56 protein-coding genes and 1 tRNA gene (2 of these 57 only partly in view) are annotated in these 57,671 nt (G+C 47.6%); 19 read left to right on the top strand and 38 right to left on the bottom strand.

Annotation, left to right across the window (positions count from 1 at the left end; translation table 11 throughout):
• From JQX58_RS10845 to astE, 8 genes are all read right to left on the bottom strand, one after another.
• On the bottom strand, window positions 1-603 hold the 5' portion of the coding sequence (locus JQX58_RS10845) for a paraquat-inducible protein A (RefSeq protein WP_204146879.1). The gene continues 453 nt to the left of window position 1, outside the view; 603 of the gene's 1,056 nt are visible here — the first part of the coding sequence; it begins with the start codon at window positions 601-603; the stop codon falls past the left edge of the window.
• Between the two features lie 199 nt (window positions 604-802).
• On the bottom strand, window positions 803-1,552 hold the full coding sequence (locus JQX58_RS10840; protein WP_204146878.1) for a hypothetical protein: 750 nt from the start codon (window positions 1,550-1,552) through the stop codon (window positions 803-805).
• Between the two features lie 9 nt (window positions 1,553-1,561).
• Window positions 1,562-2,329, bottom strand: a complete 768-nt coding sequence (gene kdsB, locus JQX58_RS10835) for a 3-deoxy-manno-octulosonate cytidylyltransferase (protein ID WP_204146877.1) — start codon at window positions 2,327-2,329, stop codon at window positions 1,562-1,564.
• Complete coding sequence (locus JQX58_RS10830) at window positions 2,329-2,919, bottom strand: KdsC family phosphatase (protein WP_204146876.1); 591 nt, start codon at window positions 2,917-2,919, stop codon at window positions 2,329-2,331. Before JQX58_RS10830 ends, kdsB begins: the two co-directional genes overlap by 1 nt.
• Window positions 2,919-3,776, bottom strand: a complete 858-nt coding sequence (kdsA, locus tag JQX58_RS10825; protein WP_204146875.1) for a 3-deoxy-8-phosphooctulonate synthase — start codon at window positions 3,774-3,776, stop codon at window positions 2,919-2,921. The genes JQX58_RS10830 and kdsA overlap by 1 nt, the downstream gene beginning before the upstream one ends.
• 19 nt (window positions 3,777-3,795) lie before the next feature.
• Complete coding sequence (locus JQX58_RS10820; protein WP_204146874.1) at window positions 3,796-4,776, bottom strand: KpsF/GutQ family sugar-phosphate isomerase; 981 nt, start codon at window positions 4,774-4,776, stop codon at window positions 3,796-3,798.
• An 86-nt stretch (window positions 4,777-4,862) separates the two neighbouring features.
• Window positions 4,863-5,966, bottom strand: coding sequence for a zinc ABC transporter substrate-binding protein ZnuA (znuA, locus tag JQX58_RS10815; RefSeq protein WP_204146873.1), 1,104 nt, complete (start codon window positions 5,964-5,966; stop codon window positions 4,863-4,865).
• Window positions 5,967-6,043: 77 nt separating this feature from the next.
• Window positions 6,044-7,057, bottom strand: coding sequence for a succinylglutamate desuccinylase (astE, locus tag JQX58_RS10810; protein WP_204146872.1), 1,014 nt, complete (start codon window positions 7,055-7,057; stop codon window positions 6,044-6,046).
• A gap of 169 nt (window positions 7,058-7,226) precedes the next feature.
• Here astE and JQX58_RS10805 point away from each other — a divergent pair, with 169 nt between their 5' ends.
• From JQX58_RS10805 to hemE, 3 genes are all read left to right on the top strand, one after another.
• Complete coding sequence (locus tag JQX58_RS10805) at window positions 7,227-7,763, top strand: NUDIX hydrolase (protein WP_204146871.1); 537 nt, start codon at window positions 7,227-7,229, stop codon at window positions 7,761-7,763.
• A complete protein-coding gene (locus JQX58_RS10800) occupies window positions 7,747-8,565 on the top strand; it encodes a DUF2927 domain-containing protein (RefSeq protein ID WP_204146870.1) in 819 nt (272 codons plus the stop codon). The genes JQX58_RS10805 and JQX58_RS10800 overlap by 17 nt, the downstream gene beginning before the upstream one ends.
• Before the next feature lie 124 nt (window positions 8,566-8,689).
• Window positions 8,690-9,796: a uroporphyrinogen decarboxylase gene (hemE, locus tag JQX58_RS10795; protein WP_204146869.1), complete on the top strand. Its 1,107-nt coding sequence runs from the start codon at window positions 8,690-8,692 to the stop codon at window positions 9,794-9,796.
• Between the two features lie 24 nt (window positions 9,797-9,820).
• Here the strand turns inward: hemE and JQX58_RS10790 are convergent, their stop codons facing one another.
• Window positions 9,821-10,198, bottom strand: coding sequence for a hypothetical protein (locus tag JQX58_RS10790; protein ID WP_204146868.1), 378 nt, complete (start codon window positions 10,196-10,198; stop codon window positions 9,821-9,823).
• 127 nt (window positions 10,199-10,325) lie between these two features.
• On the opposite strand from JQX58_RS10790, the gene glnK reads away from it, so the two are divergent.
• Window positions 10,326-10,664, top strand: a complete 339-nt coding sequence (gene glnK / locus JQX58_RS10785) for a P-II family nitrogen regulator (protein WP_204146867.1) — start codon at window positions 10,326-10,328, stop codon at window positions 10,662-10,664.
• Window positions 10,665-10,725: 61 nt separating this feature from the next.
• Here glnK and JQX58_RS10780 read toward each other — a convergent pair whose 3' ends face one another.
• The 6 genes from JQX58_RS10780 to JQX58_RS10755 form a co-directional block, all read right to left on the bottom strand.
• Window positions 10,726-11,442 (bottom strand): ABC transporter permease subunit, encoded by a 717-nt coding sequence (locus JQX58_RS10780; protein ID WP_204146866.1) that lies wholly within the window; start codon window positions 11,440-11,442, stop codon window positions 10,726-10,728.
• A 4-nt stretch (window positions 11,443-11,446) separates the two neighbouring features.
• Window positions 11,447-12,136: an ABC transporter permease gene (locus JQX58_RS10775; protein WP_204146865.1), complete on the bottom strand. Its 690-nt coding sequence runs from the start codon at window positions 12,134-12,136 to the stop codon at window positions 11,447-11,449.
• A 62-nt stretch (window positions 12,137-12,198) separates the two neighbouring features.
• Window positions 12,199-12,954: a transporter substrate-binding domain-containing protein gene (locus JQX58_RS10770; protein WP_204146864.1), complete on the bottom strand. Its 756-nt coding sequence runs from the start codon at window positions 12,952-12,954 to the stop codon at window positions 12,199-12,201.
• Between the two features lie 83 nt (window positions 12,955-13,037).
• Window positions 13,038-13,805 carry an ABC transporter ATP-binding protein gene (locus JQX58_RS10765; RefSeq protein WP_204146863.1) on the bottom strand — a complete coding sequence of 256 codons (768 nt, stop codon included), beginning with the start codon at window positions 13,803-13,805 and terminating at the stop codon, window positions 13,038-13,040.
• Between the two features lie 296 nt (window positions 13,806-14,101).
• Window positions 14,102-14,935, bottom strand: a complete 834-nt coding sequence (fghA, locus tag JQX58_RS10760; protein WP_204146862.1) for an S-formylglutathione hydrolase — start codon at window positions 14,933-14,935, stop codon at window positions 14,102-14,104.
• A gap of 67 nt (window positions 14,936-15,002) precedes the next feature.
• Window positions 15,003-16,118, bottom strand: coding sequence for an S-(hydroxymethyl)glutathione dehydrogenase/class III alcohol dehydrogenase (locus JQX58_RS10755; RefSeq protein ID WP_204146985.1), 1,116 nt, complete (start codon window positions 16,116-16,118; stop codon window positions 15,003-15,005).
• Between the two features lie 131 nt (window positions 16,119-16,249).
• Here JQX58_RS10755 and JQX58_RS10750 point away from each other — a divergent pair, with 131 nt between their 5' ends.
• A complete protein-coding gene (locus tag JQX58_RS10750) occupies window positions 16,250-17,155 on the top strand; it encodes a LysR family transcriptional regulator (RefSeq protein WP_204146861.1) in 906 nt (301 codons plus the stop codon).
• On the opposite strand, the gene JQX58_RS10745 is transcribed toward JQX58_RS10750, so the two are convergent.
• From JQX58_RS10745 to JQX58_RS10735, 3 genes are all read right to left on the bottom strand, one after another.
• Window positions 17,152-19,104 carry an acyltransferase family protein gene (locus tag JQX58_RS10745; RefSeq protein WP_204146860.1) on the bottom strand — a complete coding sequence of 651 codons (1,953 nt, stop codon included), beginning with the start codon at window positions 19,102-19,104 and terminating at the stop codon, window positions 17,152-17,154. The genes JQX58_RS10750 and JQX58_RS10745 overlap by 4 nt on opposite strands.
• A gap of 220 nt (window positions 19,105-19,324) precedes the next feature.
• Window positions 19,325-19,894 (bottom strand): DJ-1/PfpI family protein, encoded by a 570-nt coding sequence (locus JQX58_RS10740; protein ID WP_204146859.1) that lies wholly within the window; start codon window positions 19,892-19,894, stop codon window positions 19,325-19,327.
• Between the two features lie 60 nt (window positions 19,895-19,954).
• A complete protein-coding gene (locus JQX58_RS10735) occupies window positions 19,955-20,383 on the bottom strand; it encodes an MAPEG family protein (RefSeq protein ID WP_204146858.1) in 429 nt (142 codons plus the stop codon).
• A gap of 212 nt (window positions 20,384-20,595) precedes the next feature.
• Here JQX58_RS10735 and JQX58_RS10730 point away from each other — a divergent pair, with 212 nt between their 5' ends.
• The 3 genes from JQX58_RS10730 (at window position 20,596) to JQX58_RS10720 (ending at window position 22,756) form a co-directional block, all read left to right on the top strand.
• Window positions 20,596-20,865 (top strand): DUF3820 family protein, encoded by a 270-nt coding sequence (locus JQX58_RS10730; protein WP_204146857.1) that lies wholly within the window; start codon window positions 20,596-20,598, stop codon window positions 20,863-20,865.
• A 102-nt stretch (window positions 20,866-20,967) separates the two neighbouring features.
• Entirely contained in the window at window positions 20,968-21,345 is a 378-nt protein-coding gene (locus tag JQX58_RS10725; RefSeq protein WP_204146856.1) for a DUF2946 family protein, read from the top strand.
• A 58-nt stretch (window positions 21,346-21,403) separates the two neighbouring features.
• Entirely contained in the window at window positions 21,404-22,756 is a 1,353-nt protein-coding gene (locus JQX58_RS10720) for a PepSY-associated TM helix domain-containing protein (protein ID WP_204146855.1), read from the top strand.
• A gap of 74 nt (window positions 22,757-22,830) precedes the next feature.
• Here JQX58_RS10720 and JQX58_RS10715 read toward each other — a convergent pair whose 3' ends face one another.
• From JQX58_RS10715 to JQX58_RS10695, 5 genes are all read right to left on the bottom strand, one after another.
• On the bottom strand, window positions 22,831-24,207 hold the full coding sequence (locus JQX58_RS10715) for a class II fumarate hydratase (RefSeq protein WP_204146854.1): 1,377 nt from the start codon (window positions 24,205-24,207) through the stop codon (window positions 22,831-22,833).
• Between the two features lie 2 nt (window positions 24,208-24,209).
• Window positions 24,210-24,572, bottom strand: a complete 363-nt coding sequence (locus JQX58_RS10710; RefSeq protein WP_204146853.1) for a hypothetical protein — start codon at window positions 24,570-24,572, stop codon at window positions 24,210-24,212.
• A gap of 256 nt (window positions 24,573-24,828) precedes the next feature.
• Complete coding sequence (locus tag JQX58_RS10705; protein WP_204146852.1) at window positions 24,829-25,308, bottom strand: FKBP-type peptidyl-prolyl cis-trans isomerase; 480 nt, start codon at window positions 25,306-25,308, stop codon at window positions 24,829-24,831.
• A gap of 55 nt (window positions 25,309-25,363) precedes the next feature.
• A complete protein-coding gene (locus JQX58_RS10700; protein WP_239090298.1) occupies window positions 25,364-25,948 on the bottom strand; it encodes a DUF1439 domain-containing protein in 585 nt (194 codons plus the stop codon).
• 15 nt (window positions 25,949-25,963) lie between these two features.
• A complete protein-coding gene (locus JQX58_RS10695; RefSeq protein WP_204146851.1) occupies window positions 25,964-26,818 on the bottom strand; it encodes a mechanosensitive ion channel family protein in 855 nt (284 codons plus the stop codon).
• Window positions 26,819-26,941: 123 nt separating this feature from the next.
• Here JQX58_RS10695 and JQX58_RS15610 point away from each other — a divergent pair, with 123 nt between their 5' ends.
• Complete coding sequence (locus JQX58_RS15610; protein ID WP_204146850.1) at window positions 26,942-27,361, top strand: YebG family protein; 420 nt, start codon at window positions 26,942-26,944, stop codon at window positions 27,359-27,361.
• Between the two features lie 40 nt (window positions 27,362-27,401).
• On the opposite strand, the gene JQX58_RS10685 is transcribed toward JQX58_RS15610, so the two are convergent.
• Window positions 27,402-28,073: a cytochrome b/b6 domain-containing protein gene (locus tag JQX58_RS10685; RefSeq protein ID WP_204146849.1), complete on the bottom strand. Its 672-nt coding sequence runs from the start codon at window positions 28,071-28,073 to the stop codon at window positions 27,402-27,404.
• A 162-nt stretch (window positions 28,074-28,235) separates the two neighbouring features.
• Here JQX58_RS10685 and JQX58_RS15340 point away from each other — a divergent pair, with 162 nt between their 5' ends.
• The 4 genes from JQX58_RS15340 to JQX58_RS10665 all read left to right on the top strand — a co-directional run bounded on the left by JQX58_RS15340 (window position 28,236) and on the right by JQX58_RS10665 (window position 32,634).
• Window positions 28,236-29,243, top strand: a complete 1,008-nt coding sequence (locus JQX58_RS15340; protein WP_338040732.1) for a GyrI-like domain-containing protein — start codon at window positions 28,236-28,238, stop codon at window positions 29,241-29,243.
• A 49-nt stretch (window positions 29,244-29,292) separates the two neighbouring features.
• The gene (pepQ, locus tag JQX58_RS10675; RefSeq protein WP_204146848.1) at window positions 29,293-30,579 is read left to right on the top strand and encodes a Xaa-Pro dipeptidase; all 1,287 of its coding nucleotides are present in this window, start codon (window positions 29,293-29,295) and stop codon (window positions 30,577-30,579) included.
• Between the two features lie 166 nt (window positions 30,580-30,745).
• Window positions 30,746-31,684 (top strand): pca operon transcription factor PcaQ, encoded by a 939-nt coding sequence (gene pcaQ / locus JQX58_RS10670; RefSeq protein ID WP_204146847.1) that lies wholly within the window; start codon window positions 30,746-30,748, stop codon window positions 31,682-31,684.
• Window positions 31,685-31,695: 11 nt separating this feature from the next.
• Entirely contained in the window at window positions 31,696-32,634 is a 939-nt protein-coding gene (locus JQX58_RS10665) for an AEC family transporter (protein ID WP_204146846.1), read from the top strand.
• A 4-nt stretch (window positions 32,635-32,638) separates the two neighbouring features.
• Here the strand turns inward: JQX58_RS10665 and aroQ are convergent, their stop codons facing one another.
• Window positions 32,639-33,088: a type II 3-dehydroquinate dehydratase gene (gene aroQ, locus JQX58_RS10660; protein WP_204146845.1), complete on the bottom strand. Its 450-nt coding sequence runs from the start codon at window positions 33,086-33,088 to the stop codon at window positions 32,639-32,641.
• A gap of 202 nt (window positions 33,089-33,290) precedes the next feature.
• On the opposite strand from aroQ, the gene JQX58_RS10655 reads away from it, so the two are divergent.
• Window positions 33,291-34,598, top strand: a complete 1,308-nt coding sequence (locus JQX58_RS10655; protein ID WP_204146844.1) for a methyl-accepting chemotaxis protein — start codon at window positions 33,291-33,293, stop codon at window positions 34,596-34,598.
• 16 nt (window positions 34,599-34,614) lie between these two features.
• Here JQX58_RS10655 and JQX58_RS10650 read toward each other — a convergent pair whose 3' ends face one another.
• Both JQX58_RS10650 and JQX58_RS10645 read right to left on the bottom strand, forming a co-directional pair.
• Window positions 34,615-35,283, bottom strand: a complete 669-nt coding sequence (locus JQX58_RS10650) for a glutathione S-transferase (RefSeq protein WP_204146843.1) — start codon at window positions 35,281-35,283, stop codon at window positions 34,615-34,617.
• Between the two features lie 128 nt (window positions 35,284-35,411).
• Window positions 35,412-36,122 (bottom strand): dienelactone hydrolase family protein, encoded by a 711-nt coding sequence (locus JQX58_RS10645; RefSeq protein WP_204146842.1) that lies wholly within the window; start codon window positions 36,120-36,122, stop codon window positions 35,412-35,414.
• A gap of 273 nt (window positions 36,123-36,395) precedes the next feature.
• Between JQX58_RS10645 and JQX58_RS10640 the strand changes: the two genes are divergently transcribed.
• The 4 genes from JQX58_RS10640 to JQX58_RS10625 all read left to right on the top strand — a co-directional run bounded on the left by JQX58_RS10640 (window position 36,396) and on the right by JQX58_RS10625 (window position 41,083).
• Window positions 36,396-36,472, top strand: a tRNA-Arg gene (locus JQX58_RS10640).
• A 188-nt stretch (window positions 36,473-36,660) separates the two neighbouring features.
• Entirely contained in the window at window positions 36,661-38,166 is a 1,506-nt protein-coding gene (locus JQX58_RS10635) for an ABC transporter substrate-binding protein (protein WP_204146841.1), read from the top strand.
• Between the two features lie 213 nt (window positions 38,167-38,379).
• Window positions 38,380-38,610: a hypothetical protein gene (locus tag JQX58_RS10630; protein ID WP_204146840.1), complete on the top strand. Its 231-nt coding sequence runs from the start codon at window positions 38,380-38,382 to the stop codon at window positions 38,608-38,610.
• A gap of 199 nt (window positions 38,611-38,809) precedes the next feature.
• On the top strand, window positions 38,810-41,083 hold the full coding sequence (locus tag JQX58_RS10625) for a sensor domain-containing diguanylate cyclase (RefSeq protein WP_204146839.1): 2,274 nt from the start codon (window positions 38,810-38,812) through the stop codon (window positions 41,081-41,083).
• On the opposite strand, the gene JQX58_RS10620 is transcribed toward JQX58_RS10625, so the two are convergent.
• The 11 genes from JQX58_RS10620 to JQX58_RS10570 all read right to left on the bottom strand — a co-directional run bounded on the left by JQX58_RS10620 (window position 41,080) and on the right by JQX58_RS10570 (window position 56,868).
• The gene (locus JQX58_RS10620) at window positions 41,080-42,099 is read right to left on the bottom strand and encodes an HD domain-containing phosphohydrolase (protein ID WP_204146838.1); all 1,020 of its coding nucleotides are present in this window, start codon (window positions 42,097-42,099) and stop codon (window positions 41,080-41,082) included. The two genes, JQX58_RS10625 and JQX58_RS10620, sit on opposite strands and share 4 nt — an antisense overlap.
• Before the next feature lie 9 nt (window positions 42,100-42,108).
• A complete protein-coding gene (locus JQX58_RS10615) occupies window positions 42,109-45,453 on the bottom strand; it encodes an MHYT domain-containing protein (protein ID WP_204146837.1) in 3,345 nt (1,114 codons plus the stop codon).
• A gap of 204 nt (window positions 45,454-45,657) precedes the next feature.
• Window positions 45,658-47,283: an electron transfer flavoprotein-ubiquinone oxidoreductase gene (locus JQX58_RS10610; RefSeq protein ID WP_204146836.1), complete on the bottom strand. Its 1,626-nt coding sequence runs from the start codon at window positions 47,281-47,283 to the stop codon at window positions 45,658-45,660.
• 25 nt (window positions 47,284-47,308) lie between these two features.
• The gene (locus tag JQX58_RS10605) at window positions 47,309-48,238 is read right to left on the bottom strand and encodes an electron transfer flavoprotein subunit alpha/FixB family protein (RefSeq protein WP_204146835.1); all 930 of its coding nucleotides are present in this window, start codon (window positions 48,236-48,238) and stop codon (window positions 47,309-47,311) included.
• Window positions 48,238-48,987 carry an electron transfer flavoprotein subunit beta/FixA family protein gene (locus JQX58_RS10600; protein ID WP_204146834.1) on the bottom strand — a complete coding sequence of 250 codons (750 nt, stop codon included), beginning with the start codon at window positions 48,985-48,987 and terminating at the stop codon, window positions 48,238-48,240. The genes JQX58_RS10605 and JQX58_RS10600 overlap by 1 nt, the downstream gene beginning before the upstream one ends.
• A 186-nt stretch (window positions 48,988-49,173) precedes the next feature.
• Complete coding sequence (locus tag JQX58_RS10595; protein WP_204146833.1) at window positions 49,174-50,553, bottom strand: L-serine ammonia-lyase; 1,380 nt, start codon at window positions 50,551-50,553, stop codon at window positions 49,174-49,176.
• 157 nt (window positions 50,554-50,710) lie between these two features.
• The gene (gene purU, locus JQX58_RS10590) at window positions 50,711-51,577 is read right to left on the bottom strand and encodes a formyltetrahydrofolate deformylase (protein WP_204146832.1); all 867 of its coding nucleotides are present in this window, start codon (window positions 51,575-51,577) and stop codon (window positions 50,711-50,713) included.
• Between the two features lie 61 nt (window positions 51,578-51,638).
• Window positions 51,639-52,292, bottom strand: coding sequence for a sarcosine oxidase subunit gamma (locus tag JQX58_RS10585; RefSeq protein ID WP_204146831.1), 654 nt, complete (start codon window positions 52,290-52,292; stop codon window positions 51,639-51,641).
• Entirely contained in the window at window positions 52,285-55,302 is a 3,018-nt protein-coding gene (locus tag JQX58_RS10580) for a sarcosine oxidase subunit alpha (protein ID WP_204146830.1), read from the bottom strand. The genes JQX58_RS10585 and JQX58_RS10580 overlap by 8 nt, the downstream gene beginning before the upstream one ends.
• A gap of 11 nt (window positions 55,303-55,313) precedes the next feature.
• A complete protein-coding gene (locus JQX58_RS10575; protein ID WP_115467714.1) occupies window positions 55,314-55,598 on the bottom strand; it encodes a sarcosine oxidase subunit delta in 285 nt (94 codons plus the stop codon).
• Between the two features lie 16 nt (window positions 55,599-55,614).
• Complete coding sequence (locus JQX58_RS10570) at window positions 55,615-56,868, bottom strand: sarcosine oxidase subunit beta family protein (protein ID WP_204146829.1); 1,254 nt, start codon at window positions 56,866-56,868, stop codon at window positions 55,615-55,617.
• A 493-nt stretch (window positions 56,869-57,361) separates the two neighbouring features.
• Here JQX58_RS10570 and JQX58_RS10565 point away from each other — a divergent pair, with 493 nt between their 5' ends.
• On the top strand, window positions 57,362-57,671 hold the start of the coding sequence (locus tag JQX58_RS10565) for a GlxA family transcriptional regulator (RefSeq protein WP_204146828.1). It continues 764 nt past the right edge of the window; the window shows 310 of its 1,074 coding nt (coding positions 1-310); it begins with the start codon at window positions 57,362-57,364; the stop codon falls past the right edge of the window.

The following is a 57,671-nucleotide window of genomic DNA, read 5'->3' as shown; positions in this document are numbered from 1 at the left end:
CAGTAATGCCCAAGTCCATTGCAGCCGTTGTTGCGCTCTAATAGGACGATTTTCAGTAGGAATTTTCTTTAGTAAAGCCAACTCGATTTGGCGGCGATCAAGATGCATCAGGGTCAATATAAACATCACGATAAAACCGCCATAAAAATAAAACGCTGGCCCCAAACCAATGTCCGCCATGGCCACCAGTTTGACCATACTGATCAAGGCGCCAACGATAAAGACTTCAGGCATGCACCACTTAAGGAAGCTAAAACACCAGCGGATTTGGGCTTGGGCGGCCGTCACACCGAGCTGCCATTTAATGGCAATGCCCCACATAACCAGCATCACCAACACACAACCAGGAAGCGCAATACAGACCGTAAAGATCAATATTGCCAGGCCTAAATACATTTGTTCGGCGAGTGTCTCAACCACAGAAAACAAGGTAATGGAGGTTTTGAGACCATTAATATCAAACGATAAAAAGGAGAAGGTAAGCGCCAACACTAGTAACAATAAGGCTGAACAACTCAGCGCCAGCATTTTTTCTGCCCAGTTCGGCTGAAGCATAGTCAGTACATGATCACAGCGGGGGCAATGGGCTTTTTGCTTCGGCATAAGCCTAGGCACCATAGTCTTTAAGCCACAGTGACTGCATGTAATGACTCGCGCTGATTGATCCATTTGCGTCATGACCGCGCACTACCCAGTAAACATCCCATAAGATTTACATTAAGCCAAAAAAAGCACGCTATAGCCATAGCACGCTTTTAGTTACCCATATATGTGCTTATTTCTTAGAAAGCGCTTTCTATTCCTAATCCCAAGCCAAAGGTTGCACCATCACAAAGGCAGGGTACTGAGGTTTTCCTGGCCAACGCTGCCCAAGCGCTTCCAGCATGGATGGCATTACCGTGAGCTCAAGCTCAAGATCAGGTCGCAGCATTAGCTCCAGCAACGGTTGTTGAGTCAATCTTTCGTTTAACACCAGTTGCGGTCGATCCGCTTCAAGAGTGACTTCAGCGTACCAATGATCAACGTGAGTTTGAGTGGAATAACCGTTGAGGCGATGCTTAATCAGACCATTAGACCAATGCGCTTGTCCCATGAGTTGTCGCCATTGCTGAGATTGCCAATCATAGTTTAGCTGCCACTGCTCAAGCTGAATATCCTCTCCAGCTAACACCACGTTTTGCTTGGCCGGTATCAAGCGATTGATTAACTTAGGGCGAATATAACCCTGATCAAGCCAGATTGTTGACTGACTGAAGCTTACCGTAAAGCGCCCGCTGGCAGATGCATCAGGGTGCGCAAGTGACCATTCAAAAGGCTCCAAAAGATGAGATTTTGACCACGAAAGGGATGCAGAGGAAAGTTGATTGGAAAGCTGAACGACCGCCTGACCACGCCACCAATGCCCAGATAACGTCTGTAGCCCCCAATTACTAGGCAAAGCTTGCTGCAATAGCGACTGCCATATTGTTAACGGTAGACAAAATAAGACGACCAAAAGCGTTACAAAGCCGAGCAGACTGGCTAGGCTCGCATTGACTTTATAACGCTTCACGAACAGGCCCTAGCGCCCGAGCTTGGCGCTCAGTGCGGCAAGATCTTCAGGCGTATCCACGCCATGGGGCGGTAGCTCCTGTGTCAGCGCCACCTGAACCTTAATACCCTGATGTAAAAAGCGTAGTTGCTCCAGCTTTTCCCACTTTTCTAGTGGCGACATCGGCATCTGGGCATAGCGGCCCAACAAAGACACTCGGTAGACATATAGGCCAACGTGACGCAAGGCGGGATAATCAGCACTGATCTGCGCAGGTTGCTCAGCAAAACCGTCACGATCCCATGGCATAGTGGCGCGACTAAAGTACAACGCGCGGCCTTTAGCATCACACACGACTTTGACGACACTAGGGTTAAAAATGTCTTCACTACGATGAATCGGGCAAGCAACCGTTGCCATTTCTGATTCTGCATCATCCGCTAGGGCTTTCACTGCATCATGAATCAAAGCAATCGGCAACAATGGCTCATCGCCTTGAACATTCACCACGATCTCATCGCCCGACCAGCCTTTTAATTGTGCTACCTCTGCTAGGCGCTCGGTACCATTTTCATGGTCGGTACGAGTCATGACCACATCCGCTCCAAAGGCTTGTGCCGCAGAGAAAATATCCGCATGGTCCGTGGCGATCGTCACCGACTCTGCACCCGCTTTAAGCGCCAGCTCGTACACCCACTGCACCACTGGTTTACCGGCTAGATCAGCCAACATCTTTTGTGGAAATCGCTGCGAAGCAAAACGTGCAGGAATCACAATATGAAAGTTAGGCAAATTCATTAGTTGTCCTTCTTTTCGAACTCGGGGCGTTGTGCCAACTCATAGGCCGCTTCAAGGCTCATGCGTGTGGCCAGCACTAAATCAGCGACTTCACGTGCAACGCCTTGCCCACCTGCGCGTTTAAGCGTGATATCACAGTGACGCAAAAGCAGCGTATGGGCATCATTAGGACACATAGAAATGCCTATTTTAGGCATTACTTGAAGGTCAATGACATCATCGCCGACATAAGCCACCTGCTCCGGCTCAAGCGCCAAAGTTGCCATGAGTTCAGCAAATGCCGCAGCTTTATCATGACAGCCGTAATAAACATGCTTCACGCCAAGGTCGGTCATTCGCTTACGTAACGGGGCGGAATCTTTCGCAGTAATCACGGCGACTTCAACGCCCCATTGTGGCAACAGCTTAAGCGCCACGCCATCTTTGACGTTAAAGCGCTTTAATTCTTCGCCGTGCGCACCGTACAGTAAACCGCCATCGGTCAACACACCGTCGACATCAAAAATCACCAGCTTCAGATAAGGCAACTTTTTCATCAAAAGATTGCCCTGCTCCAGCTGCTCATATTGCGCTAACAACCGAGTATCCATTAGGCGCTGGTATCCAAGGTTTCAAAGGTTTTGACCAGCTCATCAAGCTGTTTCACCTGTTTTAAGAAAGGCTCAAGCTTATCGAGTGGTAATGCGCAAGGACCATCACATTTAGCGTTATTTGGATCTGGATGAGTCTCTAAAAACATGCTTGAAAGTCCTAGCGCCATCCCCGAGCGTGCCAATTCAGCAACCTGAGCACGACGGCCGTCAGCCGAATCTGAGCGGCCACCAGGGCGCTGTAAGGCGTGGGTCACATCAAACATTACCGGAAAACCAAACTGCTTCATTTCGCCAAAGCCAAGCATATCGACCACTAGGTTGTTGTAGCCAAACATGGTGCCGCGCTCACACAACATTAGTTGATCATTACCGGCTTCTTGGCACTTAGTGAGGATGTGCTTCATCTCATGCGGCGCTAGGAATTGCGCTTTCTTGATATTAATCACCGCACCAGTTTTCGCCATTTCGACCACAAGGTCGGTTTGGCGTGACAAAAACGCCGGTAGCTGGATCACATCTGCTACTTCGGCAACGGGCATGCACTGCTCATTTTCATGCACGTCAGTAATGACTGGCACATCGAATGTCTCTTTGATTTCTTGCAGAATTTTTAGGCCTTCATCAAGGCCTGGGCCACGAAATGAGTTGATCGAAGAACGATTCGCTTTATCAAATGAGCCTTTGAAAACATAGGGGATGCCGAGTTTTTGTGTCACTTTGACGTGTTCTTCTGCCACTTTCATAGCCAAGTCACGTGATTCCAAAACGTTCATGCCGCTAAATAAAACAAATGGCAAATGGTTTGCCACTTCTACCTTGTCACCAATACGGATAATTTTGCTGGTTTCAGACATACTTCAGTATTCCTTTCGTTTAACGGTCGTAGATTTCTAATAGGCCAACGACATTTTCAGCGTCATCAACAGCGACTAGAAGCGTAATTTTATCGCGCAACATGCGCTCTTCGGCTTCGACAATCATGGTATCTTGCGAAATCGTCTTAGGGTTCGCCGTCATCAACTCGGCCATGGTTTTGGACAACATGCCAGCCGCGTCTTTCAGCATTGCGCGGCGCAAGTCGCCATCGGTGAAGATGCCCACTAAGCGCGCACCGTCTTTTACTAGCACCACACCGCGTCGCCCTTCTGTCATCACGGCAATGGCTTCTTGCAAAGACGTTTGAGGCGTACAAAACGGTAGATTATCTTTGTGCATCAGATCCCGTACACGGGTCAGCAGTTTGCGCCCTAAACTACCACCTGGATGGAAGCGAGCAAAATCCTGTGGCTGAAAATCACGGCATTGCATCAATGCAACCGCCAGGGCATCACCCATCGCGATCGTCATAGTCGTCGAGGTGGTTGGCGCCAAATTATTAGGGCATACCTCGCGATCAATTGTGATATCCAAAACACAGTCGCAATGCTGCGCCAACGTCGATTGAGGGTTCCCCACAATCGCAATCGCACGGTTGCCAAAGTTCTGCAGGGAAGGTAATAAACGAATAACTTCTTCGGTTTCACCAGAATAACTGATTAAGACAAGCGTATCGTCTGCGTGCACCATCCCAAGATCGCCATGAAAGGCTTCTCCTGGATGCATAAAAAATGAAGGGGTACCGGTGGAAGCCAAGGTCGCGGCGATTTTTTTACCGACAATGCCTGATTTCCCCATACCACAGATAATAGTGCGGCCTTTGCCACTAAGAATGATATCAACGGCCTGTGCAAACTGTTGATCGATGCGCTCAGCCAAGCCAATTAGGGCCTGTCCTTGAGTCGTGAGTGTGGTTTTTGCGCTGCTAATTAACTGGCTAGCATCACACGTTAACGTTGCTTGTTGTTGATCGCTCATGGGCTCATTCACGTTGATGAATACAGCGCCCATTATACAGAGGGAAAGAAAGAACGCCTACCACGATTGGTAGGCGCCTTTGAGGATTATTTTAGGCAAGCGGTGTATTGATCCGCCAAACCTTTTAAGAACAAGGCATAGCTGTTTGGCCCCAGCTCAATATTGGTTCCTAAAGGATCCAACGTCGCTGTTTTTACATCCGTGTCTTCGATGAGTGTGTCGACAATCGCAGGGCTAAACTGAGGCTCACTGAACACACAAGACACACTGTGATCTTCGATCTGCTCGCGAATACGCGCGACAGTTTGTGCACCAGGTTTACGCTCTGGGCTGACAGTGATAGCCCCTTGATTGTTTAAGCCGTAGTGATTTTCAAAGTAACCGTAGGCTTCATGGAAGACAAAGTAAGGCACCTCTAAAACACTAGAAAGCTGCTTTGCAACATGACGATCGGCTTGCTCAACACTACTTATAAACGCTGCAAGGTTTGCTTGGTAATCCGCTTGGTGCTGAGGGTCGATTTCGACCAATCGCGCTGTGACAGCTTTGGCCAAAAGCTCTGCATTGACAGGATCTAACCAAACGTGTGGATCTGTGCCGGTATGATCGTGATGATGACCTTCATGTCCGTGATCATCATGCTCGTCGTGACCGTGATCATCGTGCTCGTCGTGACCGTGGTCATCATGCTCGTCATGACCGTGGTCATCATGCTCGTCGTGACCGTGGTCATCATGCTCGTCGTGACCGTGGTCATCATGCTCGTCATGACCGTGGTCATCATGCTCGTCATGACCGTGGTCATCATGCTCGTCGTGCGCAGCATGATCGTGACCTGGGTGGTCATGCTCGGTCTTATCACCAAATTCACGCAAGAAAGCACCATCCAGTGCCATCCACTCTACATCTTTTTGTGCGGCTAAGTTTGCCAATGGCTTTTCCATGAATGTTTCCAAGGACTCACCCACCCACACCACTAAATCTGCTTGATTAAGCTTACGTAGATCTGAAGGGCGCATGGCAAAATCGTGCGGCGACGCTTGATTGTTCACCAGCTGCTCAACCGCAACATGCTCTTGACCAATTGCCGATACGATCATCGAAACGGGCTTCACCGTAGTGACGACTTGAGTTTGCGCAAAGGCTGAGACAGACAATAGCAACGAAGCGGGTAAAACGTATTTAATCATGACAAGAAATCCAATCCAAAGATGTTATAACATAACAATATCAATAAACCCGCATCGACTCAATCCCCCTAAGCTAATCAGACGCTTCTCACTTTATCCCAATCACATTGCCTCACCACTAGACCCGCCCGCTGACCCACAGGTATATCTGTATTAGGAAAGACCAAAGCATCGCCCGTCTGCTTGACGATGTAACGGTTTTGGCTCGACCAGGCTAACGCTTCCCCTTGCTCAAATGCCGTAAAGTTAGGTACAGCGTTTGATACCCCTAGCTCAAAATCCGGCGCATCTTTCACCAGTACATCTACAACTGCAAAGCATTTTAGCGTCTCTTGATAAGCTTTAGTGGCCAACTGGCCAGTACGGATCATTTGCGTTAATACCTCACGCATCTGTTGCAGCTGGCTCAGGTCGTTGGCGCCAAATGGACGCACTTTACCCAGCTCAATGGTCGCCGCTTCAGCGCCATGGGTGGCATAAGAATGATAAGAAAAAGTCGTTGTCGGCTGATGCGATAGTAATACGGCCTCAAGCCCCATTGCGGCATACAAACCAAATTGCTCGTCTTGATAGGGTTTACCAGACGTATAAGGATGCACTGCAAACGTCTCATAAGCTGACGCTCGGATCGCCGTATGCAGGTCATAGTGCAGCTTTTTACCTGTCGCCTGCGGATCGTCAAAGAAGCGCGCCACCTGTTGCTCAAGCTGCTGCGCACGCTCAACCTCTCTACCTTGATAACGCTGCCAAGCCCCTTGAAATAATCGATTTAAATTCACCTCACAAAAGCGTGTTTGCGCCACCGCAGCTTGCGGGTGTCCGATAATAAACAAAAGCGGCACCACAGGTGTTAACCGCCCGCCAAGAATGTCACGCAATAGCTCATTTAAAAGCTCCATGGGAGCGGTTTCATTGCCATGTATACCGCTTGATAAAATAACGCGATCAGCACAGCTATGTTCTGGCACAATACGTAGTACACCGACTTGCTCCACATACGCCATACCGCCAGGAAAGGCTTGCGCAAAAGGCGCCTGTTGATCTGGATGCGCCAATGTGAAAGCCAAAAAGTCGTTATCTGGGATCTGCATCCACACTCCTCCCTCAATACATCATGTTATGAGTATAGAAGCGATCTCAGTGATCAGCGCTGCCGCGTCGTATTTAGCACACTTATAGAGCATAGGAGCGCACCGCAGCCCTTTTAAAAGCTAGGATAAATGGTTAACCTTTTGCTTTTACCAGAATAAGTAAGACGTCATGCCCGAAACAGATGAAATCATCACTTTAGTCGACCGTAGCAATCACATTATTGGCGATATTCCGCGTCGGCTGATGGACTTCGAGCATGACATTCACCGAGTCACGTTTATCCTCGTCTTCACAGGCCCTGATACCCTGTTGCTACAAAAGCGAACCGCTACCAAAGCCTTCTGCCCAAACTACTATGGCATCACAACGGGCGGCGTCGTGGCCACAGGTGAAAGCTACGATGAGTGTGCTGCGCGCGAACTGGAAGAAGAGCTAGGGGTCAATATTCCTCTGCAAAGTGAAGGTGTGTTTTTTACTGAGGGAGAAGGCTTTCGTATCTGGGGTAAAGTCTACACTTGCCACTACGATCCAAGTGCTCACGGCGCATTAACGCTGCAGCCACGTGAAGTGGCCGAAGTCAAACAACTGACCATTGATGAAATATTGAATAATACCTATCAACTTGACTTCACGCCTGACACCCTTGATGCTCTACGTCATTACGTTGCGAATACGCTAGAGAATGCCGATGAAGATTGTCACTAAAACATGCACATCGATTGCCCTGCTTAGCACCCTTTGGCTTGCGCCCCTAACGCAGGCCTACAGCCCCTCTGATGTCGAACAACCACGCTGGCACAACGAACAATATGTCGCCGATAGCTTCATCAAAATCGCCTTGCAACGAGAATACAATGAAACCGCTAATCCTAAATTAGTGCGCTGGGAGCAACCCATACGCGTGTTTATGAGTAGCGAGGTGGGTGATGAATCTTTGCAACATCAACTACTCAGCACCCATATGCAACATCTTGCTGCGATCACAGGCCAGCCTATTGCCTTTGTTGAAAATCCAAACAATGCCAATATCTTCGTTATCTTTACCCAGTTTGATCAGGTTGAAGATAAGGTACGCCAATACATCGGTGATCCAGAACGCATTCGTGCAGCCCTGGATGAAGCAGTCTGTTTAGGGAACTTTAAGATCAATAGCCGCCAAGCGATCCAACAAGGCACCATTATTATACCTGTCGACTATGCTCGCCACCGCGGCCGTTTTTTAGATTGTATCGTTGAAGAAATCACCCAGCTAATGGGGCTACCCAATGACTCGGATGATGTCTTCCCATCCATCTTCAACGATCGCAGCATTGACTCATACTTGTCACCGCTGGATTACCTATTACTGAAAATATTGTACTCGCCGGCCTTACAGACAGGCATGACACCTGCACAAGTGCGCCAAAAACTGCCTAGCATCCTCAAAAGCTTGCGCCAAAACGGTGATATCCAACACGCCCCACAACGTGTTTATCAAGGTAGCTTGCGTCAATTCGTCGGTGAATAAGCAATTTTTTAAACTTTTCCCACGCTTTTATTAACCCGAGTCATAAATTCTGGTTATTCCATCTTTTTTTTGCCTCAAGTTAGGTAGAATGCCTAAAACTTAAAAGCTCAGTTGGAGAAGTTGAATGTTTCCAGAACTCAAAAACGATCGTTTTCTACGTGCCCTTAATAAAGAACCGGTCGATGTCACCCCTGTATGGATGATGCGCCAAGCCGGCCGTTATTTACCAGAATACCGTCAAGTGCGCGCCACTGCTGGCGACTTTTTGAGTTTATGCAAAGACGACTCATTTGCCTGTGAAGTAACCCTACAGCCACTAGAACGCTTCGACCTAGATGCTGCCATTCTGTTCTCTGATATTTTGACCATTCCTGATGCCATGGGTCTGGGGCTTTATTTCGAGACTGGCGAAGGCCCTAAATTTAAGCACACGGTACGTACTCAAGCCGATGTGGATGCCTTGCCGATCGCTAAGGCCACTGATTTAGACTATGTCACCAAAGCCGTTACTACCATTCGTCATGCTCTGAACGGTCGTGTGCCTCTTATCGGCTTCTCTGGTAGCCCTTGGACATTGGCGACTTATATGGTGGAAGGCGGCTCAAGCAAAGACTTCCGTCATATCAAAGGCATGATGTACCAATCACCAGAGACTCTGCACGCCCTGCTGAACAAGCTTGCTATCTCAGTGACCGATTACCTAAACGGCCAAATCAAAGCCGGTGCTCAAGCGGTGCAGATCTTTGATACTTGGGGCGGCGCCCTTAGTGGTCCGATGTACCAGCAGTTTTCACTGATATACATGCGTCAAATCATGGATGGTTTGATCCGTGAACACGAAGGTCGCAAGATTCCTGTGATCATGTTCACCAAAAATGGCGGCCAGTGGCTTGAAAATATGGCTGCTGCGGGTGCCGATGCACTGGGCCTTGACTGGACAACGGACATCGCTGAAGCCCGTGCACGAGTCGGGGATAAAGTTGCGCTACAGGGCAACATTGATCCATGCGTACTGTACGCTGACAAAGCTGTGATTGAGCGCGAAGTCGCTGCTGTATTAGAAGGCTACGGCAAAGGCTCTGGTCATGTGTTTAACCTTGGTCACGGCATCCATCAGTTCGTCAATCCAGACCACGCTAAGTATCTTATCGATGCAGTACACGAGCTAAGCCGTCCTTACCACGAGCCCGACTTCAATGATCTGGATGCTCTCAACGATCTAAAGTCGTAATTCGCATCTAGAGTAAAAGCGCACTTACAGGCCAGCGGCTTGTAAGTGCGACCATTGCTGTAAACATAAGTCTTGCGGGCTATGCTTATCTCTCACCCATTTACCGTTAAGCTTGCGCTTGATAGCAGCAAACTCCTCATTAAGATAACAACACACATGATCGCGTCCATGGCGATCAAGCCAAGATAAGCGAGCCAAGGTCGTCTCTTGATTCCAACCTAGTAAAACCAAGCGCAATACTAGCGCTTTATTGTCTTGAGTGACCGCCCTAAAGCTTTGTAGGCATTGCGGCATCGAGCAATGATGAATGTGCGTATCTGCTTGCTGTGCCAAACAGGTTTTAAGTTGTGCTACGAAACCGTCCAAGCCTTGTTCAAACGTGATTAAGCGATTCTGATCCATCGACACACCTCCCTTCATAGCGCAATAGAATTCACTGTTAACTGTAGAACATTTTCATGCAATTAGTAGCGGGCGCTGACATTGAATGGTAATTTATAGGAAATATTGCCCTGCATGGAGAACCTTTATGAAATTAGTAACAGCTATTGTTAAACCGTTTAAATTAGATGAGGTGCGCGAAGCCCTTTCTGAAATTGGTATTAACGGCATCACTGTTACAGAGGTAAAAGGCTTTGGTCGTCAACGAGGTCATACCGAACTCTACCGCGGTGCTGAGTACGTGGTTGACTTCTTACCTAAGGTAAAACTGGAACTTGCGATCGAAGATGAGCAAGTGGACTTGGCCATTGAAGCCATCCAAAAAAGTGCCAACACTGGCAAAATTGGCGATGGTAAAATCTTTGTTACCGCACTTGAGCAGGTGATTCGTATTCGTACCGGCGAGACAGGCGGTGACGCAATCTAAGCGATATCCCCATAAAAAAGCGCACTTTAAGGTGCGCTTTTTTTGGTTTCAAACTTACTGGCTAACCCTTGTCCGGCACCTTGATCGATTGGGTACCCAAGTAGCGATTCTGACGCTTTTCTACTAAGCGGAAGATATAAATCACCACCATAGAGATCAACAGATAAATTGCGCCGGCCGCCAAGAAAATCTCGATTGGCGTATAAGTACGGGCAATAATCGTGCGCGCCATCCCAGTTAAATCCAGCAAGGTGATGGTGCTAGCTAAGGCACTGGCTTTAAGCATTAAAATGATTTCATTGCCGTAGGCTGGCAATACGATACCAAACGCACGTGGCAGTAAAATACGACGATACATTTGTGTTTTCGTCATACCGATTACCTTACAAGCCTCCACTTCCCCCTCTGGAATCGCCTGAATGGCACCACGAAAGATCTCTGCGGTATAAGCTGAGGTATTTAAGGTGAATGCAATAATGGCACACCAAAATGGCTCCCGTAACACTGGCCACATAAAGCTTTCACGCACCACCTCAAACTGCGACGCACCGTAATACACCAAAAAGATCTGTACCAACAGCGGGGTACCGCGAAAGAAAAAGATGTAGGCAAACGGCAGACCACTGATCAAAGGGTTCTTAGAAATGCGTGCCAACGCCAATGGCAGCGCCACGATCGCGCCTAATACAATCGACAACAAGACCAGCTTGATCGTCATCCAAGTGCCGCTTAACAGTCGCGGTAAATACTCAATAACAACTGAAAAATCTAATTCCACGATTTTACCCTCGGCTGATCCCGCGACTGGCGCGCTTTTCTAAGTAATGTACGACAATCATGGAAACGATTGTCAGCGCCAAATACATAAACGCCGCCACCAAATAAAACAGAAACGGCTCTTTGGTATTACTTACCGCGACATTGGCTTTGCGCATAATATCTTCTAAGCCAACCACAGATACCAGTGCAGTATCTTTAAGCAATACCAAAAATAAGTTACCGATGCCAGGCAATGCGATACGCCAAACTTGTGGCAAAATAATGCGGAAAAACTTACGTCGCGGATGCATGCCCAAGGCTGTCGCCGCCTCGTGCTGGCCCTTAGGAATCGCCTGTAACGCGCCACGAAATACTTCAGTAGCGTAAGCGCCAAAGGTAAGACCTAGCGCCGTGACACCTGCGGCAAACGGGCCAATTTCAATATACTCGTCATAGCCAAATACACTAGCGATCGACATTAGTACCGTAGTGGCACCAAAATAGATAATCAATACGGTCAATAACTCAGGCACACCACGGATAATGGTGGTATAGAAGTTAGCAATCCATTGCAACGGTTTAATACCGGATAATTTGGCAGAGGCGCCCAATAGACCGAGCACTAACCCGACCAACAATGAGCACAGCGCTAACTGGATGGTGATGCTCGCCCCTTGTAAGAGCTGATCACCAAAGCCGTGAAGATTTAACATAGACACATCTCGTTTAAACAAAAACGGCGCGCATAATGCTGGCGCGCCGTTTTACGATCGTATTAATAGATAGAGAATGGGAAGTACTTAGCGTTAATTTGCTCGTAAGTACCATTATCGATGATTGCCTCCAACGCTTGGTTGAATTTCTCTTTCAGATCATCCCCTTTACGTACGGCAATACCGATCTCATCTTCTTTTTTGAACGACTCACCCTTGAACTCGAACTGATCGCCATTACCGGATGTTTTGAGCCAGTCATAAGTTGGCAGCTCATCTGATAAAACGATGTCCAGGCGACCAGATACCAAATCTAAGTAAACGCTGTCTTGGGTGTCGTAGAACTTAAGCGTGGCCGTATCCATGAAGTTATCTTCAAGGTATTGCGCTGCAAGCGTTGCACGTTGAGCACCGATCACTTTGCCTTCAAGGCTATCAAGATCGAACTCTTTGCCTTTAGGCGCTAGGTAACGCAAGCCACCCGAGTAATATTTATCGGTAAAATCGACCTGACGCAAACGCTCTTCAGTGATCGACATTGAAGCAATAATGGCATCAAATTTACGTACTTTAAGGCCAGGAATCAGACCATCCCAGTCTTGGGTAACGACCTTACAGTCCGCTTCCATCTGCTCACACAATGCCCAAGCGATGTCGACATCAAAGCCTTGAGGTTCGCCATTATTATCGATGTAGTTAAACGGAGCCCATGCCCCCTCCGTAGCAATACGGATAGTATCCGCAGCGTTTGCAGTAAACGAAGTCGCCGCTGCTGTCAGAATAACCGCCGAGCTAAGAGCCAGTTTTTTGATAGTCATTATGAGATCCTTTTGTCAGGTTATTAGAGTTATATAGTACGCTTTTAGGCGTTCTGCCTAGATAAATCGTACTCTATGGGAATTTAGAAAACCGTCGATAAGAACGCTTTGCAACGCTCAGAATCCGGAGAACCGAAGACTTTTTCAGGGGTGCCCTGCTCTTCCACCAAGCCTTGATGCAAAAACACCACTTCACTGGAGACTTCGCGGGCAAAACTCATTTCGTGCGTGACGATCAACATGGTGCGGCCTTCATCCGCCAGTCCACGCATGACGCCTAACACTTCGCCGACCAACTCAGGGTCAAGGGCCGAGGTTGGCTCATCAAATAATAGAATTTGTGGATCCATCGCCAAGGTGCGAGCAATCGCTACACGCTGCTGCTGACCACCAGAGAGCTGGTTAGGATACATGTGCTTTTTATCTGCAATGCCTACTTTATTAAGTAGGTATTCAGCGTATTCTTGAACTTCTTTTTTAGGGCGATTCAGGACATGCAGCGGGCCTTCCATGACATTTTGTAAAATCGTCATATGCGGCCAAAGATTAAAGTTTTGAAACACAAAACCAATTTTTTGACGCAAACGCGTCAGCTGTTTCATATCCGCTGCGATCAAATCGTGCTCACCTTGCTTTAACTGCAAGGCTTCGCCATTAAATTGGATTTCACCCTTGGTTGGGTTTTCAAGCAAGTTAATACAGCGTAAGAAGGTACTTTTACCGGAGCCACTGGACCCTAAAATCGAAATCACATCGCCATCGTGAGCTTCTAATGAGATTCCTTTCAATACTTCATGATCGCCAAAGGTTTTATGAATATCCTTCAATACTAAAGCAGGGTCTTTAGACATGTGTGTTACCTTTATTGATGACTCTTTGTACATAAGGATAGGCAGGGTAACGCCTAAACTCACGTTCGCATCGGGTTCAGGTAGAACCCATCAAAAATCACGCCAACTACGTAAACTGTATTTTAAAACGTTTTTGAAGGTTTTACCGCTGTTTATTATCCAACTGGACAGGATTGGGGGCGAATTTTGGCGATTTTGTCCGCATTTCGCAAGAGGCATTAACATTAAGACCATAAAAAAGGCGAACCTTGAGGTTCGCCTTTTACATTCACACAACAAAATTTGCTTGAGCAGTATTACAAACCCAGCGCTTTGCCGTGGTGTTCTAGATGGTCATCGATGAAGCTTGAGATGAAGAAATAGCTATGATCGTAGCCAGATTGACGACGCAGTGTCAGCTCATGACCGTATTTTTCACAGGCTTGCTCAAGCGCTTCTGGCTTAAGCTGCTCTTCTAGGAAGTTATCCGCTTCGCCTTGATCAACCAACAGTGGCAGACGCTCTTCAGCAGTCGCGATCAACTCGCACGTATCCCATGCTTTCCACGCTTCACGATCATCACCTAGGTAACCCGTGAAGGCTTTTTCACCCCAAGGGCATTGGGTTGGGTTCGTGATCGGGGCAAAAGCTGATACTGACTGATAACGACCTGGGTTTTTAAGCGCACAAATAAGTGCACCATGACCGCCCATAGAGTGACCTGAGATAGAACGCTTATCTGTCACAGGGAAATGCTCTTCGACTAGGTTTGGCAACTCAGTCACCACGTAATCGTACATGTGGTAAGTGTTTGAGTAAGGCGCCACCGTCGCATTGACGTAGAAACCAGCGCCTGAACCAAAGTCATAGCTGTCGTGCTCGCCTGGGTAATCGGTACCGCGGGGGCTGGTGTCTGGCATAACGATTGCTAAGCCTAGCTGCGCTGCTTTTTTAAACGCACCCGCTTTTTGTGAGAAGTTCTCATCAGTACAGGTTAGACCTGACAACCAGTACATTACTGGCACATTTGCGCTTTCTGCTTGAGGTGGTAGAAAGATCGCAAATACCATGTCGCCTTTGACAGAAAGACTTTCGTGACGGTAGCGCTTCAGCCAGCCACCGCTTACTTTTGTACTTGATAAAAGTTCCATATATCCCTCTTTAGCTCAGTAAAAAAAGCCCATCCTATAGATGGGCTTTTTGCTACAAATGACTTACTTAAACGTCAAACTCGATAACGGTACGGATACTTTCACCTTCGTGCATTAGGTGGAAAGCTTCGTTGATGTCTTCAAGTTTCATTTTGTGCGTCACGAACGGATCGATTTCGATCTTGCCGCTCATGTAATCTTCTACGTAACCTGGAAGTTCTGTACGGCCTTTAACGCCACCGAACGCAGAACCACGCCATACGCGACCAGTCACCAACTGGAACGGACGAGTTGAGATTTCTTGACCAGCACCGGCTACACCGATGATGATCGACTCACCCCAACCTTTGTGACAACACTCAAGCGCTGCACGCATAACATTTACGTTACCGATACATTCGAAAGAGTAGTCAACACCACCATCAGTCATCTCAACGATCACTTCTTGGATTGGCTTGTCGAATTTAGATGGGTTGATGAAGTCGGTCGCACCGAACTGCTCAGCCATTTCGAATTTAGATTCGTTTAGGTCAACCGCGATGATGCGAGAAGCGCCAGCTAGACGAGCACCTTGGATACAAGAAAGACCGATGCCACCTAGACCGAAGATAGCAACTGTCGCGCCTTCTTCAACTTTAGCTGTGTTAAGAACTGCACCGATACCGGTAGTTACACCACAGCCTAGTAGACAGATTTTGTCCATTGCCGCTTCTGGGTTAACTTTTGCCAAAGAGATTTCTGGTACAACGCTGTACTCAGAGAACGTTGAACAACCCATGTAGTGGAAGATCGGCTCGCCATTGATGCTGAAACGGCTAGTGCCATCTGGCATAAGACCTTTACCTTGTGTCGCACGAACGGCCTGACAAAGGTTAGTTTTACCAGATTTACAGAATTTACACTCGCCACACTCAGCAGTGTAAAGTGGGATAACGTGATCACCTGCTTTAAGAGATGTAACGCCTTCGCCTACAGCTTCAACGATACCCGCACCTTCGTGGCCTAGGATCGCAGGAAAAATACCTTCTGGGTCTTCACCAGAAAGCGTGAATGCGTCAGTGTGACAAACACCTGTTGCAATCATGCGAACAAGTACTTCACCTGGCTGAGGATCTTGAACTTCAACTTCTTCGATTTTAAGAGGTTGACCAGGACCCCAAGCTACGGCTGCTTTACATTTCAACATTGTGAACTCCGTCTTAACTTAAATAGTTAGTGAAACATGCGGGGCGTAGTATAGCCGCAAATAACTATTGCGATAATATCTGTTTTAGAAAAAAATTATTGTCATACTGCAACAATAGAGAGAAGAGCATGAAACAATGGGAAGCGATGGAAGCTTTTATCGAAGTGGTACATCAAGGCAGCTTTTCGAAAGCAGCAAGCCGTTTAAAGGTGTCAGCGTCACATATCAGCCGACTAATCACGCATTTAGAAGAGCGGTTAAACACCACACTACTGTTTCGCACCACACGCAGCATTCGCTTAAGCGAAGCGGGTGAGCGCTTTTACCAACATTGTCGCGACCTGCCTAATACCTTAGCCGCCGCGGAAGAAGCTGTGAGTGCACTGAACCAAGCCCCCATGGGTACCTTACGTATAACCTGCGCGACGACCTTTGGCGAGCGCTACTTAGCGCCGCTCCTAAATGACTTCTTACTGCAGAATCCGAAAGTAGATCTAGACCTGCACCTCACTAACCGCGAAGTCGACCTGATCGAAGAAGGCTATGATCTCGCCATCCGTATGGGTGCCCTGCGTGACTCCAGCTTGCTGTCGCGTCGTTTGTGTGATCGTGCCGAATATCTCTGTGCCTCACGCGAGTACGTCGACCAGCATGGCATTCCACACACCTTGGCCGAGCTAAACAAACATCAATGCCTGATGGGCTCCAAAACCCACTGGGTGTTTAGTCACAATGGTCAACGCAAAGAAGTCAAAGTGGCCAGTCATTGGCGCAGTAACTCAGGCCCTGCCTTACTTGATGCCATACGCCGTGGCTTAGGCATCGCACAGTTGCCTGACTACTATGTAAAAGAAGACCTCGCCTCCGGCAAACTGGTGTCGTTATTGCCGCAATACCAGTACCCATATACTGGTGTATGGCTAGTTTACCCTAGAGCGCAACAACCTTCGCCTAAACTTAAATCCGTGTGTGACTACTTAATTCACCGCTTTAAAACTGAAGATGTTTTTAGTCTATGGAGTAAGACGCCTTAATGAGATAAAAGCTCGTCAAACAGTAACGGGACGACCTGTTTGGCGCCGAGCTCGTTAACATGATTGGTATCCGAATAAAGCGGCATGGAGCCATGACCGGTTGGCGAGCAGCTCTCTTGATTACAAAATAGTGGCGCTACCTGCAGCCGCTTAATTTGATCTTGGTATTCAGAGAGCACCTCAAACACCTCCTGATTACGCAGTTGGTATTGAGCAAGTGATAAAGTAGGTAATGATGCCGATGCCTCGCTAATGGTATTGGCGTCGCCCATTAAGATTTTCTGAGCAATATAACGATAAGTATTGTGCTGAAACTCAGGTACTGGCTCGACAACTAGGACTTCTTTATCAGCCTCAATAAGCGCTTCGATAGTTTTAGCAAACGAACGCTCGAAAACTTTAGGATTGTCCTCTGCTGAATCAGCACGTCCTTCATTATCCGCCAAAAGCTTGGGGGTATTCGTATCACGGTAGCCTTTGGTGTAGTTAGCCCACTCGGCAAACAGCACCACTTTATCGATATTTGGATTAGCCAATACTTTAGTAAAAGCGGTCTTCATAAATACAGCGCAATGCTCATAATAAGCAAAGCCGTTGATCAGCGGCGCACAATAACCATCACTCACCGCAATGCTCGCTACTTGGGCTTTCGTTAGATACTGATCTGCATACTCAAAAAGCGCCCCCGCATGCGAATCACCAATGATGGCATAACGAATATCACCTGAGCCCAGTGTACAGAACTCATTATTCAGCATTTGTTCGGGTGTTTTTTTGCCTTCATCATGACAATAACTTTGCTGCACCGTACTAATCGAATCCAGTTGCTTAAAAGTCTTGTCTAAGCGCCCTTCAAACCCTTCTTGACCGTACCCCACTACACCGAGCCCGCCCATAATCAATAAGCCAGCGCCAGTCATAGCAAAAATCTGCTTTGTGCTAACACCAGGCGTTCGAAACGGCGTTTCAATGAACTTCCAACTAACATAAGCCACAGCAAGCGACAGCAACGACAAGCCCAATAGATCCAATTGAGATAACCCATCAAATGAGCGCAAACGAGCAAAAGCAAACAGCGGTTGATGCCAAAGATAGGCCGAATAACTGATTAAGCCTATGCCAACAAAAATTTTTAAGCTTAATAGCTTAGCGACATATGTATCACGTGTTGCAAATACAATTAACAGCGTCGCGCCCATTACTGGCAGCAATGCATAAACGCTTGGAAAAGGCATGGCGTCATCGTACAAAACAATGGCAAAAACAATGGCCAAAAGACCCACCGCTGCAAGCCAGTTATTGCCAGAGACGGTACGCTTATGAAGTAAAAAAGCCACTAAAGAGCCGATAAACAGCTCCCAAAAACGGCTAAAACTGAAAAAGAAGTTGTGCTCAGGGTAATTGCGCCAACCCCATTCAGACAACGTAAAACTGAGCAAACATAAAATCAAAATAGCCAGCAACGCCTTATTAAAAGAGCGACGCATAAAGAAATATAGAAGTGGCGGGAAGAATAGATAGTACTGTTCTTCAATGGCGAGGGTCCATGTATGCAACAACGGCTGCAGCTCGGATGACGGCGCGAAGTAATCGACTTTCGACATAAAGTAGAAATTCGATAAGAACGTTACGGTGGAAAAAAGGCTCGCACTAAATTCCTCTAACTGACTTGGTAACATCCATAGCCAGGCAAAAGGCAAGCAAGCCAGTAACACAGCAAACAATGCTGGCATGATCCTTCGTGCCCGTCGTTCATAAAAGCGTACGATGCTAAAACGCTGTTTTTCGATATCGTTGAGTAAAATGGTGGTGATCAAATAACCGCTGATGACAAAAAAAATGTCCACGCCGACAAAGCCACCGCTAAAAAGTCCCACTCCCGCGTGGAACAAAATAACTGGCACAACCGCTAAGGCACGCAAACCATCAATTTCGGCTCGATATTTCAAACAACAACTCACATACAATAAAGAACAGTTAAACGGCCGAATTCTAGCACCTATTCCAGCCAAACGTTAGCGATTCTCAATAAGTAAGCCGTTTATTTACTCGCAATAGACGCTCTACGCACTTTGTTAAAACAGTACGAAACAGAGGTTGCATTATGTTTTTAATCAGAGACATTTTAGAAAGGATGGAGAGTGGGTCGCCCCACCCTCCGTGAACAAATTACGTATTAAGCAGTTTGTAGAATTGCGCTAGCCAGTCAGGGTGCGCTGGCCAAGCAGGCGCCGTTACCAAATTACCATCTGTTACGGCTTTATCGACATCAATGTCTGCATAGATACCGTTGGCAAGTTCAACTTCCGGTTGGCATGCTGGATAAGCGGAGCATTTTTTGCCTTCGAGCACGCCCGCTGATGCTAGCAGCTGCGCGCCATGACAGATCGCTGCCACCGGTTTATCCGCTTCAAAGAAATGCTTCACCATCGCAATAACGTCTTTATTAAGGCGCAAATACTCAGGTGCACGCCCACCCGGAATAACCAAAGCATCGTAGTCTTCCGCTTTAATGTCGGCAAACGTTGCGTTTAGGGCAAAGCGATGGCCAGGTTTCTCGGTATAAGTTTGATCCCCTTCAAAATCATGAATCGCGGTCGCCACGGTATCACCCGACTTTTTATCTGGGCACACCGCATGAACCTCATGGCCGACACTTAACAGTGCCTGAAATGGCACCATGGTTTCGTAGTCTTCCGTGAAGTCCCCAGTGATCATCAAGATTTTTTTGCTTGTCATAACGTGCCTCCTATCCTGTTTTAACAATATGAGCCTTTAACTTACTCTCTTTAGTGAGCGTTACAACTGAATTAAGGTAACGGCACACAACCCTAGCAAAGCGATGTTTGATAATAATCCCATTAAAAAGAAGTACGAACGTGGGCTTGGATTTTCATTAGTCGCCACCGCGTAGTACAACAACATATGTAAGATACGCGCCACGGCAAAACTCCAGATACAGATCATCACCCAAAAAGCGTCGGCGCCGATTAGGATTGCCAACATGATCACGCCCAACATCGCAGGCACATTTTCAATCGAGTTCATAAAGGTACGGTGCGCACGAAAAGTAAACGATTCGTGGCCAAGCGACTCATCAATCTTACCAGGAATCGCCCCATCCTTTTTGGCCTTGGAGCCAGCGGCGACAAACCACTGCACCATCCAAGTCACCAAAATCACGAAGATCCCCCAAAAAGCCGTTCCATATAACGTCGTCAGTTCCATGCTGTATCCCTCTTATAAAATGACTAAAAACATGCAGTTAAGTTGTCATAGGTGGCTGTCCGTTGCATCCTTTTGAGCACAACAGCCACAAGGTTTTCAAGGTTATTGAACAATACTTTAAAATAGGCACAAGTGAATGGAGCAATATGGAGAGCGAGGCCCTATAGGGGAACATGTGATAGCATGCGAGCTCTTTAAGTACCGAGGTAGTTATGATCGAAAAACAAGATTTACTGGATATTGCCCGTCAGAAGATGCCGTTTGGTAAGTATGAAGGTCGTTTGATTGTCGATTTACCGGAAGAGTATTTATTGTGGTTCAATCATAAAGGCTGGCCGGAAGGTAAACTAGGCCGTTGGTTACAGCTTGCTCTAGAGGTCAAAGTAAATGGCCTTGAAAAGATCGTCGAGCCATTGAAAATGCCAGAGCCTTCAGCACCTAAACAGCCCAAAGTGCAAATTCGCTTTGATGATCTGAACTGATGCCTGTGATGCATCGCAAGGTCTAGATAAATATTTCTTGCGCATTTTAAAAGGCTTTCGTAGAGTTACGCCTCTTTATTTACTGCTCGACACTCATTAACTGTGAAACGCCATTCCCATATTTTTTTGCTACTCTGCTGGCTAGCGTACTTTGCAGTACCGCTAGTCAATGCTGTGGGGCAAACTGGCGCGCAGCGGATCGAAATCTGTACCACATTGGGTGTCGAGACCTATTACGTTTTTGCTATAGAAGAAGCCGATAAAGACAAAGCGAGCCAACACAGCAGCTCGCATTCTTGTCCTTGCACCCATTTCTTTATCGATAGCGCCACGCCGGCACTGGTAGCACTCTCACCACTTAAACCCATTCATCTAACGATGTCACCGACCAACAACTTGTTGGCCGCCACCCCACAAATCGTCCAAGCCCGCGCGCCACCTATGCAGCCTGCGTTGAGTACTGACCTAACACTAGCATGATGCCCTAATTCCAAGGGGCATCATTTTTGTATGCCCTTATTTTGTTGCAGGATTTCTCATGTTTGGCACAAAGGATTTTTATCGTTCCGTTTGGCGCTGGCACTTTTTTGCTGGTTTATACGTTGTTCCATTTTTAGTCATGTTGGCCCTTACTGGCCTCGTGATGATCTTTGATCCCATTATCGAGCGTGCATTGCATGCGGACTTATATAAGGTTGAGCAGACCTCGGCCACGCCTATCTCCTACGAAGCGCAATACCAATTGGTCGCACAGCAATACCCTGATAGTGCGATTACACGACTCTATGTCTCTGACGAAGCCAATGATGCAACACGTTTCCAAGTCAACGTCGCAGGCGATAATCGCTCAGTTTTTGTCGACCCTTACCAAGCAAAAGTACTAGGCGATATCAGTATTAGCGACTCTTGGTACGTCTGGGCCGATGACACCCACGGCACTTTTATGCTGGGCTTAACAGGGGATTGGCTGATCGAGATTGCGACCAGCTTTACCATTTTGTTGATCCTAACTGGGGTCTTTATGTGGTGGCCCAAAGCAGGAGAGTCCGCTTGGCAAGCCGCTACTCGCATTCGCGGTAAAGGTCGTAACCTATGGCGTGACTTACACAGCGTTATCGGGATTTGGGTCGCGGTGATTTTATTGTTTTTCTCGATTTCTGGCTTAGCTTGGGCAAGCATCTGGGGCGGCAAAATGCTGCAAGCTTGGAGCACCTTCCCAGTCGAGCAAAGCGCCAAGAATGTCTCCTCGACGCTCACCCACGAAGACTTAAACCTCAAAGGTCTTAAACAAATCCCTTGGAACCTTGAGCAAGCGCCGCTACCTGAGTCCACAACACCGATATTTGGTCAGCGCTCTATAACACTGGATCGAGTCGTAGATGATGCTCAAGCGATCGGCTTTACTCGTTTTCAGCTGCATTTTCCTAAAGGTGATACGGGGGTATTTACCACCACAGCCAGCACCATGGGGCGCGATATTAATAATGCTCTGGATGATCGTACTGTGCACTTTGATCGTTACTCGGGGACCGTTATCGCTGATGTAGGCTTTATGGATTACAACTGGTTTGCTCAGTCGATGGCCTTTGGCATCGCCTTACATATGGGCCAGTTTGGCGTCTGGAATTTGATTGCGTGTGTGCTTTTTTGTCTGGCGGTGATCTTACTGTGTGTGTCAGGTGTAGTGATGTGGTGGAAGCGCCGCCCAGCACAGGCGTTAGCAGCGCCCCCACTCCCGAAAAACCTTAAACGTTGGCAACATGCGGTGTGGTTACTGCTGCCGATTTCATTATTGTTTCCGATGGCAACGCTCGGTATCTTGATGATCGTGTTACTGGATCTATTGGCTTATCTCGTCGCGCCTAAATTGCGCTACCTTTGGACAGCCTAAGATAAGCAGAGCTGGGCAGTGGCTTGCGACCTTACCCAGCTCCTATCCATCTTCCGTGATGAAACCTTAACCTGCTATAAACCACCTTTGGTTAGCTTTGCAGGATCTAGTAATTGCTGTAATTCTTCTCGACTTAAATCGGTTTCTTCGGCGGCCACATCGATGATTGGACGCTTATCGGCGTAAGCCTTTTTCGCGACTTGCGCCGCTTTTTCGTAGCCAATGATTGGATTAAGAGCCGTCACCAAGATAGGGTTCTTGTCCAACGCTTCTTTTAACTTCTCATCGTTTACCGTTAACGTATCAATGGCTTTATTCGCCATCAAGTGCGCGCTGTTGGTGAGCAGCTGAATGCTACTTAACAAGTTGCTGGCGATCATAGGTAGCATCACGTTAAGCTCAAAGTTACCCGATTGACCACCGACTGTGATCGCTGTGTCGTTGCCCATCACTTGTGCCGCGACCATAGCTGTCGCTTCTGGAATCACAGGATTAACTTTACCCGGCATGATCGATGAACCCGGCTGTAGCGCTTCTAAACTGATTTCGCCCAATCCCGCTAACGGGCCTGAATTCATCCAACGCAAATCATTGGCAATTTTCATAAAGGTCACGGCGGTGGTTTTAAGCGCCCCCGACAGCGCAACCGCTGTGTCTTGCGAGCCAATCAATGCAAAATGATTATCCGCTGCATGGAACGAAACACCCGTAAACGCAGACAATTCTTGTGCCACCAACTTGGCAAACTCAGGGTGAGCATTAATACCGGTGCCAACCGCGGTACCACCTTGAGCCAATTTGCTTACCTTGGGCAATAAGGCATTGAGATTATCGATGTTGTCTTGCAGCTGGGCCGCCCAACCATGAAAGGTTTGATCCATACGCACTGGCATGGCATCCATTAAGTGTGTACGCCCTGTTTTGGTGTACTGCTTAAGGCTATCGCCTTTGACACTGATGGTTGTTTTTAAATGCTCAAGTGCTGGCAGTAAGCGTTTACTGACCTCGATTGCGGCGCTGGCGTGGATCGCACTTGGGATGATGTCATTACTGCTTTGACCGAAGTTTACATGATCATTAGGGCCGACTGTGGCGCCAAGCTTCCGGCTGGCCAGCGTTGCGATCACTTCATTGGCGTTCATGTTAGAGCTGGTCCCCGAGCCTGTCTGAAAGACATCGACAGGGAAATGCTGCATTAAATCGTCTTGCTCAAGTAGATCAATACAAGTGTTTTCAATGGCTTGTCCCATCTCTGGCGTGATGCATTCAAGCGTTACATTTGCACGCGCGGCAGCGGCTTTAAGGCGAATCAGCGCTCGGATAAAAGGCTGTGGCAGAGACTGTCCACTGATGGGAAAGTTATTGATGGCACGCTGTGTTTGTGCGCCATATAGCGCGTCTTCTGGGACCTCTAACTGACCCATGCTATCCGACTCAATTCTGTTACTCATGACTAAACCCTCGCACTGTGTGAAGACATGAAGTAGTGACTTAGGGCGCGCAGCTCATGCTCTAGGCGAAAAAACTCTTGAGCATCTTGTTCAGTGATCACAAAGCGTTTGAGCTGCAATAATGGACGATGAATCATATCCAAGCACAGCTCACGCCAATGTAGCGCAACAGAGGCATCGCATACCGTATCCAGCAATACTTGATAAACACGCTTGTACAGTGCGTAGGCTTCTGAAATACCTAAGTGTTCAGCGTACTGCTCGCTGGTCTCTAAAAAGTAGTACAACACTTGCGGTGAATTAGACGCCGCACCACGTTTAATAGTCTGCTCAAGAACGGAAAACGGAACGATGTGATAACTCATGTCAAACGCCTCTTCAATGCAAATGATAATAATTATCAATTAATCATCGAAAACGCACTAAGTCAACCCTTCTTTTAAGTTTTAGTGTGGTATAAAAAATGCCGAGAGTGATAGTTAAAATAAGCTTTTAACCGATAATTGGCGCATTTTTGCGATATTTAATGAGAAATATGCAGAGGAAGTGAAACAGAAGATTTTTTCAAAGGAAGTGTAAAATATGCTGTCGATCAATAAAATCGACAGCATAGCAGTGCTATTAGTGGTGATGGCCACCGACACCGTGAGCATGACCATGAGAGATCTCGTCTTCAGTGGCGTCACGTGTATCGATAATTTGCACAGAGAACGTCAGCTCCTTGCCTGCTAGTGGGTGGTTAAGATCCACTGTCGCATGCTTAAGGCCTGCTTTAACGATTGTCACTTGGCGCACACCTTGATCGGTACGTACGTTTGCAACCATGCCAGGCTTCCATTTTTTAGCGCCATGCAGGTGTTTCACAGGAATTTGCTGTGTTTTGTCTTCTTGGCGCTCGCCATAACCTTCAGAGCAAGGTACGGTCACCTCAAACTCATCACCAGCAGCTTTACCGACCATCGCCTTTTCAAGGCCTGGGATGATGTTGCCATGGCCATGTAGGTATGCCAGTGGGTCGCTGCCAGCTGACGTTTCGATTAGAGTGTCCCCTTCACGCAAGGTGTAGTGGAACTGAACGACTGTATTGTCTGCGATAGACATAATGTATCCTCATTGTAAAAATCGGCGCTATCTTAACGCGAATAAAGCGCCACCGCTAAAAAATCATAAACTCAATGCTGTCATCGGTAATCACGATGTCTTTCACCATTTTAGCCGCCGCTTTTTCGACCGCAGAATGATTCAATACATACACCGGATGCTCGTTAAAATAACGCGCTAAAGCTGCTTCAAACTCACCATGCAAAGAGCCTAATGTATTGCGAAACATCTGGTCACTGATACTCGAACCCTGCACTGTCACTTGAGTCAACTTGGCTCCGACTAGATAAACTCGGTCTTCTTCGATGCGCAAACCTGATTCAAAAGATGGATCAAGCTCGGTCTTCATGGTCATGTCTTGACCAAATACGTTTAATGTACCGCGAATATCGGTTTTCATATCGACCAATACCAATCCACCATCACGACTGATTAAGTCAATGTTGGCTTCCTTGATCAGCAGATCTAAGTTTAACGTAGAGCCATCCAGTGTCAGCTCGATCACATCCGGCTGATTTTGCTCCAAGCGATTGGCCACCTCTTGGTTAAGCTCTTGCTCGCTGATGCTCATATCGGTACAACCAGTTAGCACTGTCGACAGCACGACACCCGCCATTAAACCTAATTTTTTGTACAACATGTTGCTTGGCGCCTCCTACGACTGACGCTTTTTTTCAAACCAAATACGCATAAAGTCTTCCGTAACCTTTTGCTCTATTTCTGCTGCTTCTTGCGTTGGGCAAAACAGCGACACGGTAAACACGTTGTATCCTTCTATCGTGGTTTGCACACGAACACTCGGCTCGGGACCCGCAATTTTAATGTCGAGGCGCTTTTCGATTAAATTATTATAACGAATCGCTACCTCATGAAAGTGCTCACTGTACTCACGAATTTTGGCGAGTATCGGCTCCTTTATTTCAAACAAATTTACGTCATCTGTCAGTCTAGAAATCGAAAAGGTATGCTCAATATAACGACGCATATAGTTTAAGTTTTGGATCGAATTGGTCAGCAGAACGCTGTTTGGCACCACAGTGGTACGCCCCGTATAGGCGTAACTACCGCCTTTAAAATCCACTTCAAATAAAGTCGTCGACAGCCAATCGCTGTCAGTGACTTCACCATCATAGTGTCCGATTCTGACCCAATCACCGACCTGATAAGGCCGTGTGCTGGCTTTATAAAAGGCCCCCACAATGCACGCAATAAACTCTTTGGTCGCGATAACCAAGGCCACCATAAAGGCGGCAATGGAGATGGCTATATTTTGTAGCTCGGTCGACCATATCAGTACTAACCCAATAACAATCAATAAGTTAAATACATTATCAACTGTATTGAGACGGCGCCTTTTGCGATCGACATCCAGCTTTTCATTACCACGTAAAGCGCGGCGTACAAAATGTCGCGCTACGGCAATGATTAAAATCCACAGTAGCGTACCAATGTACTCAAAATTGTTTTGCAAAAAAGACCAGTCAAAGTCTTCAAAATTAAAATCGGCCATATCACCTCATGCCTCTTAGTTTGCGCAACTTTATCAACATGGTCAGAAATAGCCAACAAAATACTGGACAGACGCAAAACAATAACTGTATATTTATACAGTATTCAAATTGAGGTGCGATTTATGCCTGTCGTAGTTAAATATGTTGTTGAACGTAACGGTGTCGAAAAAATGACTTTCTCGTCTAAAGCGCAAGCAGACCAATATGACAAGCTGCTCGAGACAGCTGAGAATCTTGAAGAACTGCTGCAAGACAGTGGCGTTGTCGAAGACGAGCAGCTAAAGATGTCACTGGCGATGTATTTGGCCGAAAACAAAGAAGACGTGTTAGCAGCTTTAGGGAACAAGCGTAAAAAAACGCCGAAAAAGCCCGTAGATAATCAGACGTCAGAGCAGCAGGAAGAACAACAGACGCTAATGGATGATCTGGTTATTGAACCGGATGAATCTTCTTATATTGAAGAAGACGATAGTGCTGAGTCCTATCGCGATGACAGCGATGACTACAGCATGGACCAATACAGCGACAGTGATGCTGCCTAAGCAGCATCACAGTTCACTTTTCTATGCTGGGTTGGGCCTTTTAGATCGGCACGCTCCAAAGCCATGCCAACCAAGCTAATGCCACCATCAAGGATACCGTCACCCCCAACCTTGGTGTTTTAATCGCCTGCTCTGGGGTATCGCGCTCTTGCCCATGTATGACTTTACGACCGTGTACCATCGCCGCAACTAAGCGCTCTTTAAAGCGCAATTCGTGATACAACACTGCCACGATATGTAACGCCACTAGAATCAATAATATATCTGGCAATAAATGATGCAGGCTCGACATCTGACTATTAAATGCCTCCCCTAGCGCACCGTATAACGGACCAAACCAAAAAATATCATCGCTGGTAAATAAGCCACTTAGCCACTGTAAAGACAAAGCTAATAACAGCACTAACACCATAATACCGCCAACTGGATTATGACCTAAGTAGGCTTTGCCGCGCCCAATTAGCAAAGTTTTGACGTAACCCAGCACCTCCATAGGGTGATAGAGAAACTGCTTAAAGCGAGCGAAAGAAGACCCCAAAAAACCATACAAAAGGCGGGCAATGATCACTGCGGATAAGCTGTAGCCCATGTAAAAATGCCACTGCCAATAATCCTCATCCGCTCTACCGGTAAGAATGAGACCGGTAAACAAAATAACCATAAGCCAATGCATGACTCGCACCGGCCAATCCCACACCAAAACTTTTTTCATCTCCTAAGACTCCCTTTATTGATCGAAAACACTTTTCCTGGATGCCTAACCATTCACTATACTGACCTTAAGATTTGCCTTTTGATCCAAATTTAGGGAAATTAACCTAAATGGAATGTGCTTCTGTCGACGTATGATGTGACAGTAAGGAGAGCAAACACCGTGATTATTGGATTTATTATCGCCATTGCGTTACTGCTAATCTTGATCGGTTATTGGTTATTTACGCAACACCATTGTCATGTGCATCACACGACTCTGCTGCACAGTGGCCCCGAACAATTGTTCGCCGAGGTGTCGCAGCTTGAGCAATGGGCGGCTTGGCTACCCTGGCAGTGGTACGATGATAGCAGTTCTTGTTCGGTTCACTATCACTCCCTTAACTACCTAGAGCAATCCTTGATTCAGCTCAAAGGCCCTCATATAGGCCTAATTAGCTGTCACATTGAAGCTTGCCAAGCCCCGAATTCTCTGGTGTTTAGCATTGCCAGCGATGGTTACTACCCTTGTCCTATCCAGATTAAATTTGAACTCACAACCCAACCCAATGGCAGCCACGTTTTGCACGCGATCGCCCAAGCCGAGCTAGGTTTTTGGCAACGCCTACAGCAGCACGAACTGCTTCATCAGCTGATGCACGATACCCGCCTAATGCTGGTTGGTCTTAAGGCCCAAATAGAGCAAGACAGTGTCGCGAGTATGCGCTTTGAGCATTTAGAAATTGGCCCACTAGCAAACATCGATGCGGTGACTCGACCTTTTATCGTCAGTGACCAACCCATGTCACAAAAGATGGAGCAAGGGTTTCGTGACTTGATCACTACTCTAGGGCCAGAAAACCAGCCCGCAGGGCCAAGCTTTGCGCTCTATGATGCAGCCGACCCTAAGCATCACTATTTTACCGGTAAACTGGGCATTACCATTCAGGGCTTAAGCCCCTGTGAGGCAGAACCCGAGCGCCTCACTTTCAAAGGCCGCTACATTGGTCTGCGCTACCAAGGCAGCTATCACCACCTAGGACTTGCATGGCATATTTTAAAGCGCTACAGCGAACTACACGGGTACCGCCACGCACGCCAACGTAGCAGTTTAGAGTTGTACACAACTTCTCCGCGAGACAAAGTTGATGAGACACAACTCACCACACTGCTTTACCTGCCAATTCACTAGAAAGGCAAATAATAACAATAACTTATAAATATAAAATCAAGGAACACAGATGACCAATACGCTCTACACACAGCACCTCACAACGCTTTTACAGCGCTACCATAGCGCGCTGAATCAATTTGAGCTAGATGCCATTATCGTGGCAGCTGGCGCTCCAAGTTACTATTTTGATGATGACAACAGTCATCCTTTTAAGCCTTATGCCAATGCCCAACAGTGGCTACCATTTGATCTTCCGGCCAACAGCTTTATCGTCATTAAGCGTGATAAGCCCGAGCTTATCTGGCCAGTGAGTGAAGACTTCTGGCATCTAAATCCGGCGATTCCTGAAGGCGAGTGGCAACAACATTGGCAGATTACACCAACGCGAGATGATAGTTGGTGCCAAGCCTTACCCACACGCCAAGCCATTATCGGTCCAGTCAGCGTTGCTGGTTTAAGCCACCATGAGGCGCTAGCGACTTGGCTTAATTTTGATCGTGCTATTAAAACGCCTTATGAAATTACCTGTATCAAACAAGCCTCTGTCAAAGCGGCCAAGGGACATAACGCCGCCAAGCAGGCGTTTTTGGCTGGCGCGAGCGAGCTAGAAATACACCTCGCCTATTTACAAGCCACTCAGCAAGATGCCACCCACACACCGTACCCCAACATTGTCGCCCTAAATGAGCATGCAGCGGTGCTACACTACGAGCAAAAGCAAACCGAGCGCCCTATTCGACCTTTGACACTGTTAGTCGACGCTGGAGCGACCCATAACGGCTACGCCAGTGATATCACTCGCACTACCGCTACACTCAATGATGACTTCTATGCCTTGGTCGAAGATATGGAAGAGCTGCAACACACCATCGCCCAACGTGCCGTGGCTGGCACAGACTTTATCGAGCTACATCAACAAACGCTGCACGGCATCGCCCACTTGCTTCTGCGTCATCGAATTTGCTCTTTAAGCATGGAAGAGCAGCTCGAAAAGCGTGTCCCTCATCACTTTTTCCCCCATGGTCTAGGCCATTTACTCGGTCTGCAAGTGCACGATGTGGCGGGCAAGCAAACCACGGCTTTAGGTACCACTCACCCGGCGCCAGAAGAGCATCCTTTCTTGCGTATGACGCGGACACTAGATGAGCACATGGTGTTGACCATTGAGCCAGGACTGTACTTCATTCCAACCTTGATGGATCGCATGAAAGCCAAAGTACGAGGCCATGGCTGTGATGTGCGCAAAATTAACGAGTTTATGCCCTATGGCGGCATTCGTGTGGAAGATAATATCGTCGTCGGTGTTGAAGGTGTGCGCAACCTCACTGAAGAAGCGTTCAGAGAAATACAATAGATATCGATTTGGTTATATATTCCACACTTATTTGCCAAAGTTGAGCGCTAAATTGGCACAAAATGAAGATTAGCATAGCGTTTCTTGTATACATCTCTTTAAACTTACGGCGAATAAGAGTGTAATAGCAGGCTTCACAATCAGCTGACTTAGGGCCATTGTTGTTATGGTAGAAAATCGGATTAAATATCGTCACTTAGAATGTTTTTTAGAGGTGACTCGTCAAGGCAGCGTGGTCCGAGCTGCCGATATTTTATCGCTCACGCAACCAGCGGTGTCCAAAAAGCTCAAAGAACTGGAAGAGATTCTTGGCGTGCGCCTACTAGAGCGCAGCAAAAAAGGCATTGAACTCACCCACTACGGCAACGTATTTCTAGAACACGCCAGCACCAGCGTAGCGGCCTTACGCGAGGGTGCTGAGCGTGTGGCCCAAGCCCAAGCCACCGGCTTACAAAAGCTGAACATTGGCGTACTGCCGACGGTCGCGACCAGTATTTTGCCCGAAGCAGTGAAACGCTTTCGTCAGCAAAACTTTGATGTGCGCTTGCATCTTGTCTCAGGCCCAAACTCGTTGTTAATGAGCCAACTCCGCGTCGGCGAACTCGATTTAGTCGTCGGTCGTTTGGGCGTCCAAGAAGCCATGTCTGGCCTATCGTTTGAACATTTATACTCCGAACAAATCGCCTTTACCGTACGCCCGGGTCATCCTTTATTAAGTAAGCCTGATTTTCAGCTCAATGACATTGCCACCTATACCGTTCTGTATCCGCCGGAAGAGTCGATCACAGCACCGACTGTAGACGGCTTTTTGCTGGCGGAAGGTGTCAGTGCTCTACAAGATCGCATTGACACTGTGTCTGATTCATTTGGCAAAGAGTTTATCCGTCGCAACGACGCCATCTGGATCATTTCACGCGGCGTCGTGGCCCGTGAAATCGCCGATGGCGAATTGGCAGAGTTACCGGTTAATACTCGTGAAACTCTCAGCGCCGTCGGTCTAACCATTCGCGCCGATGCCACACCATCAATGGTGCTACAGCAGTTTAGCAAAGCGGTTAGAGACACCGCCGACAACCTTGAAAGCTACTACAACTCAGGCGAGTAATTGAGTCAATCATGTTGGAAATGCTGCTGACTATCGCCCCCGTTTTTACCCTAATGATGCTTGGGTTCGTGTGCGTACGTACACGCCTAGTCAATGATGACAGCATCGCGGGTATGGCTAAGCTGGTGTTATACGTTACGCTTCCAGCATTAATTTTCAGCACGTTAGCCAAGATGGAGCCCAGTGACGTATTTAACGGCCACTACATCTTGGCGTTTACGCTGGCGTCTTTTATGTCTATGGGGATTGGCTTACTGATGACGGTCGGGCTGCTCAAACGCCATAAACTTGAAGGTGCGCTTAAAGCCGCCGGCATGACCTGCTCAAACTCAGGCTTCTTTGGCTTCCCGGTCATGCTGCTGGTATTTGATGATCCACCAACCGCCGCCTTTGCCATGACCTTGATGGCCGAAAATGCCATCGTTTTACCCTTCATCTTTGCCCTATTAAGCTACTTTTCATCACGTGAAGAAGGTGTAGGGCTTGGCAAAACTTTATGGTCGACGGCCAAGCGCTTAGCGAAAAACCCATTGGTTATTGCGGTGGTCAGCGGCATGATCTTTTCGCAGTTTCACTTGGGTTTACCGCTGGTCGCCGATCGAGTGCTAATGATGCTCTCTGGCGCATCGGCCACCCTAGCACTGATTGTCTTAGGTGGGTCATTAGTAGGCACCAGCCTTAAAGGGAATGTCGCGGACATTTCAGCCATAAGCCTAGGCAAGCTGATCGTTCACCCAAGCTGTATGGCGCTCTGCATGTGGCTGGTACCGGGTATTGACGATAATCTACGTTTAGGCGCTGTGGTGTTAGCTGCGGTCCCGATGATGAGCATTTATCCCATCATCGGCAGCCAATATGGTTACCGTGCATTCTGTGCCAGCACCTTGCTGGTCACCACTTTGCTATCGTTTTTAACGCTGTCGATTCTATTGGCACTGTTAAATCTATAACCTATCACGCCAACTTGTGCACTAAGCCTTGTAGACCTAGCACATAGCCATAGCTGCCCATGCCAACCACGATACCAGCGGCACAAGGTGAAATGTAGGAGTGATGGCGGAACGCTTCACGCGCGTGTACATTAGAGATATGCACTTCAATTACCGGCACTTCCGCACCCTTGATAGCATCGTGCAAAGCAATCGAAGTATGTGTGTAGGCACCAGGATTAAACACCACACCTAACAACTTGCCCGCTTTAATAAGCTGCCCCGCCTCATGAATGGCATCAATCAATACACCTTCATGATTGGACTGACGAAAGTCGATGCCATAACCTAATTTCTCCGCCTCGACACGACACATGGCTTCCACATCCGCTAGCGTCTCATGGCCATACTGTTCCGGCTCTCGCTGTCCCAATAAATTCAAGTTAGGGCCATTTAAAATCATAATACTAGACATGGTTGCTCCACAGGTTGCCTGTTGTTTTCAAATAAGAAGCACACTATAGCACTAGTCACTCTAAGATAAAGCCCACCTAGGTAGCACACCTTGCTTACGAAGCAGCACCAACATCGTTCAAAAAACATACAAAACATTACCCCAACAGTTGATCGGGTGGCGTAACCTTGTGTCAGATAAAGCCGCTTGGAGGTGTGCCATCATGTTCTCATTTTACAAAAAAGCTGTGCCGCAAGAAGCGGCCAATGACTTAGACGATAACCAAGACTTGCTGGACGCTTTGAACAACTGCTGCGCTACCATTAGCTTCACCCCATCGGGTGAAATTCTTAGCGCTAACCAACATTTCCTAGACGCCGTCGGCTATGAGCTGGACGAAATCCAAGGCCGGCACCACCGTATGTTATGCCAACCAGCGGAAGCGGACTCGATCCAATACGCTTCCTTTTGGAAGCATTTAAGTCAAGGACACTGCCACAAAGGCCAGTTTTTACGTCGTCGTAGCGATGGCAGCGATCTCTGGATCGAAGCCACTTACTTCCCTGTAAAACACAAAGGTGAAGTAGTTAAAGTATTTAAAATCGCCGCTGACATCACCGCGGATAAAAATAGAGAATTGGCGCAAGAAGCGATTTTGAATGCTATCGACCGCTCCAATGCCACCATCGAATTTCAAACCGATGGCACCATTATTACCGCCAATAACAACTTTCTTAATGCACTGGGCTACCACTCATTAAAAGACATACAGAATAAGCATCACCGTATGTTTTGCTTTGATGAGTTTTACCAAGAGAACCCTAACTTTTGGCAAGATCTCGCCCGCGGCGAAGTGAAATCAGGATTGTTTGACCGTAAACGCAAAGATGGCTCACGCATCTGGATTGAAGCGACCTATAACCCGGTTTACAGCCCAAATGGCGAGATCATCAAAATCGTCAAAGTTGCCTCGGATATTACCGCTCGCATCGAGCGCCAACAGCGCATCCAACACGCTGCAGAAGTGGCGCATAGCACCTCCGTAGAGACTGCACAGGTGTCTGAACGTGGCGCGGTACTGCTCAAACAGACCGTAGAAAGCACCGAACGCATCACTGCCGATATCAAATCGTCAGCGCAGCTGGTTGAGGACTTGAATCATCAGTCAGAAGAGATCGATAAAATCGTCACCACCATTGGCGCGATTGCTGATCAAACTAACCTATTAGCGCTCAACGCAGCTATCGAAGCGGCCCGTGCAGGCGAGCATGGTCGTGGTTTTGCCGTGGTCGCTGACGAAGTGCGCACCCTTGCAGCCCGTACGAGTAAGTCCACCGAAGAAATCAGCAGTATGGTGATAAAAAACACGCAACTGGTGGCCAATACCAAGACTAGTATGGCCAAAGTCAACGACCAAGCAACCAATAACTCAGAGCGAATTCTAGAGGCCGCAGGCATTATTGATGAGATTCTTAAAGGCGCTGAGCACGTCTCCAAGGTCGTCGGAGATTTGGTGGATTCATCCAACTAACCCGACTATCTAGCGGCTAAAAAGGCTTAAACTCGCCTACTTTGGCCGCAGCACGTTGATACGCAGGCTCTTTGCGCACTTGGCCCAGCCAGCGTTCGATGGCTGGGTATTGGGCCAAGTCCATCGATTGACTTAAAGCCAGTACAGGAAAACTCATTTGAATGTCGGCAGCACTGACCTGTGCACCTGCAAACCAGTGCTGTTGATTCAAATGATCTTCAATGTAGCTCAACATGTCTTTAAGGCGCGGATCGACAAACTTCTCCATCACCTTACTACTAATGCCTTTGGCGACAGGTTTGACAAAAAATGGCATGGGCTGCTTGGGGATATTCTTAAACAACATCATGATTATCAACAAAGACATAAACGAGCCTTCGGCAAAGTGCAGCCAATAGCGATAGTTAACAATCGCTTCTTTGTCTCCAGCAGCAGGTTTCAGGACTTGTTTCTCGTCATACGCTTCGGCAAGGTACTCTAAGATCGCACCAGATTCGGCTAGCACCAGCTCACCGTCTTGTAAGATCGGTGCATGACCTAAGGGGTGTACGCGTTTTAACGTTGCAGGAGCTTCCTTATCAGGCGTACGTTGGTAGGTCTCTATCGCATATTCCACGCCTAACGCTTCTAATGCCCATGCAATACGTTGTGAACGCGAGTTCTCTAAATGGTGCAGTACTAGCATAAGAATCTCCTTGATCTCTTTGTGACTTGTACGCGCCAACCGCTTGGCTAGATCTTTTTTCCCTTATAAAACAAAAAAAGCAGCCCTAGCTTCGCTAAGACTGCTTTTTAGTGGTTTGAGCCAACGACTTAACTAGCAATCTGGTCCAAGAAGAAACGTAAATAATGGCGTCCGCGGGCATTGGCCGCTGGACTAAACGCATGGCCATCTTGAGGCGCATTAGCACTTGGCAACATAAAAGAATGCTTAGTTTGACCAAAATCGACGAACTGCCAATCAATTCCTAAATCATCTAAATACGCACGGGCGTTATCAGCGGATTCGACATCGACCATCGGATCTTGGTAGCCATTACAAATCAGTAACTGTACATCGCGATTAGCCTGCTCAGGGCTGTCAGCTCTAAAGAAGCTCATCAAACCATGGAAGCTTACTGCCCCTTTAGTCGAGGGAATATGCAGTCCAGCTTCAATCGCCAAACGCCCACCTAGACAGAAGCCAACGTGGACCAGTTTTTTACGAGGATGCACATCGGCGATTTCTTGAGTAATGTCCGCTTGTAGACGGATCAAGTCATCTTTGTTGGCCACTAAAGCAGTCATAGTATCGACTTTGTCCTGCAGCTCAGTGGGGTTATTGCCAACACCGTATAGATCGACCGCGGTGACAGCATGTCCCCAGCTGGCGACATCTTCTGCAAAGCTTTTTTCAAAATCGCTTAAGCCACTCCAAGTAGGCCAAATAACCACATGGACATCGGATGATTCGTCGTCCCACATTACGTGTGAATGGGCACGCTTTACGCCGGTCACAAACTGCTTATCGAATTCAGCTGACATATTCACTCCCCTTACTGAATAATTGGCTGGCACTATAAAGAGAACGTCAACAATACATCAAGTCTGGTCATAGTGATCCATGAGTTTTCCATAATTTAGCAAACTAACTGTCATTTAATCCAGTATTAGACTTATTTATAGATCACTTTTTAAACAACTTGAGACGCACTTTCTGCAAACCACTCAAGCGCCACTGACTTTTCATGCCCATCTTGATAACGCCCTTGAGTCAGGCGCCACAACCTCTTATAATTCGCCGCTTATCAGCAATGACCGCCCTTAGCTCAGCTGGATAGAGCGCGCCCCTCCGGAGGGCGAGGTCGGAGGTTCAAATCCTCTAGGGCGGGCCATTCCTCAAGCTCACATAAACGAGCTCTCCCCCGCATTTAGGCCGCTACAATTCGCAACACTGAAGTACACGACAAGCGCCGCACTTTGCTCTATTTTCTAGAAACGAACCTATACTCAAACAATCTACCTGTGTGTTTGCCATGTTTTGACACTTAGGCAAGCTCCCCTTAGCAAGGTTGTAAGTGCCATGAAACAAGTGTTTGCTAAGCTATGTTCAACGATAATGTGCCTGATGGTGCCCTACGCAGCGGCGCAGGATACGGTGCGTATTGTGCTTAGCGAGCCACTGCTTTCTCTAGAACCATGCATGAGCTCGCGCTCTGACGTTGGACGAGTCATTCTACAAAATATCAGTGAAACGCTGCTCACGGTCGATCCTGATTTCAATACTCTAGAGCCGCGTTTAGCGACGGATTGGACCCAGCTTTCTCCTACCATTTGGCAGTTTGAATTACGCCAAGGAGTCACTTTTTCTGATGGCTCGAATTTTAGTGCCGAAGATGTCGCGCACTCCTTCATGCGAGTCATGTCCAACACTATTGCCTGCGAGCTTAAACACCGTTATTTCAGCGACATGAACATAACCGTGAAGCCGATCAATGAGCATCGTATTCAGTTCATTACCGCTAAACCACAGCCTATTTTGCCACTGCTATTATCAGCTTTGACCATAGTGCCGTCGTCCACACCGATCGCGTTTACCAATCAGCCAATTGGTACAGGTCCTTACATCGTCGAGCCTTGGCAGCCAGGCACCCCCATCTTGCTCTCGCGTCGCTCTGACTATTGGGGGCCACAACCACAGGTCGATAAAGCGATTTACCTTTATGAAAGTGATGCTGAAAAGCGTGCAAACATGATTCAAACCGGTGCAGCGGATATCGCCCCACAGCTCCCTCAAGATCAGATAAAAACTGATAACAGCACTGACTTTGCCTACCCTAATTCAGAGACCGTCTATTTACGCCTAGATCACTTTAGCGCGCCACTTAACGATATACGGGTACGTAAAGCCTTAAATCTGGCCATTGACCGTGAAAGTTTTATTGGCGCATTAGTGCCCACTGCTGCGGTCGTGGCAACGCACATAGTGCCGCCTTCTACACTGGGTTGGAACCGTTTTTTAAACCCTTGGCCCTATGATCCAGACCAAGCGCGCGCCTTGTTGCAAGACGCACGCGATGACGGCGTGGATGTGGACCAAGAGATTGTCTTGATCGGTCGACGTGGCAATTTTCCAAACGCCTTAGAAATCAATTTAAATTTGGCACAGATGTTTCGTAATGTAGGACTCAATGTGCGCCTCGAGATGTATGATATCGGCCCATGGATTGACTATTACACCAAACCTTTTGCCGAGCCTAGAAAGCCGCAAATGATCATGGCGCAGCACGATAACAGTCTTGGTGATCCTTATTTTTCGATGATTTGGAAATATACTTGCGATGGTGCGCAATCAGGCTTATGCGACCCCAAACTCGACAATATGATTCAGCTAGCTGCCTCAGCTGTCGGCACGGAGCGAGCACGCCTATGGCGTCCGGTGTTTCAGTATGTTCATGAAACCATCGTCGCAGACGTGTTCTTATTCCATATGGTGGGCTTTTCAAGCATTGCTGAGCGCTTAGACTTCACGCCTTCTATCAAGACCAACTCTGAATTACCCTTAGAAGAAATTCGCTTCCGCCCCTGATTGAAATCAAAAACACAGCAAACGTGCGCATTTTATTCTAAACCTATTCTCTTTTCTGACCCACTATGCACGCAGGCTTAGCGTAAAGTCTCGCCCGTCAAAAAAAGTTCAGCGACTGGCCAAACTTTGACATATAACACATGACAAGCGTGCCCTTTAACGGCATGATACGGCTCAAAAAACAATCAATGAAAGTTAGGATGGATACGTATTATGGACAACCCGTTAGCTGCGATTCAGCTCGGCAAGGAACTACTTGGGATCGATGATGCATCCTACACACGTTTACTCGAAGACATGTTCGGCAAAGCCGATGTCGTGACACTCACCTCAAAAGAGCAAAGTGAATTATTGTCACGCTTTCACCTACTAGGCTATCGCCCTAAACAAATCACCTCTACCGTGCCGCAAAGTGCTTCTCCGGTGATGGTGGTCAGCAAATAACTAGCGCTTTAGCGCAGAATTAAGTCAACCTCTATACTCAAGGTCTTGCTCCACGCTCAATCAAACAAGGAAAAGATTGAGCGAGTTTGTAACGGCAAACGGCAGCTTTGTAGTATTTTGCTAATACAGTATTGGCATCAGACAAAGCTAAAATATACTAGATTAACAGTATGATGTTCTCTTTTAGCTGAGCTTTTCCATGACATTAGCCACCCCGCAAGACCTAGTTGATAAATATAACCTTGCCCAAGCCCCAGAGCCTGAGCTAGACGCGCTTCTCAAAGCCTTGGCACGTACTTTTGATGTGCCCATTGCCTTGGTCGCTGTTAAAAATGAAGGCAATTTAGAGTTTCGGAGTCGCGTGGGCTTAGCGGTGGATTCACTGCCGATCGAAAACACCTTATGTCAGTATGTGCTCTTAAACGAGCAGCAAATCATTATCGAGGATTTAGCCAAGGACCCGAGATTTTTGGAGTTGCCACTGGCAAAAACAACACCGACTCTTGGGTTTTACGCGGGCACCCCCGTTATCATTGACGATGTCACGGTAGGCTCTTTATGCATCATGGATTATCAAGCTCGCAGCCTGACCAAAGAGCAAGCCACACAACTGGAAGAGTTAGGGCAATTTATCAGCCATCATTTAAAACTCTACAGTGAACATAATCAACTACGTTTAGAGCACAGTCTACTGGACCAATCGGCGGCGGTCATGCTCAACTGGCATTACCGCAATGGCCTAACACTGCAAAGCGTGACCCGTAATGTGGAGCAAGTCCTCGGGCTTTCTTACGATCATTTGATCCATAACCATCAAAATTTCGAATCGTTTTTGACCGTTCCAAGCCAAGAAGACTTTCACTTCATGCTGCAAAACCATCTTAGTGGTGTCGAAACTACTGAGACCAACTTAGAGCTGTATAAAGCCTCGAAAAAAGTTTGGATTCGGTTGTTAAGTAAAGCCTTCTATCACACAGATGGGCGCTTACATACTATTCAAGCGATTGCCACAGACAATACCCAACAACGCTATATCGAAAATCGTCTCAATGAAGCGAACCGCCGTATGCACCTGCTGCTTGAAGCATCAGAACTTGGCACATGGGATTACGATGCCGCCACCGAGAGCACCTCTGTCAACCGTCGCTGGTGTGAAATCATCGGCGTCGAATACGAGTTTTACGACGGCAGTAATCATTTTTGGCAGCAGCGTATTCACCCAGCCGATCTAGCTGAGGTCTTACAAAAGCTCAAAGCCCATATTAATGGTGAATCAAGCGTTTACTCAGCCATCTATCGTATGAAGCACGAAGCGGGTCACTGGGTCTGGATTGAAACCTATGGCCGCGTGGTGGAGCGTGATGAAATGGGAGAAGTCACACGTATTGCTGGCACCCACCGCGACATCACCGAACGCAAGCACATTGAAATTCATCAACACAAACAAACACAGTTGCTTGGCTTTATCGATAAAGCTCGTGCTGCTTATCTAGAAACACATGACCTACCTGGCGCCTGTCAAAAAATCTTGCCCGAGCTTATCGAAATCGCTGACAGTCAATTTGCTTTCATTGGCCAAGTGTTGATTGAAGACGGGCGTCAGCGCTTGTTCATTCATGCAATCTCTGAGCTCAGCTGGAACAGCGCCAGTGAAGCTTTGATCAGCTTGTATAAAGACCGTAAGCTGTATTTTGACTCGTTCGATAATTTATTCGGTGAAGTGATCAAAACCGAACAGACGGTGATCAGTAATAAACCAAACAGCCATCATGCTTCTCGCGGCACGCCCAGTGGCCACCCGCCTATTTATCGTTTTATGGGGCTACCGATTCAACAGCAAGGCGGCTTAGTCGGCATGGTCGGCTTGGCCAATAAATTCAGTGACTATACCCAAGAAGATGCGGCTTTTTTGCGCCCTCTTTTAGATGCTCTGGCAGGCCTGTTCTATGCCATTGAATTGGAAAAAGCACGCATCGCTGCAGAAGATCAATTAACCCGTATGGCGATGACCGATGCTCTGACTGGGCTGCACAATCGCCGCGCTTTCATTGATCACACTGCCTCTTTATCGGCTGAGGAACCCATCTTTTTTGCCATGCTGGATATCGACTTTTTCAAACAGGTCAACGATACCTATGGTCACGATATGGGTGATAAGGTTATCAAGTCTCTAACGCACGCCATGCAAGAAGTGCTAGGGGATGAGCATTTTATTGCACGGATGGGGGGAGAGGAATTCGCCGTGGTGCTTCATGGTCTAGATAAAGTAGGTGCCGAAGCATTACTAGAAGCACTACGCTTACGAGTCGCTGAGCGCTCTATTGCGATCGACGAGGGCCATATTGCCATCACTATCAGTATTGGCGTAGCGCCACATAGCACGCACTCGGCCGATCAAACCCTAAATCAAGCCGATCATGCTTTGTATAAAGCCAAAGAAACTGGTCGTAACAAGTTGGTGTGGAGCGTCTAATCCGTCTCTCGATTGAGGCTGATTTGCTCAGCAAATTTAGCCTTAATACTCAGCACTTCATCCATGTTTTCAATGAACAGCTCCACTAACTCAGGGTCAAAGTGCTTGCCAGACTCGTCACGAAGTAATGCAACCGCTTCGTCTACCGACCAAGCCTGCTTATAAGGTCGTTCACTGGTCAAAGCATCAAACACATCGGCAATGGCAGCAATACGTCCTTCTAATGGAATTTCGCTGCCTTTTAAGCCATAAGGATACCCAGCACCATCCCAGCGTTCGTGGTGGGTAATGGCTATCGAGCGTGCTAATGCCACCAATTGCGAGCGAGGATTGGCTAAAATGTCGGCGCCAATCTTGGCATGGGTTTTCATTTGCTTGAACTCATCATCGTCCAAGCGCCCAGGCTTAAGCAAGATATTATCGGGGATGGCAATCTTACCCAAATCATGCATTTGCGCAGCCAACAACAACTCATTAGCCGATTCATCATCGATCCCAGCGGCGCGTGCCAATACATAAGAATAACGGCTCATACGCTGCACGTGCATACCGGTCTCATTGTCTTTATATTCTGCCGCACGCCCCAAGCGCTGGATCAAATCAATCTGGGTTTCTCGCAAGGCTTCCGCTTGTACTAAGGACAAATGCGTTTTCACCCGTGCTCGCACAATCGCTGGCACAATAGGTTTGGTTATGTAGTCCACCGCTCCCAGCTCAAAACCTTTTTCTTCATCAATGGTGTCACGCAGGGCCGTCACAAATATGACCGGTACTTGGCGCAAAGTGCTATCGGCTTTGAGTTGCTGACACACTTCAAAACCTGTCATATCCGGCATCATGATGTCCAACAAGATAAGGTCAACGGGTTCCTTTTCGATCAGTTCTAGAGCACTTTTACCTGAACGTGCAAACGACAATCGATACTGATCTTGCAGCACTTGGCGCAGCACTTTTAGATTGGCTGGCTCATCATCGACCACCAAGATACGCGGCTGTTGTTTGATTAATAATGACATAATTGATACCTATTTAAGGCCAGCCCTGGCTTCTCTAATGTGCAATGCAGCTTTTTCAAAATCAAACTCATCAATGGCTTGAGTCGCTCGGTTCACCGCTACGGCCACGTCACCCTTTACCGCGCCCAACAGACGCTCTGCTAAGTCATCGTCGATTTCACCTGACTCAGTGATATACAGCCATTCAGTAAGCTGCTCAATCATCTCTTGCTGACTCATGCTGACTTGGGTGATATCTTGCTCGCGCGGCAGGTGCGAGCTTAACAGCTCAATATCTTGGCTAAAATCTTGCCATAACCGTGCAAGCTCCGTTAGCTTGGCTTGCATGTCACTCAGCCGATAAGCATTAACGGACTTTTCTAAAGCCGTAAAGCACTGATACAGCGGCAATAATGCAAAATTTCCAGTCAGCCCTTTTAGTGCATGGGCTCTTAAGGCCAAGGATTCCCAGTTTTGCTGTGTGACAAATTCCTGCAAATCCTCAACCAAAGTCTGGTGTTTGTGATAGAAGTTAATCAACTCTTGCGCAAACAGCTGATAATCCCCCCACAGTTCCATCCCTTTGCTCACATGGATAACGTTGAAACGATAACCTGTATCCGGTGCCTGCTGCTGTGCGCTGAGCAAAGTACTCGAGTCCAATTCCAATACTCTGGCCATCTCTTGGGTCAGTAACGCCATATCTACCGGTTTATTAGCAAACCCAGTCATCCCGGCTTGCTGTGCCTCAAGACGATCTTCAAGCAGTACGCTGGCCGTTAAAGCGATAACTGGCACTGGCTTAAGCTCATGGAGCTGCTCATAGGACCTGATTTGTCGACATGCTTCAAGGCCATCCATATTTGGCATTTGTATGTCCATCAGCACAACATCTGGACGCTTAGCGTTACACACTGATACCGCTTCTACACCATCCTTAGCCACCCATACGCTATGTCCTTGACGACTCAGCAAGATTTTCAAAAGCGTAATATTTTCTTCGATATCGTCAGCAATCAACACACTTAGCGGCGGTAACTGCAGCACACTATGGCTATGTTCTACTTCTTGTTCAGGCGCTTCTTTGAGGGGTAAGTCAAAGTAGAAACAACTGCCTTTTCCTACCTGACTGCTTACATGGATTGTGCCCCCCATTAACTCTACCAATTGCTTGGAAATCGAGGTTCCTAATCCGGTGCCGCCAAAGCGCCGACTCATTGAAGCGTCTGCTTGAGTAAAGGCTTCAAATACGGTTTCTAAACGATCAGCCGCAATACCAATCCCCGTGTCTTGCACACTAAAACGCACCCAGTCAGAGCGCTCAGAGATCGGACTTACCTCAAGTTCCACCGCCCCCGTCTCGGTAAATTTAATGGCGTTCCCTACTAGATTCATCAGTACTTGGCGGATACGATCTTCTGCACCCCAAAGTGCTGCGGGTAAATCTGAGCTTACTTTAAGGTTCAGTGCTAAGCCTTTGTTTCTGGCTTGTAGCCACAGCGTCGAGATCACCGTATCAACACAGGTAGACACTTTAAAAGGTACGATTTCTAGTTCGAGTTTTTGTTTATCAAGCTTGGCACTGTCTAAAATATCATTAAGCAGATGCAGTAAAGAGCGAGCCGACTGACTTATGGTCTGCAAGTGTTTGCGGTTATCTGCAGGTAAATCCGAATCCAGCAAAATATCACTAAAGCCGATAATCGAGTTCATCGGGGTACGAATTTCGTGACTCATATTGGCCAAGAATGATGCTTTGGCTTCCGCCGCTTCCTCTGCTTTACGCTTCGCTTCTCGAAGTTCCTGCTCCATATTTTTACGTGAGGTAATATCGAGCATAACGCCATCTAACCATTTGGCTTGCCGCGCTTCATCATAGACAATGGTACCGCTTTCTAGCACCCAGATAAGGTGCCCAAGCTTATGGATCACACGGTATTCGATCTCATAGGCGTCTTTCGTTCCTACGGCCTCTTCAAAAAAAGCGATCACGCGCTCGATGTCATCTTCATGCACCCAAGAGCCAAAACTTAAACGCCCAGATAAGTAGTCTTCCGCATGGTAGCCATTGAGTTCATAAATAGCCTCTGACAAAAACAGCGGCGTCCAATTCTCATCTAACAAGCAGCGAAACGATACGCCTGGAATATTGCGTATCAACGAGCTTAAGCGCTCTTCGCTTTTACTGATCCGCGCCTGCATGTTCTTACGCTCAGATATATCTGAGGCAAAGCCTACATACAGTAACTCGCCACTCGGTAAGTTAATGCGCCCTACGCCTAACTGAATAGGAAAGGTGTCACCGTTGCGATGACACGCTAAGATTTCTTTACTACGGCCAACGATTTCCTGCTGCCCTGACGCAAAATACTCCACCAAAAAGCCGTCATATTGTGGATCAGCTTCATTGGGGAATAAAACACGTACGGATTGGTTTTTGATTTGTGCTTCAGGCCAGCCAAAAATCTGTTCTGCTGCAGCATTGAATTCTTGAATGATGCCACGGCTATTTAAAGTAAATACTGCGTCTGTGGCAGTATTCAAAATCGCTTGATTGCGCGCCTCACTTGCCGTGCGCTCCATTAATAATTGGCGATAGCGCAGTTGCGAGCTGACATTCAAAGCCAAGATAAAAATCAAAAATGAGAAAATTGACACGGCATAAGCAAGCTCCGAGTTATCTTCTAGGGGCCGCAACGGCACTGAATTACCCGCCTCTTGTATAAAATAGGCCGCCGACATCCCCGTGTAATGCATACCAGAAATCGCCATCCCCATAATGCTGGCAATGATCATTTTGATACGTATGGTCGGCATATTGGGAAACGCTTGCTTCATGGCACGGCGTGCCAACAGTGCCACTCCAGCTAAGGTCACCGCGACAAAGATCGACATGGCAAACAGATAAGGGTTATAGCGCAAGCTCAGATTCATATCGATGGCGGCCATGCCAATATAATGCATACCCCCAATACCAGCGCCGACAATTAAACTATTTTTTATAATAACTTTAAGCGAGTCTCTTTCACGTATGAGCGATTTCAATACGCTTAAACTGGCGATAAAGGCTGGTACTAAAGAAACAATCGTGAGCAGTAAATCGTAATCGATCTGATGAGGCATATTAAACGCCAGCATGCCGACAAAATGCATACTCCAAATACCACCGCCTAAAATCACTGCTCCAGTGACCATCGCGATACGTCGATGCTGCTCGTTTTCAATATGACGCGCGGTTTCGGCGAGCCTCAAGGCAAAGAAAGATGCGCTACTGGCAATTAACACTGATAGCACAACCAAAAAAGGATCGTAGTGACCTTGAATCAAGGTCGCAGAGGAAAGATCGGTAACAAAAAAATTAGACAACCAAGTCATTAGGGAAGGCAGCTCAACTGTAACTTATATGATTTAGCGTAGCGCAAATTTGTTTATCAGACCTTATCACTCTTGTTCTAATATGTAACGCATAGTGTGTCATTGTTCCTCTCTATGTTACTTGTGCTACTCGCGCAGACAAAAAAAAGCCAGCACAAGGCTGGCTATCAACATACAAAGAAAACGATTCATGGGATTAGACCGCTACATATTCGGATAGTTCGGCCCGCCTGTTCCTTCTGGTGTCACCCAAGTAATATTTTGCGCAGGATCCTTAATATCACAGGTTTTACAGTGCACGCAGTTCTGCGCATTGATCACAAATTTAGGGCCTTCATCGCCTTCAACAATTTCGTACACACCAGCCGGACAATAACGCTGGGCAGGCTCTGCATAGTCCGATAAATTGCTGCCCGTTGGGATACTCTCGTCAGCTAACACTAAGTGACAAGGCTGATCTTCTTCGTGATTAGTATTGGACAAAAACACCGATGACAAGCGGTCAAAGCTCAATTTACCATCCGGTTTGGGGTAACGAATCTTGGTAAACTGATCAATCGTCTGCATTTGCGCGTAATCTGGCGTATCGTCATGCAAGGTAAACGGGCTTTTACCACCTAACAAGTTTTGTTCGATAAAGTTGTAGGCTCCGCCCCAAAAAGAGCCAAACTTGTGCATTGCTGGAGCAAAGTTACGACTGCCAAACAGCTCTTCTTTTAACCACGACTGGTCAAATAAATCGGCAAACGTCTGCTCAAGCTTCGACGCAGGCTCAGCACGTACACTGTGAATGGCCTCTGCAGCCAACATCCCGGACTTCATTGCCGTGTGCGTACCTTTGATCTTGGCGACATTTAACGTGCCCGCATCACAGCCTATAATTAAGGCACCTGGCATGGTCATACTCGGCAAAGCATTCCAGCCCCCTTTGGTGATGGCCCGAGCACCATAAGAGATGCGCTCGGCACCGTCTAAATATTGCTTAAACAGCGGATGATGCTTCATACGCTGAAACTCTTCATAAGGGCTCAGCCAAGGATTTTGATAATTCAAATCAACGATCAACCCGACGGCAACTTGGTGGTTATCACCGTGGTATAAAAAGAATCCACCACTGGCCTCTTCTAACGGCCAACCACTGCCGTGTAAGACTAAACCAGGCTCGTGTTTTTCAGGATCAATCTGCCATAGCTCCTTGATGCCGATCGCATAATGCTGGGCATCGCAACCTTGGGCGAGATCAAATTTGTCGATCAGTTGTTTACCAAGATGGCCGCGACAACCTTCCGAGAAGACAGTATAGGTGGCATGTAGCTCCATGCCTTCAGTATACGTTGCCAGCTGCTGGCCTTTAGCGGATACGCCCATATCCCCTGTAGCAACGCCTTTAACGCTGCCATCCTCGTGATAAAGCACCTCTGCCACAGCAAACCCTGGAAATACATCCACGCCTAACTGTTCCGCTTGTTGGCCCAACCAGCGACATAAGTTACCTAGACTGATTACATAATTGCCATCATTTTTTAGCGAGCGAGGCAGCAACCCATGCGGGATTTGTTTACCGATCTCGCCTTCTTTGAGCAGGTAAACGCGATCTTGTGTCACGGGCGTATTGAGTGGCGCGCCCAAAGCTTGCCAGTCAGGCAACAATTCATTAAGCGCTCGTGGCTCTAACACCGCGCCAGATAAAATGTGTGCGCCTACTTCCGACCCTTTTTCCAACACGCACACATTCAGATCCGCGTCGAGTTGCTTTAAGCGGATCGCCGTGGCCAGCCCCGCAGGCCCCGCCCCAACGATAACGACATCAAATTCCATCGATTCACGCATGACCGCACTCCTCTGTTGGTGTTTGTTATAATTTTTCGGTCAACTCGGGTAACACATCAAATAGGTCGGCGACTAAGCCATAATCAGCCACCTGAAAAATAGGCGCATCTTCGTCTTTATTAACTGCAACGATAACTTTAGAGTCTTTCATCCCTGCCAAATGCTGGATCGCCCCTGAAATACCGAATGCCATATACAGATCTGGCGCCACGATTTTACCGGTTTGACCAACCTGCATATCATTGGCCACAAAGCCTGAGTCAACGGCGGCTCGAGAGGCCCCCACCGCCGCACCGAGCTTATCGGCCAACGCTTCTAATAAGGCGAAGTTCTCTCCACTGCCGACCCCGCGACCACCCGAAACAATACGCTCTGCAGCGGTCAGCTCGGGACGCTCTGACTCAGTAAGCTCGTCGTTTACCCAGCTAGAAAGGGCCGTATCAGCTGGCACCTCTACCGTCTCGATACTGGCCGTCCCCCTTGATAGAGAAGCTTTATCGAACGCCGCCGCACGCACCGTGATGACTTTCACTGCATCGTGAGAAGTGACTGTGGCAATCGCATTGCCGGCATAAATGGGGCGCTGAAACTGGTCGTCACTTAATACCGCCGTAATGTCGGATAACTGCCCCACATCCAACAGCGCAGCCACTCTCGGTAAGGTCTCTTTACTCACCGAATTGGCAGGCGCCATGATATGAGAAAAACCATCGGCTATTGCCATAATCAGAGCACTTAAATTTTCGGCTAAATCATGCGCTAAGCTAGCGTCTTGGGCTAATAAGACCTTACTGACGCCATCGCACTGAGCACCTTGCTCTGCGGCCGCTTGGGCATTGTCGCCTGCAACCAGCAGTGTGATGTCACCACCCAACTGTCGTGCTGCGGTTAAAGCACTCAAGGTGGCAGACGTTAATTCTAAGCCATTGTGTTCCGCAATCAGTAAAGTCGTCATTAGATCACCTTCGCTTCGTCTTTCAGTTTCTCGATCAACTCATCTACCGAGCTTACTTTGATACCACCTTGGCGGGCGGCCGGTGCTTCTACTTTATCAAGCTGAATATGCTGCTTAGGGGTTACGCCAAGCTGCTCAAAAGTAGTGGTATCGAGCGGCTTTTTCTTGGCCTTCATAATGTCAGGTAGCTTAGCAAAGCGTGGTTCGTTCAGTCGCAAATCGGTGGTCACAATGGCTGGCATCGTCAGTTTTACCGTGCGCAAGCCACCATCGATTTCGCGAGTCACACTGACCGAACCATCTGCTATCGATACCTTAGAAGCAAAGGTACCTTGTGGGCGCTGCGTCAACGCCGCCAACATTTGCCCAACTTGGTTGTTATCAGAGTCGATGGATTGTTTGCCTAGAATCACTAGGTCCGGCGACTCTTGGGCCATAATTTGCGCCAGCGCCTTGGCAACGTTCAGCGGCTCTACAACCCCCTCCGTTTCAACCAAAATGGCGCGATCTGCTCCCAATGCCAAAGCCGTACGCAGCTGCTCTTGGCTAGCATTGCTGCCCACACTCACGGCAATCACCTCGTCGGCAATACCGGCTTCTTTAAGGCGAATGGCTTCTTCAACCGCTATCTCACAAAATGGATTAATGGCCATTTTTGTGTTGCTTAAATCCACATCGCTGTTATCCGATTTGACGCGTACCTTTACGTTGTAATCGATTACGCGTTTGACTCCGACCAATATCTTCATAATCGCTACCCTCAGATTCTGATAACAATAAACGTCATATACAGTTAAAGAGTCGTATTTAGGGGGTATTTCTGCAATAACATTTAGCGCTAATTACACTGACAGATTGGTGCGAGACTATTGTCCGGACATAAAAAAACCCCTTACGACCTTGTCGTAAGGGGTTTTTTAATCCCTGTCAGAGGATTAGCACTCGATGGCGTTGACCGCCAAACCTCCACGCGAGGTTTCTTTGTATTTGTCTTGCATGTCTTTACCTGTATCACGCATGGTGCGGATCACTTTATCAAGTGAGATAAAGTGCTCACCGTCACCGCGCAGCGCCATTTGCGTCGCATTGATGGCTTTCATCGCGGCAATGGCATTACGCTCAATACAAGGCACTTGCACCAACCCGCCGACGGGGTCACACGTTAAGCCAAGGTTGTGCTCAAGACCGATTTCAGCGGCGTTTTCCACTTGCGCTGGTGTGCCGCCCAAGATTTCACAAAGTCCTGCTGCGGCCATAGCACAAGCCGAACCGACTTCGCCCTGACAACCTACTTCCGCACCAGAAATCGATGCGTTCAGCTTACATAAAGCGCCGATGGCCGCTGCGGCTAGGAAGAAGTCAACTATTTGATCTTCACTAGGGTTTGGCATGAATTCCATGTAGTACATCAAGACCGCTGGAATAATACCCGCAGCGCCGTTAGTCGGCGCCGTTACCATGCGACCGCCACCCGCGTTTTCTTCATTGACCGCCAACGCATATAAGTTGACCCAGTCCATCGCGCTCAAAGTTGAGCTGATGATGTTGGGAGTGGTGGCACTGATCAATGATTGATGTAGCGTTTTCGCTCGACGACGAACATTCAAACCGCCCGGCAGTTTACCTTCACGACCAAGTCCTGTTTGGATACAGTCGTACATCGCACGCCAAATGTCCAAGAGACCTGCACGCACCTCTTCTTCTGTACGCCATACTTTTTCATTTTCCATCATCAGTTCACTGATGCGTAAGTTATTGTCCTTACACAACTGCAATAGCTGGACAGCATTTTTAAAGGTATAGGGCACTTCGACTTTCGGCACTAGGCGCGCATCTTCGGTCGCTTGCGACTCATCGATGACAAAACCGCCACCGATAGAATAATAAGTATTCTGATATAACACGTTTTCTGATGCATCGTAGGCAGAAAGACGCATCGCATTTGGGTGATAAGGTAAAGCTTCTTCAAGCAATAACATATCACGGTTCCAAATGAATTCGATCTCATGCTCGGGCGCCACCAACAAACGATTGCTAGCTTTCAGATTAGCGATGCACTCATCCAACCCTTCTGGATTGATGGTGTTAGGACGCTCGCCCATTAATCCCATTACCACAGCATTATCGGTGCCGTGACCTACGCCTGTAGCGCTTAACGAACCATACAGCTCAACCTTGATACGCGCGCAGTCTTTGGTTAGCGCACGCTCACTGAGTACGTCGACAAAGTCAGCCGCAGCGGCCATCGGGCCGACCGTATGAGAACTTGATGGACCAATGCCGATTTTAAAGAGATCAAAAACACTGATAGACATAATGCCTCCAGACGCTTCCTAAACGGAAAATGAATTCAAACAACAGTATAGCTACCAAAAAAAGTAGCCGAGGCAACGGCCTCGACTACATTTTGGCTATAAACGACATGGTTAAATGGAGGGATAACCAGAATAGTAAACGTTTAGCGACGTTATTCTAACGACCAAATACTACAGTGCGTTTACCATTTAGGAAGACGCGCTTTTCAACGTGGCATTTAATCGCATTGAACAAGGTAACACGTTCAATGTCTTGGCCTTTAGCAACCAAGTCTTCTGGGTAGTGAGCGTGATCTACTGTCTGGATGCCTTGTGCGATGATTGGGCCTTCATCAAGGTCATCGTTCACGTAGTGTGCCGTAGCACCGACCATTTTCACACCTTTCTCCCATGCTTGGTGGTAAGGACGTGCGCCCTTAAAGCCTGGTAGCAATGAGTGGTGAATGTTGATCGCACGACCATCTAGATACTGACACATTTCTGATGACAATACCTGCATGTAACGGGCTAGTACCACAAGCTCAGCATCGTACTGTTCGATTAATTCACGAACCTTTGCTTCTTGCTCTTGCTTTGTCTCTGCAGTGATCGGCAAGTGGTAGTAAGGGATGTTATGCCACTCAGCCAATGACTCTAAATCTGGGTGGTTAGAGATAATCACCGGTACTTCAATATTTAGCTGACCTGTACGGTAGCGGTAAAGTAGATCGTTTAGACAGTGATCGTACTTTGACACCATGATTGCAACACGAGGGCGATGGTTTGGTGGGGTGAGTTCCCAGTCCATTTCAAACTGCTTAGCACGAGACGCGAATTCAGCTTTGAACTCTTCAGCAGTAAAATCCGCTGATTGAGGGTAAAACTCAACACGGATGAAAAAACGATTGGCTTCGCGATCGTCAAAAGAATGGATTTCGTCAATGTAGTTGCCGGTTTCAGCCATGTAACGAGTTACGACATCCACAGTGCCAAGAACACTTGGGCAGCTGGCAGTGAAAATCCATGGTTTTGTAGTTGCTTTCATAGGAAGTTCTCTTTGGAAATAAAAAGGCCGACCAGAATGGTCGGCCTATTGTGGGGCAGTATTACGCTTCGACAACTAGGCCGAATTCACGACTTGCGTCTTGAATCCATAGCCATAGGTAGTCAGCAAAGCTGCGGCGGACTACCAATTCGAATTCGCTTTCACCAGAGCGGCGAATGATCGCTGAGCTCTTCGCGAAGGCAGTTGAAACAACTTTGCCTACTGGGAACACGCTTGGGTGTACATCTACGATAGTAGATTTTTTCAGTACGTCCAATACGTTGGCGCCAGATAGCTTGTAGATCGTCCAACCGCCGCTTACGTTCACTACTTGGTAGTGGCCGCTTAGTTCGTTGTGTAGAGCTGACTCTACTTCGAACGTTTTTAGACCAGGAACGATAACTAACCACTCGTCTGGAGAAATCCAACGAACCGATACATCACCTTTCTCAACAGATGTTAGCGGTTGAGTTGGCAGAGCCACACCCAACGCTTTTTCTGCTGCTTTCAACTGGTCAGCGTTTTCTGCATTCAAACGAAGTGTGATGTGACCCATCAACGCTTCTTCTTTGAATGTAACACCACCTGTTTTAGGACCGCTCTTAGCAACTGTTGCTAGGTCAGCGTGAAACAGTGGCGACTGGCCTTGGATTGAAGCATCAGCCAACTGTTCCATGTACGATACAGTTGCTGCTTCTTGTTTAACCTCAGACATTTTGACGTTCCCCTTTTGGATCTAGGAAAATTGGGCTGCAGATTTCTGCTTCAACGATACGACCATCTACAAGTGGGTAGTATACTTTTTCACCCATCTTGTCTAAGCCACCTTTAACGAAACCTAGCGCGATTGAACGGCCTAGGCACGCACTCCAGTAACTAGAAGAGATGTGACCAACCATTGGCATTGGGATTGGCGCAGTTGGGTCAAATACACCCTGAGCACCTTCTGGCAATACAATGTTTGGATCAATCGTCTTAATACCCACCATTTGCTTACGCTCAGCACGAACACAGTCTTCACGCTGCATACCACGCTTACCGATGAAGCTGAATGGTTTGTTCATAGAAACAGCCCAGCCCATGCCTAAATCGTATGGGTGAACAGAGCCATCAGTGTCCTGACCTGCGATGATGAAACCTTTCTCTGCACGAAGGATGTGCATGGTTTCAGTACCGTATGGTGTTAGGTCGTACTTCTCGCCGTGTTCGAACAGTTTCTCCCAAACATGCATACCGTAGTTCGCTTGTACGTTGATCTCGAAAGACAACTCACCAGTGAATGAGATACGGAATACACGTGCTGGAACACCTGCAACAGTCATTGGTTTCCAGTCCATGAACTTGAAGCTGTCTTTTGATACGTCTGCATCAGTTAGCTCTTCAAGCAGCTTACGGCTGTTTGGACCAGAGATTGTCATAGTCGCCCAGTGGTCAGTTACAGAAGTGAAGTACACTTCTAGCTCTGGCCATTCTGTTTGATGGTAGAACTCTAACCAGTTCAAAACAGTTGCCGCACCACCTGATGTTGTTGTCATCAAGAAGTGGTTTTCAGCAAGACAAGAGGTTACACCATCGTCGAATACCATGCCGTCTTCTTTCAGCATTAGGCCGTAACGACATTTACCAACAGGTAGTTTCGCCCAAGCGTTAGAGTATACGCGACCTAGGAATTCACGCGCATCTTTACCTTGGATATCGATCTTACCTAGTGTCGATGCATCAAGGATACCGATCGACTCACGTGTCGCTAAACACTCACGGTCTAGAGCTTGCTGCATAGACTCGCCCGCTTTCGGGAAGTACCAAGGACGTTTCCATTGGCCTACATCCTCAAACTTAGCGCCGTGCTCTAGGTGCCATTTGTGCATCGCGCTGTAACGCTCTGGATCAAATAGATCTTTACAATCACGGCCAGCAATCGCACCAAATGTAATTGGTGTGTAGTTAGGACGGAAGATTGTCGTACCTGTTTCAGGGATAGACTGGTTAAGAACCTTCGCCGCTACTGCCATACCGTTGATGTTACCCAATTTACCTTGGTCAGTACCAAAGCCCATTGCAGTGTAACGTTTAACGTGTTCGATTGACTCAAAACCTTCGCGACAAGCAAGCTCGATACCAGCAGCTGTTACGTCGTTTTGGTAGTCAACGAATTGCTTAGGTGCTTGAGACGTTGGTTTCGTGTGTGGCACGTGGAACAACGCCATTGGCTTAGACTCTTTTTGCTCAGTTGTTGCTGGAACAGCAACTTCTACAGCGCTAAGACCTAGTTTTTCCAATGCTTCAAGACCTGCTTTCTTACCTTCTTCTAGGGCACCGGCAGTGTTAAATGTACCGTTGATTGCACCCGCAGTAAGTTGCTTCTGTACTGTTTTACCAGGTAGGAAGCCAAGCACTTCTTCGTTCCATACTGGCTTAGAACCAGTGTGGCAAGATAGGTGGATAACTGGGCTCCAACCACCAGAAGACGCTACTGTATCAGCGCTTAGTTTCTTCACAGAACCAGTCACTTTAGAGCCGTCTTCACTGATTGGTGCAACCGATACACCTGTTACACGCTTGCTACCTTGAACGTCGATTACTGCAGAACCAGCGATCACTGTGATGCCACGCTCGCGCGCTGCTTCAACTAGTGCACCTGTTGGGTTCTTACGCGTATCAACGATTGCTTGAACTTTACGACCTGCATCGTGCCAATCAATGGCAGTACGGTAGGCATTGTCGTTCGTTGTCATCAGCACAAGTTCGTTACCTGGTACAACGCCGTAACGGTTGATGTAAGTTGAAACAGCGTTTGCAACCATACAACCTGGAACATCGTTGTTACCGTATACAAGTGGACGCTCGTGCGCACCTGTCGCTAGCACAACCCATTTTGCACGAACACGGTGGTAGCGCTGACGCACTTGGCCGTTTGGTGCACGATCAGCGATGTGGTCAGTTAGACGCTCGTGGATCGTTAGGAAGTTGTGGTCGTGGTAACCGTTCACAGTAGAGCGAGGTAGAACGATAACGTTTTCGTTCGCTTCTAGCTCTTTCACAACGCTTGCAACCCAAGCGTGTGCTGCTTTACCGTCAACACTTTCTTTGCTTGACAATAGGCTACCACCGAACTCGTTTTGCTCGTCCGCGATGATTACGCGAGCGCCGCCACGAGCTGCAGTTTGAGCAGCCAATAGACCCGCAGGACCTGCACCGACAACCACAACATCAGCGTGTTGGTTTACTTTGTCGTAGATATCTGGATCGTATTCTTTTGGAGAACGACCTAGACCCGCAGCTTTACGGATAAATGTTTCGTATGTTTCCCACATAGATTGTGGGTACATGAAGGTTTTGTAGTAGAAACCAGGAGGCATCATCTTGCCACCGATCTTACCAACAAGACCCATCACGTCGTTTTCAACACTTGGCCAACCGTTGGTAGCGCTAGACACTAGGCCAGAGAACAACTCTTGCTGTGTTGCACGTACGTTTGGTACTTGTGTCGCTTCAGTTGCGCCAAGCTGCATGATCGCATTTGGCTCTTCTGCGCCTGCTGCAACGATACCGCGAGGACGGCTGTATTTGAAACTACGACCGATTAGGTCAACACCGTTTGCTAGAAGTGCAGACGCTAGTGTGTCACCCGCGAAGCCTTCGTATTGTTTACCATTGTAGGTAAAAGTAAGTGGCTTAGAACGGTCAATTCGGCCACCGCTTTGTAGACGATTTTTTTGAGACATGATCCGCTCCCTTACTCCGCAACCACTTTAGGTTGCTCACCCATTTTGTAAACTTCTTTGATTTCATACGTTACGGTGTGACGTGTAACGTTGAAGAACTTACGGCAGCCCGCCGCATGAACCCAAATTTCGTGGTGTAAACCTTTAGGGTTCTTACGGAAGAACATGTAGTTACCCCACTCTTCGTCTGTGCAAGAGTCAGGATCTTTTGGGCGCTCGATGTGAGCTTGACCGTGGTTGTGAAACTCTTCTTCTTCGCGGTGTTCACCACAGTAAGGGCAATAAATATAAAACATTGAACTGAATCTCCCGTTAGTGTGCTACACCAGCTGCGCCGTGCTCATCGATCAGCGCGCCATTGTGGAATCGGAACATAGAGAATGGCTCAGCAATCTCATGCATTTCACCTTTCGCCAAAGAAGCCGCAAAGACGTTACCTGAACCAGGAGTCGCCTTAAAGCCACCGGTACCCCAACCACAGTTGAAGTAAAGGTTCTTAACTGGCGTCTTAGAGATGATCGGACATGCATCTGGACATGTATCAACGATACCACCCCATTGACGGTTCATACGGACACGGCTAAAGATTGGGAACATCTCAACGATCGCTTGCACTGTGTGCTCGATAGTTGGGTAAGAACCACGCTGGCCGTAACCTAGGTAGCTATCGATACCTGCACCGATTACCAAGTCACCTTTGTCAGACTGAGATGCGTAACCGTGTACGTGGTTAGACATAACAACTGTGTCTAGGATTGGTTTAATTGGCTCAGATACCAAGGCTTGTAGTGGGTGAGACTCAAGTGGTAGTTCGAAACCAGCTTTTGCCGCCATCACACCAGAGTGACCTGCAACCACACAGCCTACTTTGTCAGCCATGATGTCGCCGTAACGGTCAGTCTTAACGCCTGTTACCGTGCCATCTTCAATGATGAAGTCTAATACTTCTGTTTGTTGGATAAGATCCACACCGCGCATGTCTGCACCGCGAGCGAAGCCCCAAGCAACCGCATCGTGACGAGCAACACCCGCACGTGGCTGCCAAGAAGCGCCCATAACTGGGTAACGAGCGTTATCAGAGCAATCAAGGATTGGTACGATTTCGTTAACCTGTTTCGCGTCCAGTACTTCACCGTCGATACCGTTCAAACGGTTCGCGTTTACACGACGCTCGATATCACGCATATCTTGTAGCGTGTGGCCTAAGTTTAGACAGCCACGCTGAGAGAACATCACGTTGTAGTTAAGATCTTGAGAAAGACCTTCCCACAGTTTCATAGCGTGTTCGTACAAGCGACCAGCTTCGTCCCACAAGTAGTTAGAACGAACGATAGTTGTGTTACGCGCTGTGTTACCACCACCAAGGTAGCCTTTCTCGATCACAGCAACGTTAGTGATGTTGTGTTCTTTGGCTAGGTAGTATGCAGTGGCCAGACCGTGACCACCACCACCGACGATGATGACATCGTATTTCTTTTTCGGTGTCGGGTTGCGCCAAACCCGCTGCCAATTTTCATGATGGCTTAGACTGTGCTTTAACAAGCCAAATCCGGAATACTGCTGCATTGTGTCAGCTCCTTATCATGGCAGCCCCTCTGAGGACTGCATTACAAAGTGGTAATACTAGCGATAGACTGGGTAGTCGGCGCGAAGGCGCTTTTACTTGCTCTTTCACTGCGGTGATTTCTCTTCAGGCTCTTCAAAAGTTGAAGCAGCGTTCAGGGAGCTACAAGCTTAACAATTAGCACTGCATACAAGCCAGCCTCAAAGCTATAAAACTGAACTTGTTTACCCTAATACTTGCTGCTCTCTAGAAGAGACAATTTACAGTGGAAATACTATGTAAACCCCCTGTCTGTCACATTCTTGAATGCGTCAATTTGATAGTTATTTACGACAGTTAAAATGTCACAATTCTGCCAGTAAAATACGCAGTTTTCGCTGCACTGGATCACACTTTTTGCACCATAGCGGAACAAGAGTCTTACCTTCCTCCACGGTTTGCCTTACACTTAGAGCATCGTTGACGAAATCCCACTCCAGGAATCACCGTTTTAAGATGACTCAAAGCTACCAGAAAAAGCACTTTAGCCCCTCCAATGCAGACAGCAACCATGCTCATGTTGCATCGCGTGATCAGGACCATAAACCAATCATGATTGGCTTTGTGTTACTGGAACACTTTTCGATGGTTGCCTTTACTGGTGCAGTCGATGCGTTAGTCACGGCCAATTTGGTGCAAACCGAAAATTTATTCGATTACGCCACCCTCGGCTTGCATGGCCAATCCGTGGTCAGTGATCTAGGCATTGAAATTTCTACGGGCTCCAGTATAGAAGAACAATTGCAGGGCGCCAGTCAGCATTTTG

The sequence above is a fragment of the Marinomonas ostreistagni genome (assembly GCF_016888445.1).
GTDB classification, from domain to species: domain Bacteria; phylum Pseudomonadota; class Gammaproteobacteria; order Pseudomonadales; family Marinomonadaceae; genus Marinomonas; species Marinomonas ostreistagni.
Note: the sequence above shows the minus strand (reverse complement) of the source record. Positions and strands in the feature narration are given on the sequence as shown.

What these genes read in the sequence shown, in the direction of transcription:
- kdsB (WP_204146877.1), bottom strand. Translation starts at nt 2,329, where the DNA reads ATGAATTTGCCTAACTTTCATATTGTGATTCCTGCACGTTTTGCTTCG.
- JQX58_RS10830 (WP_204146876.1), bottom strand. Translation starts at nt 2,919, where the DNA reads ATGGATACTCGGTTGTTAGCGCAATATGAGCAGCTGGAGCAGGGCAAT.
- kdsA (WP_204146875.1), bottom strand. Translation starts at nt 3,776, where the DNA reads ATGTCTGAAACCAGCAAAATTATCCGTATTGGTGACAAGGTAGAAGTG.
- JQX58_RS10820 (WP_204146874.1), bottom strand. Translation starts at nt 4,776, where the DNA reads ATGAGCGATCAACAACAAGCAACGTTAACGTGTGATGCTAGCCAGTTA.
- znuA (WP_204146873.1), bottom strand. Translation starts at nt 5,966, where the DNA reads ATGATTAAATACGTTTTACCCGCTTCGTTGCTATTGTCTGTCTCAGCC.
- astE (WP_204146872.1), bottom strand. Translation starts at nt 7,057, where the DNA reads ATGCAGATCCCAGATAACGACTTTTTGGCTTTCACATTGGCGCATCCA.
- JQX58_RS10805 (WP_204146871.1), top strand. Translation starts at nt 7,227, where the DNA reads ATGCCCGAAACAGATGAAATCATCACTTTAGTCGACCGTAGCAATCAC.
- JQX58_RS10800 (WP_204146870.1), top strand. Translation starts at nt 7,747, where the DNA reads ATGAAGATTGTCACTAAAACATGCACATCGATTGCCCTGCTTAGCACC.
- hemE (WP_204146869.1), top strand. Translation starts at nt 8,690, where the DNA reads ATGTTTCCAGAACTCAAAAACGATCGTTTTCTACGTGCCCTTAATAAA.
- JQX58_RS10790 (WP_204146868.1), bottom strand. Translation starts at nt 10,198, where the DNA reads ATGGATCAGAATCGCTTAATCACGTTTGAACAAGGCTTGGACGGTTTC.
- glnK (WP_204146867.1), top strand. Translation starts at nt 10,326, where the DNA reads ATGAAATTAGTAACAGCTATTGTTAAACCGTTTAAATTAGATGAGGTG.
- JQX58_RS10775 (WP_204146865.1), bottom strand. Translation starts at nt 12,136, where the DNA reads ATGTTAAATCTTCACGGCTTTGGTGATCAGCTCTTACAAGGGGCGAGC.
- JQX58_RS10770 (WP_204146864.1), bottom strand. Translation starts at nt 12,954, where the DNA reads ATGACTATCAAAAAACTGGCTCTTAGCTCGGCGGTTATTCTGACAGCA.
- JQX58_RS10765 (WP_204146863.1), bottom strand. Translation starts at nt 13,805, where the DNA reads ATGTCTAAAGACCCTGCTTTAGTATTGAAGGATATTCATAAAACCTTT.
- fghA (WP_204146862.1), bottom strand. Translation starts at nt 14,935, where the DNA reads ATGGAACTTTTATCAAGTACAAAAGTAAGCGGTGGCTGGCTGAAGCGC.
- JQX58_RS10750 (WP_204146861.1), top strand. Translation starts at nt 16,250, where the DNA reads ATGAAACAATGGGAAGCGATGGAAGCTTTTATCGAAGTGGTACATCAA.
- JQX58_RS10740 (WP_204146859.1), bottom strand. Translation starts at nt 19,894, where the DNA reads ATGACAAGCAAAAAAATCTTGATGATCACTGGGGACTTCACGGAAGAC.
- JQX58_RS10735 (WP_204146858.1), bottom strand. Translation starts at nt 20,383, where the DNA reads ATGGAACTGACGACGTTATATGGAACGGCTTTTTGGGGGATCTTCGTG.
- JQX58_RS10730 (WP_204146857.1), top strand. Translation starts at nt 20,596, where the DNA reads ATGATCGAAAAACAAGATTTACTGGATATTGCCCGTCAGAAGATGCCG.
- JQX58_RS10720 (WP_204146855.1), top strand. Translation starts at nt 21,404, where the DNA reads ATGTTTGGCACAAAGGATTTTTATCGTTCCGTTTGGCGCTGGCACTTT.
- JQX58_RS10715 (WP_204146854.1), bottom strand. Translation starts at nt 24,207, where the DNA reads ATGAGTAACAGAATTGAGTCGGATAGCATGGGTCAGTTAGAGGTCCCA.
- JQX58_RS10710 (WP_204146853.1), bottom strand. Translation starts at nt 24,572, where the DNA reads ATGAGTTATCACATCGTTCCGTTTTCCGTTCTTGAGCAGACTATTAAA.
- JQX58_RS10705 (WP_204146852.1), bottom strand. Translation starts at nt 25,308, where the DNA reads ATGTCTATCGCAGACAATACAGTCGTTCAGTTCCACTACACCTTGCGT.
- JQX58_RS10700 (WP_239090298.1), bottom strand. Translation starts at nt 25,948, where the DNA reads ATGTTGTACAAAAAATTAGGTTTAATGGCGGGTGTCGTGCTGTCGACA.
- JQX58_RS10695 (WP_204146851.1), bottom strand. Translation starts at nt 26,818, where the DNA reads ATGGCCGATTTTAATTTTGAAGACTTTGACTGGTCTTTTTTGCAAAAC.
- JQX58_RS15610 (WP_204146850.1), top strand. Translation starts at nt 26,942, where the DNA reads ATGCCTGTCGTAGTTAAATATGTTGTTGAACGTAACGGTGTCGAAAAA.
- JQX58_RS10685 (WP_204146849.1), bottom strand. Translation starts at nt 28,073, where the DNA reads ATGAAAAAAGTTTTGGTGTGGGATTGGCCGGTGCGAGTCATGCATTGG.
- pepQ (WP_204146848.1), top strand. Translation starts at nt 29,293, where the DNA reads ATGACCAATACGCTCTACACACAGCACCTCACAACGCTTTTACAGCGC.
- pcaQ (WP_204146847.1), top strand. Translation starts at nt 30,746, where the DNA reads ATGGTAGAAAATCGGATTAAATATCGTCACTTAGAATGTTTTTTAGAG.
- JQX58_RS10665 (WP_204146846.1), top strand. Translation starts at nt 31,696, where the DNA reads ATGTTGGAAATGCTGCTGACTATCGCCCCCGTTTTTACCCTAATGATG.
- aroQ (WP_204146845.1), bottom strand. Translation starts at nt 33,088, where the DNA reads ATGTCTAGTATTATGATTTTAAATGGCCCTAACTTGAATTTATTGGGA.
- JQX58_RS10655 (WP_204146844.1), top strand. Translation starts at nt 33,291, where the DNA reads ATGTTCTCATTTTACAAAAAAGCTGTGCCGCAAGAAGCGGCCAATGAC.
- JQX58_RS10650 (WP_204146843.1), bottom strand. Translation starts at nt 35,283, where the DNA reads ATGCTAGTACTGCACCATTTAGAGAACTCGCGTTCACAACGTATTGCA.
- JQX58_RS10645 (WP_204146842.1), bottom strand. Translation starts at nt 36,122, where the DNA reads ATGTCAGCTGAATTCGATAAGCAGTTTGTGACCGGCGTAAAGCGTGCC.
- JQX58_RS10635 (WP_204146841.1), top strand. Translation starts at nt 36,661, where the DNA reads ATGAAACAAGTGTTTGCTAAGCTATGTTCAACGATAATGTGCCTGATG.
- JQX58_RS10630 (WP_204146840.1), top strand. Translation starts at nt 38,380, where the DNA reads ATGGACAACCCGTTAGCTGCGATTCAGCTCGGCAAGGAACTACTTGGG.
- JQX58_RS10625 (WP_204146839.1), top strand. Translation starts at nt 38,810, where the DNA reads ATGACATTAGCCACCCCGCAAGACCTAGTTGATAAATATAACCTTGCC.
- JQX58_RS10620 (WP_204146838.1), bottom strand. Translation starts at nt 42,099, where the DNA reads ATGTCATTATTAATCAAACAACAGCCGCGTATCTTGGTGGTCGATGAT.
- JQX58_RS10615 (WP_204146837.1), bottom strand. Translation starts at nt 45,453, where the DNA reads ATGACTTGGTTGTCTAATTTTTTTGTTACCGATCTTTCCTCTGCGACC.
- JQX58_RS10610 (WP_204146836.1), bottom strand. Translation starts at nt 47,283, where the DNA reads ATGCGTGAATCGATGGAATTTGATGTCGTTATCGTTGGGGCGGGGCCT.
- JQX58_RS10605 (WP_204146835.1), bottom strand. Translation starts at nt 48,238, where the DNA reads ATGACGACTTTACTGATTGCGGAACACAATGGCTTAGAATTAACGTCT.
- JQX58_RS10600 (WP_204146834.1), bottom strand. Translation starts at nt 48,987, where the DNA reads ATGAAGATATTGGTCGGAGTCAAACGCGTAATCGATTACAACGTAAAG.
- JQX58_RS10595 (WP_204146833.1), bottom strand. Translation starts at nt 50,553, where the DNA reads ATGTCTATCAGTGTTTTTGATCTCTTTAAAATCGGCATTGGTCCATCA.
- purU (WP_204146832.1), bottom strand. Translation starts at nt 51,577, where the DNA reads ATGAAAGCAACTACAAAACCATGGATTTTCACTGCCAGCTGCCCAAGT.
- JQX58_RS10585 (WP_204146831.1), bottom strand. Translation starts at nt 52,292, where the DNA reads ATGTCTGAGGTTAAACAAGAAGCAGCAACTGTATCGTACATGGAACAG.
- JQX58_RS10580 (WP_204146830.1), bottom strand. Translation starts at nt 55,302, where the DNA reads ATGTCTCAAAAAAATCGTCTACAAAGCGGTGGCCGAATTGACCGTTCT.
- JQX58_RS10575 (WP_115467714.1), bottom strand. Translation starts at nt 55,598, where the DNA reads ATGTTTTATATTTATTGCCCTTACTGTGGTGAACACCGCGAAGAAGAA.
- JQX58_RS10570 (WP_204146829.1), bottom strand. Translation starts at nt 56,868, where the DNA reads ATGCAGCAGTATTCCGGATTTGGCTTGTTAAAGCACAGTCTAAGCCAT.